We start from the raw sequence: 51668 nt of genomic DNA on the forward strand, positions 1-51668 counted from the left end.
CCGAGCGGCCGCCGCGTCCGCGGCGAAGTCGCCAGCGGCGGTCGCTCGGACGCGAGCCATAAGAGGGCTGCGAACACCCAGCGCCGCAGGCGCTGGAAGATCAACACAGCACCCGCCGCGCCCGCGCGGCAGAAGATTCAGTCCGGTCCGCCGCCTCCGGCCTGGGGCGGCGGGATGCGGACGACGCGGTCGTCGAACGGTCCCGGTTGGCCGTCGGTCTTGTTCACCGTGGTCACCCAGATGGTGCCGTCGGCGCCGACCGCCGCGCCGCCGAGTTGTCCGTACTTGTCCTGCGCGGTCAGCGTCGGCGTCGCGGTGACCGCGTGTGTGGTCGGGTCGGCGGCGGCGATGGCGAGGGCCTTCGCGCGGGTCATCGAGATCGCGACACCGTCCGAGGCGGCGGCGCACCCGGCGACGCCAGGCCGGTCCGGCCAGGTCCACATGGTGGTGACCACGCCGTCGCCGCCGAGTCGTTGCAGCCGGTCCTCGGCGGCGGTGCGGTCGGTGATCCAGATGCTGTCCTTGCTGTCCCGGCACACGTCCCCGGCGGTCCCGATGCCCGAGACGGCGACTTCCGGCGTGAGTGTGCGGCCGGGTACCGGGGAGTTGACGCGCAGCAGCTTGCCCGCGAGGGAACCGGCCGAGGCGGCCGCGCCGGGGTTGCCCGCGTCGCCGGTCAGCACGAGCATCTGGTCGGACGCGGCGAATTCGATCGCGCCGTGATTTCCGCTGGAGCCCTTGGGGATTCCGGTGAGCACGTCCTTCGGTGAGCCGCCTTCGGCGATGCGGACCACCCGGTTGTCACTGCCGGTGGTGATGTACGCGTACATCAGGCCGTCTTCGTTGTAGGTCGGGGACAGCGCGATGTCGCTGAGGCCGCCGTCGCCGGAGCCGTCCACGTCCAGCCGGGCGATCTCGACCGGCGGCTGGTCGGGCACCACCTTCAGGATCCGCCCGGTCCTGCGCTCGGCGACCAGCGCGCCGTCGGGGAGCGCGACCAAGCCGCCGGTGGTGTCCAGGCAGGTGGCCACCACCGCGGGGTCGGGATCGATGCACGGGCCGCTCGGCCGGGTGGTCGAGGTGGGCGGCTGGCTCGGCTTCTTCGGGTCGATGTTGGCTCCGTGCAGGGTCGGTTCCGGGGTGAACGGACTGGACGCCGAATCGTCGAACCGGGCGCATCCGACCAGCAGGACGGAGCCGAGCGCCAGGCTCGCCGCGACGCGGCCCACGACAACCAAACTCATAGCCCAGACGTTACGGAAATTCCGTCGCCCGCGCCCTTCCGGGTGGGGGTGTCGCGCGCGCACTGACACGCCGCGCTGTACTTGCCCGCCCTGGTGCGGTGCGGCATAGGGTATTGGCCGTGACCGACAAGCCGAAAGACACGCCCGAATCCAAGGCCGGGAACGCCGCTCCTTCCACGGCCGAGCAGGCGGCGGTGTCGTCCACCGGTCGGGGAGTGACCAGCCCGTACGATTCGCCGACCGAGCAGTTCGAGCGGGTGGATACGGCCCAGCGGCCGCAGCTGTCCAAGGACGTCCCCCGCACCGAGGAAGAACTCGGGCTCGAGCCCGAGGTCCCCGCCACCGGCGCGAACAGAACCGCTGCGGGCGCGACAGCGGCGCCCACCTACGACTACGCGAGCATCCCACCCGCCCCGGCCCCGCCGAGCGACACCGCGCGTCTACGTCGCCGCAACGGCGAGGTCCGCCGCGGCACGCTCGATCTCGGATTGTTGCTGCTCCGCTTGGTCGTCGGCGCCACTTTCCTCTACCACGGCCTGCAGAAGCTGACCGGCTGGTTCCACGGCCCCGGCCTGGACGGCACCCGCGACATGATGGAGCGCGGCGGCTGGGACCACCCGAGCGTGTCCGCCCTCCTGGTCACAGCGGGCGAGGTCGGCGGCGGTGCCCTGCTGATCCTCGGCCTGCTGACTCCGCTGGCGGCCGGTGCGGTGCTCGCGGTCATCCTGGACGCCTGGGCCTGGAAGCAGGGCATGGCCCCCGGGTTCCAGTACAAAGCCGGTCCGGGAGCGGTGGAATACGAGAGCGTCCTCGCGGGCGTCTCGGCCGTCATCATCCTGACCGGCCCCGGTCGCCTGTCCTTCGACCGCAACCGAGGCTGGGCGATCCGCCCCGCCTCCGGCTCCTTCGTCATCCTGCTTCTCGCTGTGGCGGCCGCGGTCGGCGCGTACTGGTACCTGCACGGCGGCAACCCACTGACGGGCATCGGCCCCTTCGACTGAATCCAGACGAACCGAAGGCCCCTTCGTCGTAACCGGACGAGGGGGCCTTCGTCGTTTGCCGCCTTCAGCAGCCGCAGCGCGAGAGAACGACGACCCCGACCTTCGCCGTGATCCCGGCCCACCGGCCGGGGCCGCCCCCGACAAGGTCGTCGAAGCCCACTGTGAGCCCTGCGGGTAGAGCGACAGCCGACACCGGCGCCGCCGGGAGTTCCGCCGTTCCGGCAGGACCGTGAATGACGTCGATTTCGGATCAAGACTTGACGTAGGTCACAATTTGATGTTGAGTTCAGTTTCACATTCGGCCCGCCGAAGTCGAAGCCTAGATCCGAAACACGACGATCGAGGGAACTGCATGGCCCCACTCCTGACTGTGAACGATCTGTCTCGCAGGCTTCTGGTCCCGGGCAGGCCGCTTCGCGAGGAGGATGCCGTGTTCATCGGACACGACTGGGGTGCCGCGGTGGTCCCCAGATGGCACTGGCCTATCCCGGCCGGGTGGTTTCGTCGGCGAAACCGAATCGAATCGCACCCGTGCGTGTTCGCAGTCTCTCGAACGTCTGGTTCGAGGCACAAAGAAGAAGGAAAAAGATGAGGAAAACGATTGCGGCAGCGTCGCTGCTCGTCTCGACGCTCGGCATAACCGCCGGAACGGTATCGGCGGCACCGGCCGATGCCGCGGCGGTCGGTTACAAGGTATCGGTCGGAGAGCGGTCATCGGTGATCGATCTCGCGGCCGGCTCGATTGCCGTCGAAGAGGGGGTGCTGAAGATCAAGGCTCCCGGCGGTGCTGTGGTGGCGGGTTCGGAATTGTCTTTCCGGGTCGATGATTTCGTCTTCCCGATCGCCGCCGAAATCCGCGACCGCACTGCTACCTTGACGCCGCAGTTCGACCTCGAGCACGCCGCCTACAAGCCGGTGGCGCTGCCCTACGAAGACCAGGCTCCCTGGAAGACCCAGTACGACCGGGAACAAGCCGCTTGGGCGCGACTGTCCTCCACGATCCTCATGGGCGCGACGATCGGTACCGCCGTCGGCGGCATCGGCGGCGCGGCGGTCGGTTGCGTGCTGGGCGGGATCGCCGGGGCGACCGTCGCTTCCGCGGCGATTATCGGCTTGTTCGGAGCCTTCATTCCCGCAGCCGCCATCGGATGTCTGGGCGGAATCATGGCCCTCGGCGCGCTGGGGACGTTGGCAGGCCAGATTCTCGTCACCGCTCCGGTCGCGATCATGGCGGCAGTCCAGTACTTCACGACGATCAACCAGCCGATGCCGGCCCCGGCCCCAGCCCCGGCGAAGTGATGCCGACCCTGCCCAGCCGGTTCCCCCGGCTGGGCAGGGTCTGGGCTTTCATGACAGACTTCGCCGCCACGAAGCTGCCGAACCTCGGCTGGAGTGCGGACCGCGCCCATCGGGCCATCCCGGGAGGTCGGAGCCGAGCGCGGACCGACAACGGGTGTGCGACGATTCCTTCGAGAGTCCAGCGCAGAGCAGGGAGGGTGAACGATGGCCAGGACGGTCGACGACGAAGCGGCAGCGGCGGAGATCCCCTCGCTTGCCGATACCTCTGCCCTGCGGGAGCCTCCTCTTACGGCCCGCGGCTTGCGCAGGCGGGCAGCGCTGGTGGCCGCGGCCCGAGTGGTATTCGAGCGGGACGGCTACCTCGACGCGCGATTGTCGGATATCACGGCCGAGGCGAAATGCTCCACGGGTAGCTTCTATACCTATTTCTCGAGCAAGGAAGAGATTCTGCAGGCGGTGCTCGAAGCATCGCAGCACGAGATGCTGCATCCGGGAATGCCGCGTCTGAGTACGGACGAGGCCTCTCCGGTAGCGGTCATCGAGGCGAGTAACCGTGCCTACTTCGAGGCGTACAAGCGAAACGCGAAATTGATGCTGATCCTCGATCAGGTGGCCGCGATCGACCCGAAGTTCCGCGAAATGCGCCGCCGCCGCGCCCGCGCCTTCGCCGCCCGCAATGCGCGGTCCATCAGGGATTTACAGGAACGGGGCTTGGCCGACCGTGAACTCGATCCCCAGACCGCCGCACGGGCGCTGTCCGGCATGGTCGGCCGGATGGCGTACTACGCGTTCGCCCTCGAAGAGGAAACCTCGCTGGACGACCTCGTTCGAACGGCCACCCGCCTGTGGGCCAACGCGTTGAAAATCGACGAGGCCGCGAGCTGAGTGAACTGGCCGGGGACCGCGTCGTCACCGGAAATGCCGGCGCAGTCCCGGTGCCGCCGTCAGCGGCTGTTCCGGTCGCATCACGCGGTTTCCTTGCCGATGCGGTTGTCGCAGATTTCCCTTTTGCCAGTTATTGAACTTGACGCCAAGTTTAATTACGGTGTGAGGGGGATTACCCGCTAGGCCAGAAGGAGGATTCGGATGGTCAACGTCGCCGGTCCGATGTGGAAGAACGCGCTTGATCGGCCCGAGGCGATCGCGATCAGGGCGCAGGGCGAGGAATGGAGCTACGGCCGGCTGAAGGACTCGGTGGCGGCCTTCGCCGGTGCACTGCGTGCCGCCGGGATCGACAGTCGCGACCGCGTACTGCTGGTGGCCCCGAGCGTCCCCGAATTCGTTGTCGCCTACATGGGTGCGCACCTCGTCGGCGCCATCGTCATCACCATGAATACGATGGCGACCGGAGCTGAAATCGGTTACGTCGTCGACGATTCCACGGCACGCCTGGTGATCGCGTGGCACGAGGCGACAACATCGGCCGAGACGGCCACGCGGGAGCGCGGACTCCCGCTCTGGGTGCTCGAGCCGGGCGCACAGCGTGATCGGACGGAGCCGCTGTCCGAACCCGTCGATCTCGCCCCGGATGATGTCGCGGTTCTGCTGTATACCTCCGGTACCACGGGGAAGCCGAAGGGTGTAGAGCTCACGATCGCCAACCTGCACGCCGCGTCGACGATCTTGATCGACTACCTCGGGGTGACGAGCGAGGAGCGGATGGGCACCGCGCTGCCGCTGTTCCACGTATTCGGACAGTCGGTCGTCATGAATACCGCTCTGCACCTGGGTGCGTCGCTGTCGCTGCTGTCGCGGTTCGATCCCGGCCGCATGCTCGAGATGGTGCGCGCGGACGAGATCACCCTGATGTCGGGTGTCCCGACGATGTGGAACGCGATGCTGCACGCCGGAGGGGACTTCGGGCCCGAGCAGTTCGGGAGTCTGCGGATGGCTTCGTCGGGCGGTGCCTCACTCCCGGGGGAGGTCATCCGAGCTTTTCGCGCCCGCTTCGGCTGCGAGATCATGGAAGGCTATGGGCTTACCGAATCGTCGGGAATAGCGACGTTCAACCCCGTCGGGAAGGACCCGAGGGTGGGTTCTGTGGGTCTTCCGTTGCCCGGCATGCGAATCGAAGTCCGGGACGCCTCGGGCGCGGTACTCGCTCCCGGTGAGGTAGGCGAGTTGTACCTGTCCGGTCCGACGATCATGCGGGGATACTGGAACCGGCCGGAGGCCACCGCATCCGACCTGCGCGACGGCTGGCTCGCCACCGGGGATCTCGGCAAGGTCGATGACGACGGCTATGTCTACATCATCGACCGGGCCAAGGACATGATCATCCGGGGCGGCTACAACGTCTATCCCCGTGAAGTCGAGGAAGTGTTGTACGGGCACCCCGATATCGTCGAAGCGGCGGTGATCGGTGTGCCCGACGAGCACTACGGCGAGGAGGTCGCCGCGGTGATCGCCCTGGCGCCCGGAGCGGAGCCGACACCGGATGAACTGCGGAGTTGGGCCAAGGAGCAGCTGTCGGCATACAAGGTTCCGCACCTGTTCGCGTTCGTGGACCAGTTGCCGAAGGGCGCGACCGGAAAGATCCTGAAGCGGGCGATCGACTGGAAGTCGCTGCCAGGCCTGAACGATCCGGCGGACAGGGGAGCGGTTGCCCATCGGTGAGCCGGGCGGCGGCGGCCGCCGTCGAGATATCCCGCGCCTTGATGGGTGTGACGCAGGTGTCGGCAGGATAGGCCTGTCGTCCCTGCGCCACCCGGCTCGTGAAGTCGGTGCCGAGCCCGTGCGCGCACCCTGGTATGAAGATGTGGGTGGGACGCAGAAAGTTGCTGGAACCGACCGCACGGGCCGCACAGCCTCGCTCGTGATCTGGTGACGGGGTCCCAGCGTCAGCGGCTGTTGTCCGGTGTGACCGACTAGGACACGACTCTGTCGCCTGCCCCGGTGAGCTCGCAGGAAGCGTCGTCGCTGGTGTTGCCGCCCTCGGAGACGATCCGCGCGAACGCCGTCGCGCAGTTGGCCGATGCGATACCGGAGGTGTTCGCCCTGATGGTGGAGTTCCGCACGATGACGGTGCCCACCGGGGCGTCGACCCGATCGGTCAGCTGGCGCGGGAGGGTATCGAGGTAGGCCGGCGCCACATTGATACCGCCGCCACCATCCGAGGCAGTGTTTCCGCTGACTGTCGCGCGATCGAAAGTCACCACACCCCGGCCTCGCACATCGACACCGCCGCCGCGCCCGGCGAATCCCCCAGGGCGATACCACTTTCCGGGATTGATCACGTGGTTGTCGGAGATCGTGGAGTCGGTGAAGGTGCAGGTGTTGTCGCACCGCACACCGCCGGCCTCGCCGGAGGTATTGCCGGTGATGATCGTGTTCGTGGTGTGCAAGTCCGATCCAGGCACGTTGAAGATGCCGCCGCCGTACCCGGCGCTGTTACCCCGGACCACCACGTCATCGAGGACGAGGCTCGACGAATTGGCGATGCCGCCTCCGCCGGTGTCGTAGAACGGAATCTCGTGTTGGGCGGTGACTCCGCCCGTGACGGTCAACCCCGCCACCGTTACGGGCGAGGCGATACTGAGCACCCTGTCGATCCCGTTGGCGTCCAGCACCGTCCGGTCACGGCCCGCGCCACGCAGCACCGTCGGCGCGGTGAGGTTCAGGTCTCCCGTGGTCGGATCGGCGTTGCGGCCCTGCACTTTCTGCGGGTCGGGCGGTATCGCCAAAACATAGCGGCCGGCCGGCACCACGATCGTGCTGCCCGGACGGGCATTGGCCACCTGCACCGCGGCGCGCAGGGTGCAGGTACCAGAAGCCGTGCGGCACGATCCGCTTCCGGGATCGGCCGCGGTTTCGTCCGCAGTGGTGTCGACCGTGATCACCACTGGCGTATCCCCACCGGGCGCGCTATCGGCGTGGGCCGTTCCGGGGAATCCGCATGCGGTTCCGACGGCCAGGGCTGTGATGGCGGCAGCGCCGACCGCCGCAGCAGATGTTCTCGTCCTCATGAGGGTCTTTGATCCAATCATGAACCTGAAGTTGTAAACGCTCGCGTATAAGTCAGGTACGCGAGCGTTTACAACTATGCAGCAGGCCAACGCCCAGTGCTGGCGTTTACGTGAATCCTGTTGGCAGTTACCCAGATTGATCAGACGATGCTGATCAGGACGGAACGGAGACGGAGGCGTTCCCGCCGGCCGTCGCGGGCTGCTCGGCCGACACGGTTTCCGGCAGTGCCCATGCGCAGCCGAGCGTGCACAGCGCCATGACCATGAGGAAGGCGGAGACCGACGCTGTCGAACCGGTTGCCGCCAGCAGCGCGGTCATGAGGAAGGGCGTGCCACCACTGACCAGGATGGCGGCCAGCTGGTAGGCGAGCGTTATGCCGGAGTAGCGGATTCGGGGCTCGAACAGTTCCGCGAGATACGCCGCCAACGGGCCGTACACCAGCCCGGAGCCGAGGCCGCTGCCGACAGTGGTTGCGATCATGATCGCCGTGAGTGAGCCGCTACCCACCAGCCAGAAGAAGGGGAATGCCCACAGCGCCATGAGCGCTGCCCCGATCAATATCAATGGGCGGCGACCCACACGGTCGGACAGTGAGCCGGCGAGATAGATGATGGGCACTCCGATGGCCGAGGCGAGCAGGGAGACGGCCAGCAGGCTGTTGCGGGCCAGGCCGAGTTCGCGCACACCGTAATCGAGCACACCGGCGACACTGATGTAGAAGATGGCGTTTGTTCCGAACAGCAGGCCGGCGCCGAGCAGGACCCGCTTCGAGCGCGTGCGCAGTACTTCCAGAATCGGGGCCTGCGCGACCGCGGTCGTGGCCGCGGCGGCTTTGGTCTGCAGCCGGCGGAACTCAGGGGAGTCCTCGATGCGGAGCTGGATGAACAGCACCACCGGGAACAGCGCGGCGCTGGCCAGGAACGGGATACGCCAACCCCAGCTCAGAAAGTCGGCACCCTTGACGTATGCGCTGACCAGAAGGAACGCGCCGGTGCCCAGTAGCAGGCCCAAGGGCACGCCCATCTGGCCGAAGGTGCCCGCTTGGCCTTTGCGGTTCGGCTTGGTGGTTTCGGTGAGCAGCAGGGTGACCCCGCCCCACTGGCCTCCCACGGCGATGCCCTGGAGGAACCGCAATGCCACCAGCAGAATCGGCGCGGCCACGCCGATCGACTTGGAGGTGGGCAGCAGGCCGATCGCGCAGGTGGATGCGGCGACCAGGACCAGGCACGAGACCAGTGCAGGCTTGCGGCCGAAGGTGTCGCCGATGTGCCCGAAGATCAGTCCGCCCAGTGGCCGGGCGATGAAGCCCGCCCAGAAGGTGCTGAAGGCCAGCAAGGTGCCCATCAGCGGCGACGCATGGGGAAAGAACAGCTTGCCGAAGACCAAGGCAGCGGCTGTTCCGTAGATAAAGAAGTCGTACCATTCGATCGAACTGCCCACCAGGGCAGCGGCCATGAGGCGCCGTAATTTCTTCTGATCCGGGCTGCCGGAATCCGAATTCGGAGTCATATCTATCTCCAGGGTGAGAAACGAACCTGATGTGACGCGGGTCACCGTCAGTGGTCGGCAACGCTACTTAAAGTTGACGTCAGATTCAATAGGTTCCGCGAGATGTTCGGCACGAACTCCGGCAGGGCCGGTCCGTGGCTCGACCAATACGCAGCTCAGGCGGGGTATTCCGGCGGCGTAGGGTTTGCAGCCGCCGCCCGGCACCGCGGCACCGACCTCGTCACCAGCCTCGGGGACGGCGGTGATCGCGATGGCTGGACGGGAGACGGTGTGCATGGGCGCCGCTGGTGTCGCGGCAATCAGCCCTGCGCTCGCCAGCATGGCATCGACCAGACCTGACGTGGGGTTCGACGGCGTCGGGCTTGCGGCGCTGTCTGCGCGGCTTCGACGGCGGCCATCGAGGCGTCGCGACCGGAGTCGCTCGCTGGCACTTTGCAGCTGGGAACGGGGTGGAGCGTAGCGGACTCGTCACCTCGGTGGAGCGGATCCGCGCGCGCAGGACATTGCCAGAGAATGCGCTCATCGGGTCGTGCGGGTTGTCGCTGGCCCGTGAGGCTGACGACGTGGTGCTGTATCGCCCGTCATCGGATCCGCTGATGGAGCGGCACGTGGTCGCTCATGAAGTCGCACATATGCTGCTCGAACACGGGCGCAAGACCTCGCCGGGCGAGCCGGCGAGGTTGCTGGTCGGTCTGGACGTCGGCCGTGGGCTCGGATCGCGTGTGTCAGTGCATACGCCCAAAACTGTTGCGGCAGCTGACGTAGGACCTGCGACCAAGTCGTACTGCACCGAACCGGTACGGCCGAGAGACCCGGAGAGGCCGGAAGCCTAGGGCACGTGGCGGACAGCGCCCTTGTCGGCTGAGGTCGCCATCGCGGCGTACGCCCGCAGCGCGGTCGTCACCGGACGATCGCGGTTGACCGGCTGCCACGGCCGTTCGGAGGCTTCCATCTTCGCGCGGCGCTCGGCGAGCACCGCATCGTCGACGAGGACCTCGAGCGTGCGGCTGGTCACGTCGATGCGGATCTGGTCGCCGTTCTCGATCAGGCCGATGACACCGCCGCTGGCCGCCTCGGGGGAGATGTGCCCGATCGACAGGCCCGAAGTGCCGCCGGAGAAGCGGCCGTCGGTGATCAGCGCGCACTCCTTGCCGAGGCCAGAGCCTTTCAGGAAGGCGGTCGGGTGCAGCATCTCCTGCATGCCGGGGCCGCCCGCGGGCCCTTCGTAGCGGACCACGATCACGTCGCCCGGCTCGATCTTCTTGCCGAGGATGACCGACACGGCCTCCTCCTGCGAGTCCACCACCACCGCGGGGCCCTGGAAGGAGAACAGCTCCTCGTCGATGCCCGCGGTCTTGAGCACCGCGCCGTCGGGCGCGATGTTGCCGCGCAGCACGACCAGGCCGCCTTCCTTGGTATAGGCGTGCTCGAGGTCGCGGATGCAGCCGCCCTCGGCGTCGGTGTCCAGCGACGACCAGCGGTTGTCGGTGGAGAACGGCTCGGTGGTGCGCACCCCGCCCGGGGCGGCGTGGAAGAGTTCGATGGCTTCCTGAGAGGCCTTGCCGGAGCGGATGTCCCAGGTGTCGAGCCATTCGTCGAGGCTCGCGGTGTGCACCGTGGTGACGTCGGTCTCCAGCAGGCCCGCCCGGCGCAGCTCGCCGAGGATCGCGGGGATGCCGCCTGCGCGGTGCACGTCCTCCATGTGGTAGTCGGAGTTGGGCGACACCTTCGACAGCGTTGGCACCCGGCGGCTGATCTCCTCGATGGTGTGCAGATCGAAGTCGACCTCGCCTTCCTGCGCGGCGGCGAGCGTGTGCAGCACGGTGTTGGTCGAACCACCCATCGCCACGTCCAGCGCCATCGCGTTGCGGAAAGCCTTGGCGTCGGCGACGTTGCGCGGCAGCACGGACGCGTCGTCCTCGCGGTACCAGCGGTTGGCGATGTCCACCACCACGGTGCCCGCTCGCTCGAACAGCGCCCGGCGCGCGGCGTGCGTGGCGAGGGTGGAGCCGTTGCCGGGCAGCGCGAGACCCAGTGCCTCGGTGAGGCAGTTCATCGAGTTCGCGGTGAACATGCCCGAGCAGGAACCGCAGGTCGGGCACGCGGAGCGCTCGACCTCGGACAGACCCTCCTCCGACACCGCCTGATTCGCGCTCGCGGAGATCGCGGTGATCAGGTCGGTCGGCGCCTGCGCGACCCCGCCGACGACGACGGCCTTGCCCGCTTCCATCGGCCCGCCGGAGACGAACACCGCCGGAATGTTCAGCCGCATGGCCGCATTGAGCATGCCCGGGGTGATCTTGTCGCAGTTGGAGATGCAGACCAGCGCGTCGGCGGTGTGCGCGTTCACCATGTACTCGACGGAGTCGGCGATGATCTCGCGCGAGGGCAGCGAGTAGAGCATGCCGCCGTGGCCCATGGCGATGCCGTCGTCGACGGCGATGGTGTGGAATTCGCGCGGGACGCCACCGGCGGCGCGCACCGCGTCGGCCACGATCTCGCCGACGTTCTTCAGATGCACATGGCCGGGGACGAACTGGGTGTAGGAGTTCGCGATGGCGACGATCGGCTTGCCGAAGTCGGTGTCGGTCATGCCGGTGGCGCGCCAGAGTGCGCGTGCGCCTGCGGCATTGCGGCCGATGGTCGTGGTTCGTGAACGAAGCGGTGGCATTTCGATGGTCCTCGGGTCGCGGGGGCTGACGTGCGACGGCGCAGAGCGTGCTCGGCGGAGCACCACGTTACTCCCGGTGGGCGTGCCCACCTGCCGGGTGGTGCGGCGTCTCATCGCGGTCGGCCGGTTCGGGTGTGTCGCCGGTGCGTGGTGTCGCGGGCGACGACGGTGACGCCGGAGGTACCGGAACGTCGGGGGTGGGGACGAGGAGGATCAGTGCTCCGGGGAAATCATCCCATCACTCGACCGCAACCTCCCAACGGCGGCGAATGTTCCGCTTCGGCGCGATGGCGCTCGAGCCGGGCAGTTGGAGAGTCGGCCGGTGTGACCGAGCTCGCTACGTCGCGCTGTCGCGTCGCGTGTCTTCTTCGGCGTTCCCGCCGGACTTCGCCAACCCATTGGTCGCCGGATCGCCCTCGGTGTTCGAGGTTCCGCCACTCGCGTCCGCGGGTTCGGCGGGGGATTCTCCCGTCGCGGGTTCCCTCGGCTCCGCGAACGGGTCCGGAATCCGTCCGCCGGAGAAAGCGGCCAGATCGCGAAGCCGGTCATAACTCACCGCGGGCAACTTCACTTCGCTGCCGTCGGTCAGGTCGGCGCGCACGTATCCACGCTTCGGGATTCGCACACCCTTCACCTGTGTCCAGTCGAGGTGGCGGGAGCCGAACAGCGTCCGCAGATCCAGCCCCGCGTCGGAGACGCCGGTCTGCGTCCGCAGCACCCAAGCCAGCACCGCGACGGGGATGAGCAGCAGCCACCACAGTCCGGCGGGCCAGCCGACGAAGGGGAAGAACACGCACATCAGCAGGATGAACACGCCCAGGAACGCCAGCCGTGGGATGCGGATCACATGGGCGTCCGAGGCGCCACCCGTATCCGTTGTTCCCGCGGGCGTGTGGGACGATTCAGGCGGTGGCACGGACTGATGCGGTGATGACACACCACCATCCTCGCATCCTGATGAACGGACACAAGCAACCGCACTCTCCCACATAATGGGACACACGGGGTCATCTGTTTGACTCTTCGGTTCACACCCGCTTAACGTCGTGCGCGTGAATCGAAACGAGTTGCTCGTAATCGGCCGGCGCGTCCAGCGTTGAGCCTGACACACTGAGTCGAATACGTCAGCTCGCGTTGCGACGCGCCACCCTCGATCAGCCCTGGGCTGTCGGGGGCTTTTTTATGTTCGGACTAATGTCCGGCATGGCGAAGCGCAAGACACCGCTGGCACAACATCCGGGGTCGGAACCACAACCAGTAAGGAACGAAGACGGTGAGCGCACCTACCGCACGGCCCGGGCCTTCGGCCCGTAGGCCAGCGCCTTCGGCGAATCAGCAGGCCACGCCCGCTGCCAACGCGACGTCCGCGGCCAACCGCCGCCAGCTCCCGCCCGAGCGGGTCACCGGCGCGCAGTCGGTCATCCGGTCGCTCGAGGAGCTCGGCGTCGACACCGTATTCGGCATTCCGGGCGGCGCGATCCTTCCCGTCTACGACCCGCTTTTCGATTCCACCAAGGTGCGCCACGTGCTCGTCCGCCACGAGCAGGGCGCGGGTCACGCCGCCACCGGTTACGCCCAGGCGACCGGCAAGGTCGGTGTGTGTATGGCCACATCCGGCCCCGGCGCGACCAACCTGGTCACCCCGATCGCCGACGCGCAGATGGACTCCGTCCCGATCGTGGCCATCACCGGCCAGGTCGGCCGCGGCCTGATCGGCACCGACGCGTTCCAGGAAGCCGATATCTCCGGCATCACCATGCCGATCACCAAGCACAACTTCCTGATCACCGAGGGCATCGACATCCCGCGCATCATCGCGGAAGCGTTCTACCTCGCCGCCTCGGGCCGTCCCGGCGCCGTGCTGGTCGACATCCCGAAGGACGTGCTGCAGGCGCAGACCACCTTCACCTGGCCGCCGGAGATGCGGCTGCCCGGCTACCGTCCGGTCACCAAGCCGCACGGCAAGCAGGTGCGCGAGGCCGCGCGGATGATCATGGAAGCCAAGGCTCCCGTGCTCTACGTCGGCGGCGGCGTGATCAAGGCCGACGCCTCGGCCGAGCTGCTGCAACTGGCCGAGCTCACCGGCATCCCCGTGGTCACCACGCTGATGGCGCGCGGCGCGTTCCCCGACAGCCACCGCCTGAACATGGGCATGCCCGGCATGCACGGCACCGTGGGCGCGGTCGCCGCGTTGCAGCGGTCGGATCTGCTGATCACCCTGGGCGCGCGGTTCGACGACCGCGTCACCGGTCAGCTGGACTCCTTCGCCCCCGGCGCCAAGGTCATCCACGCCGACATCGACCCGGCCGAGATCGGCAAGAACCGGCACGCCGACGTCCCGATCGTGGGCGACTGCCGCGAGGTGATCATCGAGCTGATCGAGACCCTGAAGGCCGACCCGTCCGCGGGTGCCGCGCTGCCGCTGGCGCTGACCGACTGGTGGACCTACCTCGACGGCGTGCGCGACGCCTACCCGCTGGGCTGGACCCCGCCCGCGGACGGCTCGCTGTCGCCGGAGTTCGTCATCGAGGCGCTCGGCCGCCTGGCCGGACCCGACGCGATCTACTGCGCGGGCGTCGGCCAGCACCAGATGTGGGCCGCCCAGTTCATCAAGTACGAGAAGCCGCGCACCTGGCTGAACTCCGGCGGCCTCGGCACCATGGGCTACGCCGTCCCGGCGGCCATGGGCGCCAAGATGGGCGCGCCGGACAAAGAGGTGTGGGCGGTCGACGGTGACGGCTGCTTCCAGATGACCAACCAGGAGCTGGCCACCTGCGCCGTCGAGGGCGTCCCGATCAAGGTCGCGCTGATCAACAACGGCAACCTCGGCATGGTGCGCCAGTGGCAGACGCTGTTCTACCAGGAGCGTTACTCCAACACCGACCTGGGCACGCACACCTTGCGCATCCCCGACTTCGTGAAGCTCGCCGAAGCCCTCGGCTGCCACGGCATCCGGGTGGAGCGCGAGGAGGACGTGGAGGCCGCGATCCGCGAGGCGCAGTCCATCAACGACCGTCCCGTGGTGATCGACTTCATCGTCGGCAAGGACGCCCAGGTGTGGCCGATGGTCGCCGCGGGCACCAGCAACGACGAGATCATGGCCGCTCGCGGCATCCGCCCGCTGTTCGACGACGACGAGCAGGCCTCCGAGCCCGCGGTCATCCACACGGCGATGTCGCACGATCAGAACAAGGTGAACAACGGATGAGTACCACGCATACCCTCAGCGTTCTCGTCGAGGACAAACCGGGCGTGCTGGCACGGGTCGCGGCGCTGTTCTCCCGCCGCGGCTTCAACATCGAGTCGCTGGCGGTCGGTGGCACCGAGCTCCCCGAGATCTCGCGCATGACCATCGTCGTCACCGTCGAAGACCTGCCGCTGGAGCAGGTCACCAAGCAGCTCAACAAGCTGGTGAACGTCATCAAGATCGTGGAGCAGGATTCCGACAGCTCGGTGGCCCGCGAACTGATCCTGGTGAAGGTGCGCGCCGACGCCAGCGTGCGGACCCAGGTGATCGAGGCCGTGGGGCTGTTCCGCGCGAAGGTCATCGACGTGTCGCCGGACGCGCTCACCGTCGAGGCGACCGGAACCCGGTCCAAGCTCGACGCGCTGCTGCGGATGCTCGAACCGTACGGCATCCGGGAGATCGTGCAGTCCGGTGTCGTCGCGGTGGGGCGTGGACCGAAGTCCATCACCGCCACCCGATGAGCTGACGAGCGGCACACCGATGGGGCCGACCGCCCAGCGGCGGCCACACGCTAGTCTTTCTGCGATCGACGGTTGGCGTGCCGCCTCCCCGCTCAGGCGGGAATGATCCCCTCCCGCGGCTGCGGGGGTGATCCGATCCAGAACAACGTAAATCCGCACCGGCGCAAGCCGGTGTGCCCCGCCTCGCGCGGGGATGATCCCGGAAGGAACCATAGTGGCAGTCGAGATGTTCTACGACGACGATGCCGACCTGTCGATCATCCAGGGCCGCAAGGTCGCTGTCATCGGCTACGGCAGCCAGGGGCACGCGCACTCGCTGAGCCTGCGCGACTCGGGCGTCGAGGTCCGCGTCGGTCTGGCCGAGGGGTCGAAGTCGCGTCCGAAGGCCGAGGAGGCGGGCCTGACCGTCGGCACGCCTGCCGAGGTCTCGGAGTGGGCGGACGTCATCATGGTGCTCGCGCCCGACACCGCGCAGGCGTCGATCTTCACCAACGACATCGAGCCGAACCTGAAGGACGGCGACGCGCTGTTCTTCGGCCACGGCCTCAACATCCACTTCGGCCTGATCAAGCCGCCGGCGAACGTCACCATCGGCATGGTCGCCCCGAAGGGCCCGGGCCACCTGGTGCGTCGTCAGTTCGTCGACGGCAAGGGCGTTCCCGCGCTGATCGCGATCGACCAGGACCCGAAGGGCGAGGGCCAGGCGCTGGCGCTGTCCTACGCCAAGGGCATCGGCGGCACCCGCGCGGGCGTCATCAAGACCACCTTCAAGGAAGAGACCGAGACCGACCTGTTCGGTGAGCAGGCCGTGCTGTGCGGCGGCACCGAGGAACTGGTGAAGACCGGTTTCGAGGTCATGGTCGAGGCCGGTTACGCGCCGGAGATGGCCTACTTCGAGGTGCTGCACGAGCTGAAGCTGATCGTCGACCTGATGTACGAGGGCGGCATCGCGCGGATGAACTACTCGGTCTCCGACACCGCCGAGTTCGGTGGCTACCTGTCGGGCCCGCGGGTCATCGACGCCGACACCAAGAAGCGCATGCAGGACATCCTCAAGGACATCCAGGACGGCAGCTTCGTCAAGCGTCTGGTCGCCAACGTCGAGGGCGGCAACAAGGAGCTCGAGGCGCTGCGCAAGAAGAACGCCGAGCACCCGATCGAGGTCACCGGCGCCAAGCTGCGCGGCCTGATGAGCTGGGTCGATCGCCCGATCACCGAGACCGCCTGATCTCCAGGCCGATTCGCGCGGTGGCCCGCTCCGGAGTTTCGGAGCGGGCCACCGGCGTCTTTCGCGGAGTTTCTAACTGCTGCCGAACGAGCCTGTGCCCGGGAAGCCCTGGCCCCAGCCCCCGCCCTGGCCCCAGCCTTGGTTCCAACCTCCGCCCCAGCCTTGGTTCCAGCCTCCGCCGCCCCAGCCCTGGTTCCAGCCTCCGCCGCCCCAGCCACCGCCCTCGCCCCAGCCAGGACCGCGGCCATAGGGTGGTGCGCCGTAGTGGGGTTTATCGACCAAGAGGTTGTTGTTGCAACTCCAGTCCTGGAACGGGCCGAAGGCGCACTGGCTGTAAGCGGGAGTGACCCCGGGTGTGCTCGGGGTGGCGGAGGCGGGCATCGCCAGCGCGGTCAACGGAATCGCGGCGATCGCACCGGCGACGGCCACACGAAAGATACGGCGTGCGCTGATTGACGAGAACAACGTAAATCCTTTCACTCTGCGGCGAGCGTCTCCGCCCGCCATCCCCCCGTTGCGGGGTCCGCCCACGGCCCACCCCCGCAGACAGATCTTGGATCTACGGTCACTGCTTCGCGGTCGCGCTTACCGACGGGACAGCGACTGCATAGCTACACTCTTGCGCACTCGCCGCCGAAGGTCACGGGTGTTTTCTCCCCTGCGGGGCAAATCGAACCGCGGTATTAGGGAGTTCCCCTATCGCCGCACCCCGGGATCAACCGAAGAGTGGCAGCACCGTGTCCACGATGTCGACCGGCGACGGCAGTGACGTGAACGCGCTCGCTGGGCTCAGGTGGCGTTGCAGCGCGCGCTGATGCGCCGCGCCCACCAGCAGAAGCGCTGCCGCGCGCAGATTTACGGCGCTCGAGGCGGAGGGCTGCGCGGCCGCGAGCCGCGCCTGCATCGCGTCCACCGCGCGGTGCGGACCGATGTCCGCCTCCTGGGCGCGGTCGAGGTAGCGCGCGCGTAGTTCGGCGTCGGATTGGATCGCGGCGGCGACGGGGATCGTGGCGACGAAGAAATCTTCCAGCGCCTCCATCAGGGCGACGAGATCGGCCCGCAGGTCTCGGTGCGCGTCGACGTCGCCGAGGACGTCCTTGACCGGTCGCAGGTGTCGTTGGACCACCGCCTGCAACAGCCCGGTCCGGTCGCGGAAGTGATAGAAGATGCTCGACTCGGCGACACCGGCGCGGTCGGCGACCCCTTTTGTGGACAGCCGCGCCACACCCTCCTCGGCAAGGATTCGCTCCGCGGCGGCGATCACCGCGTCGCGGACGCCCGTCGAGGGACGCCCACGGCGGCGTCCTTCGACCCGGCCGGATGCCGTCACGAATCCTCCGATCGTTCGTTCGTCACCCCTTGCAGTATGCCCGACGAGGTCGTATTTTCTGAGTAGATACTCAGTAAATATCTTGGAGGTAACCGATATGTCCAGCCAGGCTTCGGTGCGACCGTCCCCATCGCGTATCCAGCGCACCGGGGACGCGGTCGTCAGGTCGTTGCTCCGGTCTCCGCTGCATCGGGTGCTCAGCGGCAGGTTGCTGCTGGTCACGGTGCTCGGGCGGAAATCGGGTCGCGAGTACACCAATCCGGTCGGATACGCCGACCATGACGGAGCGCTGCTCGTCGGCACGACGGCCCGATGGCATCGCAATCTCCACGACGGTGAAGCCGTGCGTGTCCGGCTGCGCGGCAGCGAGATTCGTGCCAGAGCCGAAGTGATCGCCGACGAGGCCCGGCTCGCCGCGCTTGCTCCGGTGGTGGTGTCGGCGAATCCGATCCACGGGCGCTACGCGGGTATCGAACTGGAGCCGGACGGGACGGTCGATCGCGACAATCTGCGGCGAGTCATGGCGAACGGGTATGTGATCGTTCGTCTGAGCCCGGTCTGAGGCGGGCCGGGTCGTCGCCGGGTCCGTTTCGCGCCGTCCGGATCGCTCTCCCGCCGCCGCGCGGTGTAGCGACCGTCTGGTTACTCGCTCGTACGGCGGCTGGGGCCTAGGGTTCTCCCGGACAACGAGGTCGGAGAAATGTACATCCGGAGATTCCCTGTCCGAACGGATTCCGCACCGTGGCCCACTCGATAAAACTCGACCGCACCGTGACCATCCCGACCTCGGCCGGCCGCCGACCCGAGGCGATCCACCGATTTCTCGTGAAGCCCGACGACGCGGGCATCGTCGGATCGGTCGACGGCGGCAAACTCCTGGAATGGATCGACAAGGTCGCCTACGCGGCGGCGGCCCAGTGGAGCGGCCGCTACTGCGTCACCGCCTACGTCGGCAATATCCATCTCGACCGGCCGATCGCGGTCGGCGAGCTGGTCGAATTACACGCGAATCTGGTCCACACCGGGCGCACCAGCATGCACATCCTGGTCACCGTCTATTCGACCGATCCCACCCGGGTGCAGCCGGTGCAGTCGGCGCAATGCCTGACGATCTTCGTCGCCGTGGACGACGACCGGCGCACCGTGGAAGTGCCGCAATGGAATCCGGCCACGCTGCTGGAGTTGCAGCGGCACCGCCAGGCGCGCGCCCGGATCTCGGTGCGCAAGCTGATCGAGGAGGCGATGGCCGCGCAGCGGTACACGTCGGCGGGCGCCGCGCCGAGCGCCACGCTGCGATTCCTGGCCGCGCCGTCGGACATCAACTGGGGCGGCAAGGTGCACGGCGGCCGCACGATGCGGTGGATCGACGAGGCGGCCTACGTCTGCGGTGCGGACTGGGCCGGGCAGCGGGTCATCACTTCGTACTTCGGCGGCATCCGCTTCTATCGGCCGATCGTCATCGGCCATGTCGTCGAGGTCACCGCGCGGCTGATCCACACCGGCCCGCGCAGCATGCACGTCAGCGTGCACGTGACCTCCACCGACGCACACTCCGACGAACCCGCGCTCGCCGCGCACGGTCTCGCCGTGGTAGTCGCGCTGGACGGCGAGGGCAAGGCGCGTCCCGTGCCGCAGTGGGAGCCGGTCTCCGAGGAGGATCGCGCGCTGGACGCGCACGCCCGGCACCTCATCGAACTGCGCTCGCTGGTCGAGCCGTTCACTGTGGCGAGCGCCGTGCCGTCCGACGCCGAGCCGAGTCATTTCCGCGTACCTGCGCCGAGCTGAGGCCGAAGCGCCCGGTCTAGACTGGTTACCGATGAGTAAGTTCTTCGCGTCGGTGGACGAGGTGACCGGGCGTCTCGCCGAGGCCGGGTACCTCCCGTCCCTCGATATCGCCACCGCCGTGTTCCTCGCGGGCCACCTCGGCAAGCCCCTGCTGATCGAGGGCCCGGCGGGCGTCGGCAAGACCGAGCTGGCCAAGGCCGTCGCCGCCGCGACCACGTCCGACCTGGTGCGGTTGCAGTGCTACGAGGGCATCGACGAGGCCCGCGCGCTCTACGAGTGGAACCACGCCAAGCAGCTGCTGCGCATCACCGCCTCGGACGACGAAGGCTGGGACAGTACCCGCGACCATGTCTTCACCGAAGAGTTCCTCCTCGCGCGCCCGCTACTGGCCGCCATCCGTAACCCGCGCTCCACGGTGCTGCTCATCGATGAACTCGACAAGGCCGATGTGGAGTTGGAAGGCCTGTTGCTCGAGGTACTCGGCGACTACCAGGTGAGCATCCCGGAGCTCGGCACCGTCACCGCGGTGCGCAAGCCGTTCGTGATCGTGACCTCCAATGCCAACCGCGAGCTGTCCGAAGCGCTCAAGCGGCGCTGCCTGTATCTGCACATCGATTACCCGACCGCCGAATTGGAGCGAGCGATCGTGCGGATGAAGGTTCCGGAGCTGGACGAGGCGCTGGGAGAGCCGGTGGTCCGCGTGGTCGGTGCGTTGCGCCAGCTCTCGTTGCGCAAAGCGCCGTCGATCGCCGAAACCGTCGATTGGGCGAAGACACTGGTCGCTCTGGGTGCGCGCAATCTATCCGGCGGTGTCGTCCGCTCGACCCTCGGCGTGCTGTTGAAATACCAATCGGATCACCGCCTGGCGATCGAGCGGCTCGGACTCGATATGGATACCGAGCAAGGAGGGCGGTGAGATGGGGTTCCGTCCGACCGCTGACCGCCTATCGGCCGAGGCCGGTAATCGCGACCACTGCGGGGCAGGGGCGTCATGAGCATCGCTGAAAGCCGCGCCGTTGAGATGGGTACCGGATCGATGACCGATCGGCTCGTCGAATTCGTCGGGCTGCTGCGTGACCACGGCATCAACGCTGGACCGAGCGAGACCATCGACGCGGCCGAGGCGATGATCGCCCTCGGAATCGATGATCGCAATCGCTTGCGCTCCGGCATGGCCGCCTGCCTGCTGCGCCGCAATGGTCAACGCGCCGTGTTCGATCAACTCTTCGACCTGTATTTCCTAACCGCCCAGCAGCCGCAGCCCGTCGATCCGTCGACGCCCGAATCCATCGAAGCGCTGCGAGATCGGCTCGTGGCCGCACTGGCACAGGATGATTCGGACTCGGTCGCCGAGCTTGCCCGCCAGGCGCTGACCGAACTCGGCGGCTACGGCGGCGCGGGCACCGGGCAATCCTCCGCGCCGGTCACCACGGCGTCGGGCGCAGGCTGGTCCTCCTACCTGACCATGAAAGCCCTACGCCCGGAAGAACTCATCGAGCGCATCGTCACCGGCATGAACGGCGCCTCCCAGCTCGACACCACCGTCCACACCATCGAGGCCAACCGCCGCCTCGCCGCCTTCCGCACCGCCGTCCAAACCGAGGCCCGCCTGCGCTCCGCACAGCTGCGCGGCACCGAATACATCGCCCGCCGCGGCGTCGAATCCAGCACCGACCAGATCGATTTCCTCGGCGCCCGCGAACAGGACCTCGCCGAAATGCGTCGCTTGGTCCACCCTTTGGCCCGCAAACTCGCCACCCGCCTCGCCGTCCGCCGCCGCAAAGCCGTGCGCGGCCAGATCGACCTCCGCCGCACCCTGCGCCGCTCCATGGCCACCGGAGGTGTCCCCATCGACCCGGTCCTGCGCGCCCGCAAACGCGGCCGCCCCGACCTCGTCGTCCTCGCCGACATCTCCGGCTCGGTCACCGGCTTCGCCGAATTCACCCTTCAGCTGATCCAGGCTCTGCAAGACCAGTTCAGCAAGGTCCGCAGCTTCGGCTTCGTCGACACCTGCGATGAGATCACCCACTTCTTCACCCCCGGCGAACCCCCGACCCCCGGCACCGCCGCCCGAATCATCCGCTCCACCAAGGTCGCCCGCTTCGGCAGTTCGAACTACGGCGAAGCGTTCCAAGGATTCCTCGACAACTACGCCGACGCCCTCGGTCCGCGTACGTCCGTCCTCATCCTCGGTGACGGGCGCACCAACCGCACGGACCCGAATCTCTCTGCGGTGCAGACGATTGCCGACCGGGCGAAGCACACCTACTGGCTGAATCCCGAACCGTCTCGGTCATGGTCGACCGGGGATTCCGCAGCCCACGTGTACGCCGAGTGCGTGACGATGCACGAGTGCCGGAACGTCAAGCAGTTGAGCGAAGTCGTCGCACGGTTGCTGCCTGCGTGACTCGGCTCCGCTGTCAGAGCCTCATCCGGATGTGATCTGAAGTACGGCGTTCGAACGTAGGGCAAGGCGCTGGTAGATCGGGAGGACGAATACGGCAGGCGAGGCTCAGCTACTACCAGCGCCGCGAAAGCCCACTCGAATGCCCGTTGGGCGCAACTCGCGGACAACGGCGGCCGTCGCGGTGGCGGTCACGTCGTCGACCCAGTCCGGAATGGGCACCGCGTTCGCGATGTACTCGCGCACAAGCCCATAGGGAATCGCCTTGACCGCAGCCAACGCGATCGCCATGTGATGCTCGTCGGCGTCGCCGCATTCCGCCGCGACGGCGGCGCGCAGCGCGTCGTTCATTCCGTCGTTGACCGCTGCGATGTCGGCGCGCAACTCGGCGGAACCCACTTCGAGCAGTTCCTCACGTCGGAACATCTTCATCGCACGAGCTTCGGTGGGATGCTCGCGGCAGTATCGCGGCAGGTGCATCGCGGCGGCGAGCAGCGGGTCGGCTCCCGACAGCGCGGCGACGAATCCGACCTGGAAGCGCTGGATCGAGCGGAGCCACAGCCGGGCGAGCAACTCTTCGCGGGAAGCGAAGCGCACGTAGATCGATCCGGTGGGGACGCCGGAGGCAGCACTGATCGCGGCGATGGTCGGTCTGGTCGTCGCCGGATCGGCAAGCAAATCGCGCGCGGCGTCGAGGATCTGGTCATCGGTGAAGCGCCGGGGTCTTGCCATGGGGGACAGCCTAAGGCAGGGTTTCAGAATATGGATTCAAAAACTACGTTTCCGATCACGGGCAGTCTGCTCACATTCATCGGATCGGCACATACCGCGCTGGGCGTTGTCATCTGGGCGACCGGTCGAGAGCAGACCGAACTCGCCTTCTGGTTCACCGCCTTCGGCGTCGCCGCCGTCGGCTTCGGCGTCGCCGTGATCGAGACGGAACGAACCCGCGGCTACGCACCAGCGCCGATCCTCACCGCGATCGCCGTGCTCACCGCGTTCGGCCTGGTATTCGAGCCGGTGTCAGGGTTTCTCACCGTTCTGATACCGCTGGCCATGGGCGTCCGCGGATGGATACGCCACCGCCGGCTCGTCGCGATCCCGGCAGGGTAAGCCGGACCCAGCCCGCACAACTTGGTCCAACTCAGATCTTCCAGCACTAACCCAGCCGAGTGTCGTTGCGGCACTGCACCCCAACGGTCTGCTGAAGATCGCGCATCAAAACGTCGAATCGCGGAGCATCGGGCCAATCCGGGCGAAGCGTGCCGACGCGATGCCACCCCCAGCGTCGATAGTTGTCATACGCCCGGTGGTTATCCGGGCGGACCAGCAAGGTAGCGCGCGGTTCGGGCCGACCCTTGAGCAGTTCATCGTGCAGGGCGCGCGCAATACCCTTCCCCGTGAACTGCTTGCGCACCATGATCTCGCTGAATGCAAATGTGCGAGAGCCGTTCTCGACGGTGAAGGTTGCGTGGTCGCCTTCATCGAGTTTCAGTCCGTCCCACCATGCGGTCTTGGCAGTGAGCGGCCAACCCCACGCCTGGCCACAGAGTTCGCCGTTGAGGCGGGCGATCACCAGCTCGAACGCACCGGCGCGGTCGGGGTCGGTGTAGGCGTCGAAACGGTGCATGAACGCTTCGGGCGATTCGAACTCCTCGCCGGACTCGATTGCGTCAACGTACGAGTCTCGGAAGATGACTTCGACTTCGTCGCGTAGTTCGCGGGCCTGCGCGGCGGTGTAGCGCTGAAAGTAGACGTCAACCATCGACGGGGAGTGCTCAAAGGTCATTTTTGACTGCCTTGGTCAGCTAGCTTCCTTGAATTCGGCGAACCGTTCCTCGAGTCGCTCCGCCGATGGCCAGTCCTTCCGCCGTTGCGGTAGTGCAAGTGGCTGACCGTCCATTGCTTGTAGCCCGTAACGCAGCATCGGACCCTTGTCCGGGTCCCGCATCAGCTGTGCGCCGACCTGAATTTCGTACCCGGGAGAGATGCCAATCAGATTGCTGTCGTAGGCGGCGTGGTGGATCTTGCAAAGACTCAGGCCATTGTCGACATCGGCCGTACCGTGCTCCTTGCCGTCTCCGATGATATGGGCGGCATCCAGCAATTGCGCGTGACGTACCTTGCACATCGCACAGCGGTTGTCGTAGGCCAGCAGAACCCGGCCCCGGAACTCCGGCTGGTGTAGTCGTTGCTTCGTCACACGTTGGACGTAGGCGCGCTCGATCGGTTTGAGATGCAACGGATCGCTGACTTCTCGCAGACTCTCGTCCAGCGCGAGGATGAACCGCTTACTCGGCTGGTCGTCCGCTACGACGTAGACAGGAAACACAGGGACGTACCGGATCGCTGAACCGATCTTGATCCATCGCAAAAGGATGATGGGTAGTGCTAACTCGTACGCGCGCCTCAACTTGGTGTTGTCGCCCCGGATGTTGCCGTCTCGATACGCGTAGGCATAGAGAGAATCGCCAACTACCTCATCGTCGTATGGGCTGTCGGGTTTCGAGAGAATCGACAAGGTTGCGGCGAATTGCGAAGGATTCCAGATTCCCTTGTTGCGGTCGATGAGCCGATAGGTCTCGGTGCCGACCTCGAACTCGGTCAGCTCCTCGCGAGTCAGCGAACCCTGCTCCTCGACTCGTCGCGCCAGGTGATCGAAGATCATCTGGCGCAGCTCGCGCTCCACCTCGCTCTCCATGTATGGAGTGTGCCATGGTCACCCCAGATCGACTGCCTTACGAGGTCCCCTGTGCCAGAGTGCCTCGTGCAGTCGGCCTTCGAGAAGGACGGGATCTATACAGTCACCGATGTGCTCATGGCAAGGCTGACACGGTCGAGCCTTCAAGTCCATCCGTGGGTGTGGTCTTTGGATCACGTCTGAGCGGAAACGGTTCAGTCAGTGCTCTCGAGCCGAGCTGGACCACCTCGGCCAGTGTGACGCGGTCGAGCATCAGCTCAAATTCGTTGCCCGAAGTGCCGAACACGAAAGTTACGTAATCACGGTGCTCATCGACAACGGTTCTCACGGGGCAGCCTTCATACGTGCTGACCCAGCTGCCGATAGTCAGTCGGTCCCATGTCATCGTTGCTTCTTCTCGCCTATCGCGCTCGACGTCGACGAGGCAGGGCACATGCCCGGATGGCTTCGATTACAGCCAGCCCTGACGGTCGGTAAGTGTCACGTGGCGGGTTCACCCACACTCGAAATCCATGGCGGTCGGCGGGCGACGGGAGTGCGATTTGGGCGCCGAGTCTGGCAACGGACGCGTTGAGGCGGAACAGTTCGCCGAACAGAGCCATGTCGTCGTTGGGGACATCCGGTATGACGAGGAAGGTCCACCGCTTGGAGCGGGGATGCGAGACGATCGGGCCGGGCCGAATGCCGCGCCCATGCATGTGAACCTTGATGGAAGCGCCGAGTTCGGCTGGAACGGTGATTCCTCCGACGCTGGCCGAGGGGATGAAGATCTGGCGGAGTTGCGGCTGTACACGCGCAGGCAGACCGCAAATCTCCCTGTAGAAACGGCATCTCGACATCAATGTGTCTGACGGTATGCCGTGCACGAGTGGCGTTTGGTGCGTCGCGCCACCCGTCGCATATCTGTGAACGGATCGCATTCCTTGCCTCCTGCTCCAGTCGATCGAAGACGAGCACCTGACGCCGCAGAGCCTGAAAGCGTCTCGGCGTGGAGTGCTGTGGCTAGATTCCGCCTCGAAGTGGCTCTGCGGGAACGCCTGTTTGAGGGAGGACAAGGGGAGAATCGGGGGATGTCGGGCTGGTTCGGGCCTGGAGGCCTGGGGCGGATGCAATGATTTGGCTGCGGGTTACCGAACGAGGGGGGACGGGGCTTGTCCGAACCGAATCACCAGCTCAGCGCGGCACGAGCTCGAACGAAGTCCGAACTCACGGGGCATCCGCTGTCTCGTGCGGAACTCGCCGACGCGGTAAACGCCTGGGTCTATCGGCGAACAGGTCGGGTTGTTCAACTGTCGGGCAACTACATCGGGAAGTTGGAGCGCGGCGTCTTCCACTGGCCGAACGCGGACTACCGCGCCGGGCTGAGGGCCGTACTCGGCGTCGCGACTGACGCCGAACTCGGTTTTCGTCCGGTCGAGCGCGGAACCGGCGGCGATACCATGGTGTCGGACGATTCACCGGTGTTCCTGCCGGGCGCGGGGAAAGAGGTTGACGACGTGCGACGCCGAACCTTTCTGCTCAGCGCGTCAGCCGCCGGTGTCGGTATGGCCTTCGGATTGGAGTCGGCTCGGCACGGCCTGAATCGCGCCGTGTCAGAGGGTGTTCCGGTCGATCTGGAGGACTGGAACGAGATAGTCCGCGAATACGGAGCCGCATACGTCACCCACACGTCCACCGAGTTGCAAGAGATGCTGTTGGTGGATGTCCTGAGCCTCGAGGCGGCGCTCGGTTCATCGCGGAGCGCCAGCCAGCGCCGCGAGCTGTACAAGATAGGCGCTCTTTTGAGCCAGTACATGGCCCAATCCATCGGAGACCTCGGCCGCCGACGCGAAGGGGCGCGGTGGTGGCGCACGGCTCGCTACGCCGCAGACTGCTCAGGCGATCCCCACACCATCATGTTCGTGCGGGGACGCAAAGCCATCCGGGGGATCTATGACGGACTGGATCCTGAAACCATCATCGATGAGATCGGCAAATGCGATCCCCTGATCGCGGACGGTCCGGCAGTCGGGAGACCCAGCCTGCTTGCTGCGCGGGCTCAGTCCTTCGCTTTGTTGGGTCGCGCTGAGGAGGCGGAGTCGTCGTTGAACGATCTGCGGGAGACATTCGCAGCTCTGCCGTCTTCCATGACCAAGGATCACAGCTGGCACTGCTGGGCATATCCGGAAGAGCGAGTCAGATTCGCTGAAAGCTTCGTGTACTCCCATCTAGGCGATACCCGCCGGGCAGAACAGGCGCAGTCGGCGGCGCTCAACCTGTATCCGCCGAATAGTCGGCGCGGGCCGGTTCAGATCGAGTTGCAGCGGGCCCTCTGCCTGGTCTCGGCCGGAGACCCAACTGCGGGCGCTGGTCATGCGACTACCACCTTGGGGGGTTTGCCGACCGAGCACCGGACGCGGTTCGTCATGGGTTTAGGGGAACAAGTCCTCGCGGCCGTACCGAAAGGTCAACGGCGCATGCGCAGCGCTCTGGAACTCCACGAACTACTGCGGGACGACGCTTTTTGTCGTGAGAAGGCCATCGGGTCATGACCTCGCGCTTGCTCGATCTCGCCCACTACGACGCCGCTGAGGCCCTCGAACTCGAAGACGAACTCAAGGCCCTGTACTTCGACTCCCACCGCGAGCAGCAAGACAACCCGTGGTACAGCCCAGTGCGATTCTGGGAACGACTCGAAGAAATGTACGCACCGATAACAGGCTTCGAACTGGTCGCGGGACGAATAGACGGCCGGATGATCGGCTACGCCTTCGGCACTCCCTACAGCAGACCACAAGCGGTGTGGAAGAAAGCAATTCGGATCTACCCGCAATCGGCCCCTGAAACAGAGGGCGCACCGGTCTACATCTTTCGCGAGTTCGCCGTGCATCCCGACTACCAAGCCCAAGGTTTCGCGAGGGCCATCCACGACGCCTTGCTGGCGCGGCGGCCGGAACCATTGGCTTACCTGCTGGTGCGAGTCGGCAACCCGGCCCGGGCTGTGTACGAGGCATGGGGCTGGCGCGTTGTCGGGCAGGATCAGCCGTTCGCCGATTCTCCGGTAATGGACGAGATGACCCTGCCGATGGATGCCGCTGGCTGGTGCCGCGCGGGCCAGACAGACGGTGGGGAACAACGCAAGCCCATCCAGTAGTTCCATGATGCCGGAGCGCGCAGTTTGTCGTTGCCCGCCTGCGCTGGAGCGTAGATGCGAGGTCGTCGATTCCGGACAGCATGCGGACCGGTCGTTTTTCTTCGATCTCAACTTGCCAATACCGAGCTGTTTGTTATTGCTGAGGTCCTGACCGTCCAGAAGGCTTGCTGCTTGCGGCCGCCGTTGGCACTCGCGTCTTTATGCCTAAGCATCGGCAAGGGACTCTTAACTGACCGGTCGGCTTTATTGGAAGCAGGTAATTTCTGGTCATTTCCAGTAATCGTGTCGTCGGCGCATATGCTCGGAGTAAGCTGCCGCTACGAGCTAGTGCTGGGCAGCGCGCTAGTGCCGGCCTCCTTGGAGCAAGGGGAAAGCGTAATCACTTATGGGCAAGATTGTAACTGTTCCTGATGAGAACGTGCATCATTTAATTCGCCAAGCATATAATGCTGGTGGCCCTTATCAGTGGGCGCGAGAAGCGCTCGTGAATTCGATTCAAGCCAAAGCCACTTGGGTCTATTTCGGTGTGGATGAGGAGTCCTTCACGGCAAATGGTGTCGCTCGACGCTACGTTGCAGACAATGGCGTAGGTATGAACGAGGAGAATCTGCAACTCTTTCTGTCATCGTTCGGCGGTGGTGGGAGAACTATCTCGCTTACCGAAAACTTTGGGCAAGGCTTCAAGGCGTCCTGCTACGAGTGGAACCCATATGGGATCATCGTGTTGTCGTGGACCGAAGAAACGCCTGAAGGTCGAATGATTTGGATCCACTTCGATGAACGTCACGACAGATGGCAATTGAAGGATTTTGACATATATTACCCCGACTCCGATCCAAATGGGCCCCCAGACGACATTAGTGACTGTATCCCTCCTTCCTTCAACCCAACTCTCGGAATAGACTTGCGTAATTTCCACTTCGATGAGATCAAAGAGTCTGGTCACGGCACCGTATTTCTATTCCTTGGCGATGGTCCGACTCGGGACACGGTGAGCGGAGACTATAAGCGTGGAGAGAATGAGGTGAAACGCGGGATTGTTAATTACTTGAACACGCGCTTTGTCGAGATCCCTAGAGATGTATCGGTTCGTGTCGCAACACTGGAGCCGAAGCCTGCGGAGACTGCTAGGCGCGAGAGTAAGGACAAAGTTGTCGTTGCACCCGACGGGCAGAGATTCGCAATCCATCCGCGACGCGTCAATGGCATTAAGGCCGTCATCTCGCCTAAGCATCAGCATGGTTCTGTGATGGTTAAGCATGGGACGAGGATCGAGTGGTACTTGGCGGACGAGGATGAAGATGCACTGAGTCAGGAAAAGGGGCCGACCAAACCGCTCATAGCAGTTCAATACGAAAATGAAGCGTACGATCGAAAGGATCGCCCGCAACAGTACCGTCAGTTTGGAATTCCTGATATAATTCGAATGCGTCTGTGGATCTTCATCGTGCCACCCCCTTACAAGGAATCTGAGCCGACACGATGGGGAGTTATGCCGCAGGCATCTCGGGGCATGTTGATCGGTAAAGGCAGCACCAGTCTTCCGTGGGAAGACTGGCAGGACAACTTCTATCAGCAAATGCCCGTCCCGATCAGGAAAGCAATAGAGCAAAGTCGTTCCGGTGAAAGCGATGGCAACGATCAAGGTCGGCGTGAGCGCCTGAAGCGCACAATGGAACGTCTGGCAACCCGCTTTCGTCCGCCGCTTCTGGTCAAGAATGAGTCCGGCCGCGACTCCGGCAATCCTGCGTCGTCGACAACGGGAAAGCCTAGGGTCGGGACTGGAAAACCACGTTCGGAAAATTCGGTTATGCTGAAGCCCCGCAACACCTCAAAGGATTCTGGCGGCACCGGAGACAAGATAATATTGAACCCAGAAGAAAATGGTGAATTTGCGGGAGCAGTTCGCCGGAAGAGTGATGGTCTCCCGGATGTTAAATGGGAGGTATTTCGTGATGATGACGTGGTGCATGCGGCTCGGTTCGACGAGAAGCTTTCGGAAGGTGGCGCATCGTTTGGGACCATCAGTATAAATCTGGCCTTTCCGCTGTTTCGCAACGAATTCAAGTTCTGGATTGAGGAGTACCCGAAGGCGGATCAGGAAGAAATGATCGCCTTGGTGAAGCAAGTCTATGAAGACGAGCTGGTCTCAAAGTTGATGCACGCGTATAAGCTCAAGGGGCAAGAGCTGGCTGAAGATGAAGATGGAAATGTAATTCGCGTAACAGATGAAGATCTTGAGAAGTGGGTCAGCCCTGAAGCGTTGACGTCGGCATCTCTTGGTTTGGTGAACGTCGAGCAGAGGATACGAGTAACAGCCGGCTCGCGATTTGGGAGCGGCAGAAGAGCGGAAAAAGTTCCAGTGAAAAGGCGGAGATAGAAGTCCCGATTTTTCGTGAACCGTCCATCATAACTTGCCGTCAGCTTCATGAATTCCGGCCGACGTCAGGTCGGCGCCGGAGTTCGGCGACCTCCACCGTACGCCCCACTCGGCGCGAGAGCTCGCATGCTTCCGCGACATAGAACGCCGCCAGGGCATCCGCCGGAGTGCAGGGACTGTCGAGCCGCCCGGCCGCAACCTCGATGAACGTTGCCAGTTCCTCCGCATACGCCGGACGGAACCGTTCCATGAACCCGGCATAGGGAGGATAGGGGGAGGGGCTGTGGTCGGGTTCGACGGAAGTCAGCGGCGCGCGGTCGTCCAATCCGACGATGGCGTTCCCATTAGACCCCAACGCTTCCAACCGAACGTCATACCCGGCCCCGTTGTACCGGGTCAGCGATACGGTGGCCAGTGTCCCATCATCCAGACGCAGCAGCACCGCCGCCGTGTCGACGTCATCCGCTTCGGCGAAGAACGCCGCGCCTCGGTTCGCCCCGAGCGCATACACCTCGACGATCTCTCGCCCCGTCACCCACCGCATGATGTCGAAATCATGCACTCCGCAGTCGCGGAAGATCCCACCCGACCGCGGAATGTACTCGGCGGGCGGCGGGGCCGGATCGAGTGTGGTCGCCCGCAAGGTATGCAGCCACCCCAGCCTGCCGGAGCGGATCGCTTCGCGCGCCGCACGGTACCCGGCGTCGAACCGGCGTTGGAAGCCGATTTGGACCGGGACGGAGGAGTCGCGAAGGTGATCGATGACGGCGAGCGTGCCGGTGATATCGGCCGCCACGGGCTTTTCGCAGAAGACGGGGATCCCCGCGTCGACGGCGCGGATGATGAGTTCGGGGTGGGAGTCGGTGGCGGTGGCGATGATCAGGCCGTCGAGGTCGGCGGCGAAGAGGGTGTCGAGGTCGGGGGCGAATTCGACGCCGAGGACGGCGGCGGTGGTGCGGGCGCGGTCGGCGTCGGCGTCGGCTACCAGGACGGTCGCGACGTTCGGGAGTTTCTTCAGGGTCTCGGCGTGCGAGGTTCCGATGCGGCCGGTTCCGGCGAGGCCCAGCGTGACGGGTCGGTGAGGTGACATCGGCTCTCCTTATATATGGACGCGACGTATGTCGGCGGGCCTCCGGGCCCGGTGGTTCAGCGTGGAGCGGTCGTGGTCGAGCGGACGACGAGCGACGGTTCCACCCGGCGGCGGACCGGGGTGGTGCGTCCGTCGCGGAGGCGTTCGGTGAGCGCGTCGATAGCTAAGCGGCCCATCTGGGTGCGGGGCTGGTCGATGGTGGTCAGCGCGACGTGACGCAGCGCGGCAAGCGAGGTGTTGTCGTAGCCGACCACCGAGACGTCCTCGGGCACCCGCAGGCCCGCTTCCTCCAGCGCGGACATCGTTCCCACGGCGTTGAAGTCGTTGCCGCAGACCAGCGCGGTGGGGAAATTGTCGTGGGAGAACAGGTTCAGCAGTTTGCGCACCGCGGCCATGCCCGCGGAGTCGGTGTGCTCGCTCGGCACGACCATCGGTTCCAGGCCGTGGCGCTGCATGGCGGCGCGGTAGCCTTTGCGGCGTGGGGCCGAGGTGAAAGCGCCGCCGCCGTCGAGGTGCACGATGCGCCGATGTCCGAGCATGACCAGGTGGTCGACGGCCAATCCGGTGCCGACCTCGCCGTTGTCGTTGACCGTGTCGATCTCGGTGACGGTGGACGTGCGGGATACCAGTACCAGCGGAGCCTGCTGCGCCGCTTCGCGAATGGCGGCGGCGGGCAGGATCGGCGACAGCAAGATGATGCCTCCGGGACGGAAGGAGAGCAGGCTCTCCAGCGCGGTGCGCTCGCGGGCGGCGGTGCGTCTGCCGGTGTTGAGGATCAGTTCGAGGCCGGCGGCCTGGGCGGCGGCGTCCATGCCTTCGACGACGTCGGCGAAGAAGGCGTTGCGCAGGTCGGAGACCATGACGCCGACGATGTTGGAGGTCCGGCTGGCCAGCGAGCGCGCCATGATGTGCGGTTGGTAGCCGAGGTCTTTCGCCGCGTCGAGCACGGCGCGGCGACGGTGCTCGCTGACCTTCGGGGAGTTGCGCATGACCAGCGAGACGAGGGCGCGGGAGACGCCCGCGCGGGCGGCGACGTCTTCCATGGTCGGTCGTGCCATGTCGCCTCCGTTCCGCGTTCGCAGGCCTTTTCGGCTCGGACGATACAAGCTCCGCGTGGACTGATCAATAGAGCGCTCTAATCGAACTTCATGAGTGGCGTATCGGTTCGGACGAGGCGCTCGCAGCGGAATATCGCCTGGTAATTGCGTTTTGGCGACGCGCTGACGACTCTTGACACGCTATGACCTGCGTTACATAGTTGGAGCGCTCCAATAGAGCGGTTCACCTCGACGTCGAAGGTCGGAGAGCACCGATGACCGAATCCCTCTACCCGCTGCGCATCGCGGCCGCGCCGATCTCCTGGGGAGTATGCGAGGTCCCCGGTTGGGGCCACGTGCTCGACGCCCCCACCGTCCTGGCCGAGATGGCCCGGCTCGGCATGACCGCGACGGAACTCGGTCCTCCCGGCTATCTGCCACGCGACCCAGGTGAGCTGCGCCGATTGCTGGAAACCTTCGGGCTCACCGCCGTCGGCGGATTCCTCGCCGCCGTGCTGCACCGCGACCGGCAGGACGCCGTCGCCCGCGCCGAGGACACCGCCGCCCAGCTGGCCGCCGCGGGCGCGGAAGTCCTCGTCCTCGCCGCCGCGACCGGTTTCGACGGGTACGACGCGCGCCCGCAACTGGACGGCTCCGAGTGGAGCGCCTTGGTCGACACGGCCACCGCGATCCGGGACGTCGCCGCCGCGCACGGCCTGCGCACGGTGCTGCACCCGCATGTCGGCACCCATGTGGAGAGCGAGGCCGAGGTCGAGCGGTTCCTCGCCGATTCCGATCTCGACATCTGCCTGGATACCGGGCATCTGCTCATCGGCGGCACCGACCCGGTCCGGCTCGCGCGACGGCACGCCGAGCGGATCGGGCACATCCATCTCAAAGACGTGCGCGGCACGCTGGCCGATCAGGTCCGTGCCGGAAAGCTGGACTACAGCTCGGCTGTGTGCCGTGGGCTGTATGTGCCGCTGGGCGAGGGCGTCGTCGACATCGCGGCACTCGTGCACACCGCGCGGGCCGCGGGCTACCGGGGCTGGTACGTGCTGGAGCAGGACGCCGCGCTGCGGCCGGGCGAGTCGGCGGGGCAGGCGAGCGACGACACCGGGCGCAGCCTGCGCCACCTCGCGGACATCGCGCTCGCCGCCGCGGGAAACTGAAGGAAGCGACGATGTCTCCGACACCACAGCGCGGCCTCACCGCGAGAGGGCGGCGTTCGGGCCGCCTGCTGCCGTGGATCGCCACGGCCGCGCTCCTGGCCGCGTGCAGCGGCCCCGGCGCCGACGCGCCCGCCCCCTCGCAGACGCCGACGGCCGCCGGGACGGTGGAATCTGTCGCGGTGGTGACCCACGGCAGCCCCGGCGACGCGTTCTGGAACGTCGTCAAGAACGGCGCGGAAGCGGCGGGCAAGGACCTCGGAATCCGGGTGGAGTACAACGCCTCCGGTGATCCCGGCCAGCAGGCGAAGCTGATCGACAACGCGGTGGCGCAGGGCGTCGACGGGCTCGTCGTCTCGATGGCCAATCCCGAGGCGTTGCGGCCGTCGGTGGAAAAAGCTGTTGCCGCGGGCATTCCGGTGGTGACCATCAATTCGGGCGAGTCCGAGAGCGCCAAGTTCGGCGCGTTCGTCCATGTGGGCCAAAGCGAATCGCTGGCCGGGCAGGCCGCGGGCAGACGGCTCGCGGAGGCGCGGCGCACCAAAATGCTGTGCGTCATCCACGAGGCGGGCAATATCGGCGCGAACGAGCGCTGCGCGGGCGCGACCAAAGCCTTCGGCAATGCCACCACGCTCCAGGTGGACATCAACAATCCCACCGACGCGCAATCACGGATCAAAGGCGCGCTGGAGGCCGATCGCTCCATCGACGCGGTTCTGACGTTGAACTCGCAAGTCGCCGCGCGAGCCGTGGACGCGGTACGGGAGGCCGGTTCGGCCGCCACCGTGGCCACCTTCGATCTGAATTCCGATGTGGTGGACGCGATCCGGGCCGGAAAGCTGCTGTTCGCGGTGGATCAGCAACAGTACGAGCAAGGCTATCTGCCGATCGTGCTGTTGAAGCTGTACCGGACGAACCTGAACACCGCCGGAGGCGGCGCGCCGGTGCAGACCGGACCCGGTTTCGTCGACAAGAGCAATGTGGACGCCGTCGCCGCGCTCGTCGCGCAGGGCACGCGATGAGGTGGATGAAATGACCGTTGCCACAAAGACACCCGACCGGACCCGAGACACGGGCCGCTCACCGCTGCAACGCCTGGCCGTGCGGCCGGAGATCGGCGCGGCGCTGGGGGCGCTGCTGGTGTTCGTCTTCTTCTCCGTCATCACCGACCGGTTCCTGAGTCCGCTCGGCGTCGCGACCTGGCTGGACGACGCCTCCACGCTGGGCATCATGGCGGTGGCCGTGGCCCTGCTGATGATCGGCGGCGAGTTCGACCTGTCGGCGGGCGTGATGACCGCCTCCACGGCGCTGGTCACCGCCCTGCTCGCGGTGCACGCAGGCTGGAACGTGTGGTTCGCGCTGCTCGCTTCGCTGGTGTTCGCACTGGTCGTCGGCGCGTTCAACGGCTGGGTGGTGATGCGAACCGGCCTGCCCAGCTTCATCGTCACCCTGGGTACGTTCCTCGCCCTTCAGGGCCTGAATCTCGGCGTGACTCGGCTGGTCACCGACACGGTGCAAGTGTCGGGCGTGCGCGGCGCGGACGGCTACCAGTCGGCGGGCTGGGTGTTCGCGTCGACACTCGACATCGGGGAAGCGCACCTCCAGGCGTCGGTGGTCTGGTGGGTCGTGCTCACCGCGATCGCAGCGATCGTTCTGGTCCGCACGAGGTTCGGCAACTGGATCTTCGCCGTCGGCGGCGCGCTGCCCAGCGCCCGCGCGGTGGGCGTGCCCGCGGATCGCACCAAGATCCTGCTGTTCATGGGCACGGCGTTCGCCGGTTGGGTGGTCGGCTCCTGCAACATCCTGCGGTTCGCGAGCGTGCAGGCCAACCAGGGCGTCGGACTGGAATTGCACTACATCATCGCCGCCGTCGTCGGCGGGTGTCTGCTCACCGGTGGCTTCGGCTCGGCGGTGGGGGCCGCGATCGGCGCGCTGATCTTCCGCATGGCGCGCCAAGGCATCGTGTTCGCCCGCTGGGACAGCGACTGGTTCATGCTGTTCCTCGGTGTGCTGCTGCTGGCGGCGGTGCTGGTCAACAACCGATTCCAGAAACGAGCCGAAAGGGTGCGCCGATGACTTCCCTCATCGAGGCCGTCGACCTCGGCAAGAGCTACGGCGGCGTCGTCGCCCTGCGCGAGGTGTCGACGGTGGTGAACGCGGGCGAGGTGACTTGCGTGCTCGGCGACAACGGCGCGGGCAAATCCACGCTGATCAAGATCCTCGCCGGGGTGCACCGGCACGACCGGGGCGAACTGCGCGTCGAGGGCGAATCGGTGCGGTTCGCCTCCCCGCGCGAGGCGTTGGATCGCGACATCGCCACGGTGTACCAGGATCTCGCGGTGGTGCCGTTGATGAGCGTGTGGCGCAACTTCGTGCTGGGCTCGGAGCCGACATTCGGATTCGGCCCGTTTCGGCTGCTGGACCGTAAGAAGGGCTGCGCGATCGCGCGAACGGCGTTGGCGGACATGGGCATCGAGATCCGCGATATGGAACAGCCGGTCGGCACGCTGTCGGGTGGGCAGCGGCAGTGCGTCGCCATCGCCCGGGCCGTGCACTACGGCGCGAAGGTGCTGATTCTCGACGAGCCGACCGCCGCGTTGGGCGTGAAGCAGGCCGGGGTGGTGTTGCAGTACGTCGTGCGGGCACGCGAACGCGGGCTCGGCGTCGTGCTCATCACGCACAACCCGCACCACGCCTATCCGGTCGGTGACCGATTCCTGCTGCTGAAGCGGGGCGCGATGCTCGGCTCGTATGAGAAATCGGAGATCGACCTGCCGGAACTGACCCGCCAGATGGCGGGTGGGGCGGAACTGGAGGCGTTGCAGCACGAACTGCGACGCGTGGTGACGCCGTGAACGAGGAGGCGAATTCGTGACCGAGCTGGAGGCGTTGACCATCGGCCGCGTCGGGGTGGACCTGTATCCCGAACAAAGCGGCGTCGCCTTGGCGCAGGTGCGCAGCTTCGCGAAATTCTTGGGCGGCACCGCGACCAACGTCGCCGTGGCCGCCGCCCGGCTCGGTCGCCGTACGGCGGTGCTGACCAAGGTGGGCCCCGACGGCTTCGGCGACTTCGTACGCACGGCGCTGGAGGACTTCGGCGTCTCGTCCCGTCATGTGTCGACCGCGCCGCACCTACAGACGCCCGTGGTCTTCTGCGAGCTCACGCCGCCGTCCGATCCGCCACTGCTGTTCTACCGCGCGCCGATCGCGCCGGACCTGACCATCACTCCGGACGAAGTGCCCTGGGAAGTCGTGGATGCCGTGCCCCTGCTGTGGGTCACCGGCACCGGAGTGAGCGCGGAGCCGGGGCGCGGCACGCAGCGGGACATATTGCTGCGGCGTGCACGACGCGGGCATACGGTGCTCGACTTGGACTACCGGCCGATGTTCTGGCCGGATGTCGAGACCGCGCGGACCGAGATCGGGTGGATGGTCGAGCACGTGAACGTAGTGGTCGGCAACCGTGCCGAGGTCGAGATGGCGGTGGGCACCGCTGACCCGCACGCGGCGGCCGATCGGTTGCTCGCCCGTGGAGTGCGCCTGGCGGTGATCAAGCAGGGCGGCGATGGCGTGCTGGTGGCCACCGCCGAGGAACGCTGGACGGTGCCGCCGTGCCGCGTGGACGTGGTGTGCGGGCTCGGCGCGGGTGACGGTTTCGGCGGCGCGCTGGTCCACGGCCTCCTCTCGGAGTGGGACCCACGACGCATCGCGACCTACGCCAACGCGGCGGGCGCCCTGGTCGCCGCGCGTCTGGCCTGCGCGGACGCGATGCCCACGGCCGCGGAGATCGAGGAACTGTTGTGCGGCTGAGTCGCGAAAAGCGGGACGGAGCAGCTGTCGTGCCGATAGCCGACCGACGACGCTGGGCCGAGTCACCACGGGCGTGCGCGACGGACGCCTGGCGAGATCGAGCGCGGCTACGCGCAAGTGCCGCTGTGCCGACCCATGCCCTGCTTTCGGATAGGCCTCGCGGCGCATCGATACCTACGCCGACACGATTGGGCGCATTGGCCGCTGCTTGCCCTGCGTGCGGCGGATGCAATGCCCACACGGGTGCGGAGATCGAGCACCTGCGGGGGGAGCCGCGACGAATGGAGGAGCCGCCGGGTGGTTGAGCCGGGCCAGGAATCCGGGTCAGCCGCGCCGAATGGAGGAGCCGCCGTGCGGTTGAGCCGGGCCGGAAATCCGGGGCAGCCGCACCGAATGGAGAAGCGGCTGTGCGGTTGAGCTGGGCCAGGAATCCAGAAGCTGCGCGCCGACCAATCTGTGGTCGAGCCAGGGACTGTGGCTGCGGACCGAGTGCGGGAAGGAGGAAGCGGCATGCATGTGACCGACGAACGCTGGCGTGAGTTACTGCACGTGCGCGCGACGGACCCCGCCGCGGTCGAACGGGCCTACGCCGAACGGGTACGCCGCGCCGACCTGCTGGCGGGCAAGCAGACCTTGTTTCTCGTCGCCGCGGATCACCCGGCTCGCGGCGCGCTGGGCGTCGGCGCGGACCGCACTGCCATGGCGGATCGGCGCACGCTGCTGGAACGGCTGCTGATCGCGCTGGCCGACCCGGATGTCGACGGCGTGCTCGGCTCGCCGGACGTGGTCGAGGAACTGTTGCTGCTGGACGCGCTGGACGACAAGGTCGTGATCGGTTCGATGAACCGCGGCGGGCTGGCGGGCGCGGAGTGGGAGATCGACGATCGCTTCACCGGCTACGACGCGGATTCTCTCGCGCGGTTCCGGCTCGACGGCGGCAAGATGCTGCTGCGCCTGGTCGACTCCGACGCGGGCACCGTGCCGACGCTGCAAGCTTGCGCGCAGGCGGTCTCGGAGCTGGCGGCGCACGAGCTGATGGCGATGGTCGAGCCGCTGCCGTATCACCGGGACGGCTCCGGCGCGCTGGTGATGAGCAAGGACGCGGTCTCGCTGTCGCGGGCGATCACGGTGGCCTCCGGCCTCGGCGTCACCTCGGCCTACACCTGGCTGAAGATCCCTGCGCCGCAGGATATCTCGGTGCTGGATGCCACGACGCTGCCGGTTCTCGTGCTGGGTGGCGCGCCGTCCGGGGACCCGGCGGTGGATCGCGCGCTGTGGGGCGGAGCCCTCGGCCACGAGGTTGTTCGTGGTCTCGTCGTCGGCCGCACCTTGTTGTACCCGCCGGACGGCGACGTCGCCAGGGCGGTCGAAACCGCCGCCCGCTTACTGAAAGAAGCCCGATGAGGAGCGAAGTGACCGGGGTGCCGGTACTTCCCGACCGCGGACAGAGGAGGCGCGATGACATTGCACCGTCCGGAAGGAACGCTGCGCCATGACGGTGACCCGATCCTGCTGACTCCCGACGACGCCGGATGGACATACGCCGGACTGCGTGTGCTGCGGATCGATGCGGAGAAGTCGCGGATCGTGCGGACGGGGGAGTTCGAGGCGTTCGTCCTGCCGCTGTCAGGAGCGTGCACGGTACGCGTCGACGGCGAGACCTACGCGCTGACCGGCCGGAAATCGGTCTTCACCCGGGTGACGGATTTCGCCTACGTCCCGCGCGACGCCGAACTGGAAATCGTGGCCGAAGGCGGGGACCTCGAGGTGGCACTGCCGATGGCCCGCTGCGGGAGACGGCTCGAGCCGAGATACGGCCCCGCCGAGGAGGTGCCGGTCGAAATCCGAGGCGCGGGAAGCGCGACGCGTCAGGTCAGCAACTTCGGCATACCCGGTGTGTGGGAACACGCGGACAAGCTCAACGCCTGCGAGTTGATCACCCCGCACGGCAACTGGTCGTCCTATCCGCCGCACAAGCATGATGAGGCGAGCGACTGCGAGGTCGTCAACGAGGAGATCTACTACTTCCGCATCGCCGGACGGGACGGCATCACTCCGTCCCGCGAGGGATTCGGCATGCACCGCACGTATACCGCCGACGGCACGGTGAACGAGAACGTCGTAATCCGCGACGGTGACGTCTTCCTGATCCCGCGCGGCTATCACGGCCCGTGCGTCGCGGCGCCCGGCTACCCCATGTATTACCTCAACGTGCTGGCCGGTCCGGCGCCCAAGCGATCGATGGCGTTCTGCGACGACCCCGCGCACAGCTGGGTGCGGGCGCGCTGGGACGCCGAGCCGATCGATCCGCGCTGCCCGGTCACTTCCCACGAAGGACGGATCGGATGAAGCTCACCACGGCGCAGGCACTGGTGGCCTGGTTGATCGCCCAGCGCTCCGAGACACTCGACGGGCGCGAGGCGCCGTTGTTCCCCGCCGTCTTCGCGATCTTCGGCCACGGAAACGTGCTCGGCCTCGGCACCGCGCTGCACGAGCGGCGCGCCGAACTCCCCGTCTGGCGCGGGCACGCCGAAGAGGGGATGGCGCTGGCCGCCGTCGGCTATGCGAAGGCCACTCATCGGCGTCAGGTCGGTGTCGCCACCTCATCGATCGGTCCCGGCGCGCTCAACATGGTGACGGCGGCGGGCGTCGCACACGCGAATCGCCTCCCGCTCCTCCTCCTTCCGGGCGACACCTTCACCGGACGCGCGCCGGACCCGGTTCTGCAACAGGTCGAGCACTTCGGCGACCCGACCGTCACCGTGAACGACGCGTTCCGCGCGGTGAGCCGCTACTTCGACCGCGTCACACGCCCGGAACAGTTGATCGCCACTTTGCCCCAGGCGGCCGGGGTGCTCACCGACCCGGCCGACGCCGGCCCGGTCGTCCTTGCGCTTCCACAGGACGTCCAGGCCGAGACCTACGACTTCCCTGACACGCTTTTCGAGCCGGTGCTGCACCGTCTCACCCGGCCACGTCCCGACCACCGGGCACTCGCCGAGGCCGTCGCCGCACTGCGCGCCGCGTACCGTCCGCTGCTGATCCTCGGCGGCGGCGTCCGGTATTCGGGCGCGGGACGCACGCTGCTGGAATTCGCCGAGAAGCACGGCATTCCGATCGTGGAGACCACCGCGGGCCGCACCCTGGTGCCGCACGAGCATCCGCTGTACGCGGGACCGCTCGGCATCACCGGCTCGGCGTCGGCGAACGCGATGGCGGCCGAGGCCGACCTGGTCCTCGCGGTCGGCACCCGGTTGCAGGACTTCACCACCGCGTCCTGGACGGTCTTCGCACCGGATGTTCGCCTGGTCACCATCAACGTGGCACGCTTCGACGCCGTCAAGCACGGCGCGCTGGCGGTGGTCGGCGACGCCGAGGCCACCGTGTGCGAGATGACCGGGCGGATGGGAGAGTGGCGAGTCCACGCCGAGTGGACCGCGCGAGCCGCCGAGCAGCGGGGCGCCTGGGACGCGCACATCGATGAATTGCGCGCGCCGACCCCGGGCGCGCCGAGCTACGCCCAGGTGGTGGGCGCCGTGAACGACCTGAGCGGTCCGAACGACTACGTACTGACGGCCTCCGGCGGTCTGCCCGGTGAACTCGTCGGCGGCTGGCGGGCGACCGGTGGCGCGCCGACCATGGACGTCGAGTACGGCTTCTCCTGCATGGGCTACGAGCTGGCGGGCGCGTGGGGCGCGGCCATGGCGCGCACCGACGGCGTGGTGACGACGCTGCTCGGCGACGGCTCGTATCTGATGCTGAACTCGGAGTTGTTCTCGGCGGCCTTCGCCGGGCATCCGTTCGTCGCGGTGGTCTGCGACAACGACGGCTATGCCGTGATCGCGAGGCTGCAAGAGGGGCAGGGCGGTGAGCCGTTCAACAACCTCTATGCCGATTGCCGCACCACGCGGGAACAACCGCCCCGAGTCGATTTCGCCGCCCATGCCGCCGCTCTGGGGTGTGCCGCTTTCACCGCCGCCGACCTGGACGAATTTCGTGACGCGTACCTGCGGGCGCGGGCGACGGCGATGGCCGAGCAGCGCCCCGCCGTGCTGGTTGTGCGGACGCGGCCGTCGTCGTGGACCGACGCGGGCGCCTGGTGGGAGGTCGGCGTGCCCGAGCAGCTGCCGGGCCGCGCCGCCTACGACGAGGCGAAACCACGTCAGGTGCGCTACCTGCGGCCGTGAACAGAACTTAATGAACAGTGCGCCCGATCGGCCACGGACCTAGGCTGAAGTAGGAGTCTACGCGTGGTACGCTGAAATGCGCTGCGGCACAAGATAACTGGTAGCGAATCCGTATCGGTTTCGAGCCGCGTCGCAAAGAAGCTCCACGCTGCCCGGCGCGGGTCGGTGGGGCATGCTCGTCAGGGAGGGTGACGGGCGTTATCCGGCGAAAAGTACGGGTACCCGACGGGCGGGCCCCGACGATGTCGCGTGATCGGGACCCGACCGAGCGTGGGAGGTGACAGACCAGCCCGCCCCTGAGCGAGCATTGCGGGTGCACTCGCGCACGACCGAGCCGAGGGCCCTCGTGAGCGTTAGCTCACAGTTGGTGGCGCGAAACGTGAGTAATTCGTCGGATCATGGCATCGTTGATCTACGAGACCAGGGCATCTCGATAACACCACCTGGCTCGTCTACAGAAAGTATGAAATGGCTCAAGGCATTGTGAAGTGGTTCAACAGCGAGAAGGGCTTCGGCTTCATCGCACAAGACGGCGGCGGGCCCGACGTCTTCGTGCACTACTCGGCTGTGAGCGGCTCGGGTTTCCGGTCCCTCGATGAGGGGCAGCGCGTGGAGTTCGAGATCGGCCAGGGACAGAAGGGTCCGCAGGCCCAGGACGTCCGCGTTCTCTGATCGCGACTTGACTTTCGAAAGGCCCCGCACCGGGACGGTGCGGGGCCTTTCCGCTTGTTCGGAGGGTCCTCACGCCTCGGAGCGGGTGAAGGTCACATGGGTGACGGCGGGGGAGTGTGTCACCGAGGCGACCTGGTAGCCCGGCAGCTCGCCGAGGTCGTCGTAGAGGCGCTCGCCTGCGCCGAGCAGGATCGGGACGACGGCCAAATGCAACTCGTCCACCAGTCGCGCCCGCAGGAACTGCCGCACCGTGGAGCAGCCGCCGCCCAAGCGCACGTCCTGGCCGTTCGCCGCGTCGAGCGCGCGGTGCAGCACTGCTTCGGGCGTTTCCTCCACGAAATGGAAGGTCGTGCCGCCGTCCATCCCGAACGATGGGCGTGGGTGGTGCGTCAGGACGAAGACGTCGTGGTGGTACGGCGGATTGTCGCCCCACCAACCCGTCCATTCGTGGTTCGGCCATGCTCCGCGGATCGGACCGAACATATTGCGGCCCATGATGGTCGCGCCGATGCCGCGATCGCCCGCGGCCAGATACTCATCGTCGACGCCGGGATCGTTCGTGGCCTCCGGGTTGGCGTAAGGGGTCGCGAAGACCCACTCGTGCAGTCGCGTGCCGCCTTCGCCCAGCGGATTGTCCGGCCCTTGGTTCGGACCGGCGACATAGCCGTCCAGAGAGATCGCCAGGTTGTGTACGCGCAGTTTCGGCATGGCCCACTCATTCCCACTAAGTGATTGCAATTCGCAATCGGTTGTGGGCAGCGTACGGCCAACTGGTTGTATATTGCAAGCAGTAGTTGACGACCGACAGGAGTGCCGGATGCGCGAGGAGGGACGTTCGGGATGCCCGATCAACGCGACGATCGAGGTGATCGGCGATCGGTGGACGCTGCTGGTGCTGCGTGACGTGATGTTCGGCAACCGGCGGCACTTCCGCGAGCTGCTGGCCGGATCGGAGGAGGGCATCGCCTCCAACATCCTGTCCGACCGGCTCAAGCGCCTGGTGGCCGCCGGGCTGCTCAGCCGTGCGGACACCAGGCCCGGCCAGAAGGCCGAATACCGGCTCACCGAACCGGCCATCCAATTGGTCCCGATCATGGCGCAGCTCGGCGCGTGGGGATTGCGGCACCGTCCGACCACCAGGCGTCTCCGCGTCCGGGCCGAACTGCTCGAGGCGGGCGGTCCGCGACTGTGGGCGGAGTTCATGGACGAACTACGCGAGAGCCACCTCGGCATACCGCGCCCGGATCCGGACCGCCCCACCGCCACGCAACGACTCGCCCAGGCTTACGCCGCCGCCGTCGCCGAGGACGATCGGAAAGTCGCCTCGTAGGCGTCAGCCCGCCAGTGCCTCGGAGCGGAAGAACTCCGCTGTGATCTCCCTGGCCCGGGTGAGGTCCCGGCCCGGAGACTTGACAAAAACCTCCTCCGCGCAGGCGAATTCGGCGGCGATGAACGCGGTGATCGGCGCGGGCACCGACCCGCTGCCCATCTCGCGGGTTCGCGATTTGAGGTCGGTCAGCCCGGTCACCGCCGCCGACAACTCCGCGGGCAGCTCGCACTGCCGCAACAGTGTGGGCAGATGCATCGGCGCCACCGCCGCCGCGGGATGCTCGCGCAGCCAGCGCAGTGCCATCGCCGGACGCAGCGCGTAGAACACCTTCTTCAGCGATCCGGTGCGCTCGAACAGCGCCCACTGCTTGGCGCCCAGATGCAGATAGTGCCGGGCGACCCGGTCACGGTCGGCGACCTCATCGGCCAGCGCGCGCAATCGGTCGCGAAACAGCGGGTCGCCGCGGTACACGATCGGCGACATCAGCCACTCGATCAGCACGGCGTTGCCCTGCACCAGCAAGCGCAGCGCTTTGGCCAGATCCCAGCCGTTCACGTCGAGCAGGTCCGTGAGCGGCGTCTCCACCACGTCGCGGGTGCGCCACGGGGACAGGTAGGTCTCCAGTGCGGCGACGTAGACGAACCGGCAGTCGTAGTCCGAATCGGGAGACGGAAAGCCCCACGTGCGGCTGCCGCTTTCGATCGCCAACCGGATCGACACCCGGTGGTCCAGCTCCACCCGGTCCAGCTCGCGATCGATGGACCCGACCACCGTCGGGTCCATCGAATCCGGTATCGCGCGCAGGGACATGGAGCGATAATAGGTGCCGCAGCGAGGTTGTCGCAGCTACATTTTCGTCGTTCAGGCCTGCCCTGCGGACTTCCCGAGTGCGGCGACGAATACGGCCGAGATCGCGAGCGCCCCGCCCAGCCACAGGGCGGCGGCCAAGCCGATCGCGTCCGCCGCCAGACCGCCGGTCAGCGACCCCAGCGCGATGGCGGCATTGAAAACACCCGCGAACAGGGCGGACGCGCCTTCCTTCGCCTGCGGCGCCGCGGTGAAGACCCAGCTCTGCGTGCTCACCGAGACCCCGCCGTAGGACACGCCCCACACGATCATCAGCACGACAGCCCCCGGGAGGGAGGCGCCCAGCACGGGCAAGGCGATCGTGGTCGCGGCGAGAATCGAGCCGATCGCGATCAAGGTCTTCCGCGGTGCCCGCGCCGCAGCGGTGCCCGCGCCGAAATTGCCTGCGACACCGGCGATCCCGTAGATCAGCAACAGTGACCCGAGCGTTTCCGCATCGACGCCGGTCACTTCCTCGAGTACCGGCCGCACATAGGTGTAGGCAGCGAAGTGGCCGGTGACCAGGAAGGCGACTACGAGTAAGGCGATCCGCAAGCCGGGCTGCCGCGATAGTCGCAACACGCCACGCAATGCCAAGGTTTCCGTCGCGGGCAGACGCGGCAGCAGCACAGTCAGAGCCGCCAGCACCAATACTGCCAGGCAGGCCGCGGCCACGAACGAGATCCGCCACCCGGCGAGCGCCCCTAAAAAAGTTCCCGCCGGAATGCCGAGCACCGACGCGACCGCGACGCCGGAAAAGACCAGCGAGGTCGCAGCGGTGACCGATCGTTCGGGCACCAGCCGTGCCGCCAGGCTCGCCGCGATCGCCCACACCCCACCCATGCCGACGCCGACGAGCACCCGCGCCCCGATCAGCACGCTGAAGGTAGGCGCCGCGGCCGCGCCGAGATTGCCCAGCGCGAGCACCGCCATCAACCCGCACAGCGCCACTTTGCGCTCGACTCGGCGCAGCGCCGCGGTGCCCAAGGGCGCCGACAGCGCGGCCACCAGGCCTGTCACCGTCAACGCGAGACCGGCGCGGCCTTCGCTCACGGACAGCGCCGAGCCGATCGGAGTGAGCAGTCCGACCGGCAACATCTCGGCGGTGACCACCGTGAACGTGCCCGCTGCCACCGCGCCCACTCCGAGCCAACCGCGTAGCGACGATACCGGCTGCGAAGCAACGACTTCTCGAACCTGTGTCATGTCTTCCAGACAAAAGGCTCGCGGTATGGGGAACAACGGCGAAGGTCTCATAGTTCTATGAGCTGTACTCATCGACCGTGGAAGGGAAGCAGATGAGTGGGTTGGAGGTCCGTGAACTGGAAGCGTTTCTCGCGCTCGCCGAGGAACTGCACTTCGGGCGGGCCGGTGCTCGGCTGTATGTGTCGCAGAGCCGGGTGAGCCAGCTACTGCGCTCGCTGGAGCGGCGCATCGGCGGACAACTCGTGGAACGGACCAGTCGCACTGTCAGGTTGACTCCGCTCGGCGCGGATTTCCTCGCCGCGCTGCGACCCGCCTATGCCGCGTTGCGCGCGACGGTCGACGATGCTCGCGCCGCCGCCCGGGGTGCGGAAGGGATCTTGCGCATCGGATTCCAAGGCGCGGGCAACGATCACCTGATGGCCGCGGTGGAGTTGTTCCAGCAGTGGTACCCGGAATGCTCGGCCGAGCTGGTCGAGATACCGCTGGCCGACCCGTTCGGTGCGGTGCGGCGCGACGAGGTCGACGCCGCTGTCGTGCTGCTGCCGATGGGCGAGGGAGATCTCGTGCTCGGCTCGGTGTTCGCGGGGCAGCTGCAGACACTCGCGCTGGCCAGTACCCACCCGCTTGCGGGCCGGGCCGAATTGTCGGTAGAGGAACTCGCCGCTCTTCCCCTGATAGGAGTGCGCGCGCCCGCGCCGGAGTATTGGCGCAGAGCTCAGGCGCTCGACGTCACGCCGGGCGGTCGAAGGGTGTGCACCGGGCCCGAGGTCGGCACGTTGGAAGAAGGTCTCGCCGCGGTGGCGGCCGGCCGCGGGGCGATGTTGCTGTGCTATCCCACCGCGGATTCCCACCGCCGACGGCCGGTGGCCTTCGTGCCGGTCAACGGGATCGCCGAGTCCCGGCTCGGACTGGTGTGGTGCCGCTATCGCGAGACACAGCGGGTGCGCGCCTTCTCCCGCGCTGTCGCGGCCACCAAGCCGTCCGAAGATGTGCGATCGGTCACTGTCGGGGCATCCTGACGATCTTCCGCCGCGGCGCCCCGCGAATCGGGAACGGGGCCGCCGACGTGGAGCCGAGCATTTCTCCGTCCACCCCTTCGACGTATTCGAAAGTTATTTGATATCTCTATTGCCGGGCTTCGTCGAAGTGGCTCGAATCACTCGGAAGTCCCTTTTTCAGGTGTGGCGCGAGATTCGTACTAAATTTTTCTGGAATGTCGCATTCGACTTCTATTGGCGAGGGAAATCTTCCGGCACTTTCGGTGTCTTGACCTGGACAAACGTATAGATTCCCAGCTCGTTCGCAATGGAGTGAGTGTCGTGAGTCACATTCCAATCGATTTGTGGTCTGCATTACTGAATATTCTAATTCTGTAACTGTCGCCGACCCGGCGCCGACATGCCCCGTGTCAGCCAGTTCGACTGGATAAGTTTCGAGGAAGAGGTATTTCCATGATCCCCGTTATCATCGACACCGGTAGCGCTGCCCTGAACGGTCTTTTCGGCACCCTTGGCGCCGCGCTGCACGGTCTTGTCGACACCCTGTGGACGGGTTCCTTCGGCGGCCGCTGACCGACGTGACGGTCGAGTAGGGTCGACCGGGTCTCACGCCGACCGACGGCGTGACGGAGCGGGCCCCCGCACCTGATGGTGTGGGGGCCCGCCGCTGCGCGGTCGCCGTTGGCAAAACGTGGTCATGCGCTCTGCAAGCACGAGGCGCGTGTCGAGTCGGAGGGCCACGGTGCGTTCGTGTGTCCGTTGTCGTGCCCGAACCGGCAGCGCCGCAACGTCGAAGGTGGAGATCAGCCCCGCGCCGCAATGGCGGAGATCCCGGCGAGCTCGGTCGCGAGTCGCGCCGGGTGGGTCAGTTGCGGGTAGTGGCCCGCGCCTTCGATCGAAATCCACTCTCGCGCGGTCGGGGCGGTGACCGGGTCGTCGGAACCGGCGATGATCCGCACCGGCACGTCGATCCGTTCCAGCAGAGCTCGCAACTCCGCACGCCGCGCGGGAGCGCTCGCCTCGCGCAACGCGCCGACCGTTCGGCCCGCGACGCCCGGCCTGCGCAGGTTCGCCGCAGCGCTCGCGATGGCGTCGCTCTCGGGCACGCCGAGCCGTTTCGACAAGGCCGCCGCCGAGATCCGACGCATCGCGGCGGTCGCGAGTGGCGAGCGCAGCAGCCGGCCCGACCGCGGCTGCAAGAAGGCGGGCGCGACCAGCACCACGCCGGAGACTCGGTCAGGATGCCGCGCCGCGTACCGCAGCACCGGGCCGCAGCCGAGCGAGTGGCCGACCAGAACGGGGCGCGTGCGCACCGAAGCGAGCAATCCCGGCAGCACCGCGTCACGATCCCCTGGCGCCGAACGCCCGAGGCCGGGCAGGTCCACGACCAGGGCGGGCCCGTCCAGTTCCGCGCGCACCTCGTTCCATGACTCGCCGTCCAACGGAAGGCCGTGCACCAGGACGTAAGCGGGGCGGACGCGCTCGCCGCCAACCCAGACGCCGTCGGCGAAACCGGCTGTCGGGTCATCGGCCACCGCGCCGAACCGGGTGGCCACGAGATGGTCGGCCCAGCCCAGGAGGGTCGCCTCGGTCGGCGGCATGGTGAGCCCGGCTCGGCGCGCCACTTCCCGTGCCGCCGATGTGTCGTAGCGGTCGTCGGCGATGAAGCTGAGCGTCTCCGGGTCGGCGCCGGTGAGTGCGGGCGGAAGCTTCGAGATGACGCCGACCGGAATCGAGAACCGGGGCGCGCGGACGCCCAGGTGGTCAGCCAGTAGCCGCACGAGCTTCGGCAGTACGGGAGTCCGATCATCCAGAACCGTGTAGGACCGGCCCGCGGTATCGGGCAGCGTGGGCAGGCTGATCAAGAAATCCGTGAAGTAGTCCAGATCCACGATCGGCACGAAGGTCTCGGGCCCGCCGGGGAGAGCCGGGAGCCGCCCGTTCCACAGATCCTCGACGACGCTCGCCAGCCCGATGTATTGACCGGGTCCGATCACGCTGCTCGGGTTCGCGACGGTCAGCGCGACGCCGAGTTCTGCCGCCCGGCGGCGCAGCAGCGGATCCGATTCGAATTTCGACGCGCCGTACGCGCCGTTCTCGTAGTGCTGCTCCTCGGATTCCTCCACGGTGATCCGGTACCCGGTGATGTGCACGACGCGTCGCGGCTCGGGGAGGGCGGCGGCCCACTCCAGCACTCGCAGCGCCCCGGTGACGTTCACCGCGTACGCGTCCTCGGGGGCGAGCCCGAAGGCGAAGCGGGCCGCGCAGTTGTACACGTCGCGCACGCCGGACGCGTCGAACTCGGCGGGCAGGCCGAGGTCCGGCGCGGTCACGTCGCAGGTGAGGATCTCCAACCCGCTCTCGTCCACGCTTTGTCTGCGCAGCCAACTGGTGAGCCGCTCCTCACTGCCCGCACGCAATGCGGCGGCGACGGAATGCCCCTGCTGGAGCAGGCGGGCGACCGCATTGCGGCCGAGGAACCCGGCGGCTCCGAAAACGATGCTGTCGGACATGACGTCCTCCTTACTAGACCGGTCTACATATTCTGTGGACATGGAAAACTTCCTGCGGTATCGGCGGATTCGGCCTCAGATCATGGCGCGCAGTGTGCGTTCGACCCGTTCCAAGGGTTCACGGCTTCGCTGCGCACGTGCCAGCAGCAGTGCGCCCTCGACCATCGCGAGCACCGCTGCCGCGAGATCGTCCGCATCGGCACGGCCGTCGGCCCGCAGCCGGATGCGCAGCGCCTGCTCCCATGCGGCGTAGGCGGCGGCGCACTCGGCCTGGATCGGGTCGTTCGCCGCCGCGACGTCGAGGGTGACGGTGGCGACCGGGCAGCCTTGTTGCCAGCCGGATGCTTCCAGCCGGTCGCCGAACGCTCGGAGCAGCCTGCTCGCGGCCTCGGCGGCATCGCCGGGCTCGATGGTGTCGATCAGCGCGGCGATCTCCTTGCCCGCTTGGGCGACCGCCGCCGCGACCAATTCGTCCTTGCCGCCGGGGAAATGGAAGTACAGCGATCCGCGCGGCGCCCCGCTGGCCGCCAGGATCTGGTTGAGCCCGGCGCCGTAGTAACCGTGCCGCTCCACCAGCGTGCGCGCCGCGTCGACGAGTTTGCCGCGAGTCTCGGTGCCTTTGACGCCCATGCGGTGACTGTAGACCGGTCTGCATATTTTTGCCAGCGTCGGGACTGACGACGGCCGCCTACCAGGTGGCAGCCGGGTCGGAAATCGCGCGCACTAAGCTGGTCGGCGGTAATTGCCGACCCCATTCCCCAGGAGTACTCCACGTGAGCCAAGCAGGCCGTCCTGTAGTTCTGATCGCCGACAAGCTCGCCCAGTCGACCGTCGACGCGCTCGGTGACGGTGTCGAGGTCCGGTGGGTGGACGGACCGGACCGCCCGGCCCTGCTGGCCGCGGTGCCCGAGGCCGACGCGCTGCTCGTGCGGTCGGCGACCACGGTCGACGCCGAGGTCCTGGAAGCCGGGAAGAACCTGAAGATCGTCGCCCGCGCGGGCGTCGGCCTGGACAACGTCGACGTTCCCGCCGCCACCGAGCGCGGCGTCATGGTCGTGAACGCGCCCACCTCGAACATCCACACCGCCGCCGAGCACGCGGTCACCCTCTTGCTGTCCGCCGCCCGCCAGATCCCCGCCGCGGACGCCACGCTGCGTGAGCACACCTGGCAGCGCAGCAAGTTCAACGGCGTCGAGATCTTCGACAAGACCGTCGGCGTCGTCGGCCTCGGCCGCATCGGCCAGCTGTTCGCCGCGCGACTGGCCGCCTTCGAGACCAAGATCGTCGCCTACGACCCCTACGTGTCGCCCGCGCGCGCCGCGCAGCTGGGCATCGAGCTGCTCAGCCTGGACGAGCTGCTCGAGCGTGCCGACCTCATCTCGATCCACCTGCCGAAGACCCCGGAGACCAAGGGCCTCATCGGCAAGGAGGCCATCGCCAAGACCAAGCCCGGCGTGATCATCGTCAACGCCGCGCGCGGTGGCCTGGTCGACGAGGCCGCACTGGCCGAGGCGATCAAGTCCGGCCACGTGCGCGCCGCGGGCCTGGACGTGTTCGAGACCGAGCCGTGCACCGACAGCCCGCTGTTCGACCTGCCGCAGGTCGTCGTGACCCCGCACCTGGGCGCCTCCACCTCCGAGGCGCAGGACCGCGCGGGCACCGACGTCGCCAAGTCGGTGCTGCTGGCGCTCGCGGGTGAATTCGTGCCCGGCGCGGTGAACGTCACCGGCGGCGCCGTCGGCGAAGAAGTCGCCCCCTGGCTGGACATCGTCCGCAAGCAGGGCGCCCTGCTCGGCGCGCTGTCCAACGAGCTGCCGGTCAGCGTGGAGGTGCAGGTGCGCGGCGAGCTGGCCGCGCAAGAGGTCGGCGTACTCGAGCTGTCCGCGCTGCGCGGCATCTTCTCCGCGTTGGTCGAGGACCAGGTCACCTTCGTCAACGCGCCCGCGCTGGCCAAGGAGCGGGGCATCACCGCCGAGGTCACCACCGCGACGGAGAGCCCGAGCCACCGCAGCGTCGTCGACCTGCGCGCCGTGTTCGGCGACGGCAGCACCCTGAACGTGGCGGGCACGCTGACCGAGCCGCAGCTGGTGGAGAAGATCGTCAACGTCAACGGCCGCAACTACGACATGCGCGCCGAGGGCCTCAACCTGGCCATCCTGAACTACGACGACCGGCCGGGCGCGCTGGGCAAGATCGGCACCAAGCTCGGCGAGGCCGAGGTCGACATCCTGGCCGCGCAGCTGACCCAGGACGTCGACAAGGAAGGCGCCACCGTGGTGCTGCGCGTGGCCCGCGAGGTGCCCGCCGACGTCCAGGCCGCGATCGCCGAGTCCGTCGGCGCGGCCAAGGTCGTCCAGGTCGACCTGCGCAATTCCGAACTCGACGGCCAGCAGGGCGAGGACCTGCTGCACGAGATCGGTATCACGGTGAACCGCAACGCCGTTCCGTTCG

45 protein-coding genes are annotated in these 51668 nt (G+C 66.9%); 28 read left to right on the plus strand and 17 right to left on the minus strand.

Going from position 1 to position 51668, the window contains the following annotated elements:
- Positions 1–137: 137 nt before the first annotated feature.
- Positions 138–1244, minus strand: a complete 1107-nt coding sequence (locus ACWEH3_RS28630; RefSeq protein ID WP_450022424.1) for a PQQ-dependent sugar dehydrogenase — start codon at positions 1242–1244, stop codon at positions 138–140.
- A gap of 119 nt (positions 1245–1363) precedes the next feature.
- On the opposite strand from ACWEH3_RS28630, the gene ACWEH3_RS28635 reads away from it, so the two are divergent.
- The 4 genes from ACWEH3_RS28635 to ACWEH3_RS28650 all read left to right on the plus strand — a co-directional run bounded on the left by ACWEH3_RS28635 (position 1364) and on the right by ACWEH3_RS28650 (position 6160).
- Positions 1364–2245: a DoxX family protein gene (locus tag ACWEH3_RS28635; protein WP_450022422.1), complete on the plus strand. Its 882-nt coding sequence runs from the start codon at positions 1364–1366 to the stop codon at positions 2243–2245.
- Between the two features lie 588 nt (positions 2246–2833).
- Positions 2834–3544, plus strand: a complete 711-nt coding sequence (locus ACWEH3_RS28640) for a hypothetical protein (RefSeq protein ID WP_450022426.1) — start codon at positions 2834–2836, stop codon at positions 3542–3544.
- Between the two features lie 204 nt (positions 3545–3748).
- Positions 3749–4429: a TetR/AcrR family transcriptional regulator gene (locus tag ACWEH3_RS28645; protein ID WP_450022420.1), complete on the plus strand. Its 681-nt coding sequence runs from the start codon at positions 3749–3751 to the stop codon at positions 4427–4429.
- A gap of 201 nt (positions 4430–4630) precedes the next feature.
- A complete protein-coding gene (locus ACWEH3_RS28650; RefSeq protein ID WP_450022418.1) occupies positions 4631–6160 on the plus strand; it encodes a long-chain-fatty-acid--CoA ligase in 1530 nt (509 codons plus the stop codon).
- Between the two features lie 251 nt (positions 6161–6411).
- Here the strand turns inward: ACWEH3_RS28650 and ACWEH3_RS28655 are convergent, their stop codons facing one another.
- Both ACWEH3_RS28655 and ACWEH3_RS28660 read right to left on the minus strand, forming a co-directional pair.
- On the minus strand, positions 6412–7386 hold the full coding sequence (locus tag ACWEH3_RS28655) for a CSLREA domain-containing protein (protein ID WP_450022417.1): 975 nt from the start codon (positions 7384–7386) through the stop codon (positions 6412–6414).
- 277 nt (positions 7387–7663) lie between these two features.
- Complete coding sequence (locus tag ACWEH3_RS28660; RefSeq protein ID WP_450022415.1) at positions 7664–9019, minus strand: MFS transporter; 1356 nt, start codon at positions 9017–9019, stop codon at positions 7664–7666.
- Positions 9020–9121: 102 nt separating this feature from the next.
- Between ACWEH3_RS28660 and ACWEH3_RS28665 the strand changes: the two genes are divergently transcribed.
- Complete coding sequence (locus tag ACWEH3_RS28665) at positions 9122–9358, plus strand: hypothetical protein (RefSeq protein ID WP_450022413.1); 237 nt, start codon at positions 9122–9124, stop codon at positions 9356–9358.
- Positions 9359–9848: 490 nt separating this feature from the next.
- Here the strand turns inward: ACWEH3_RS28665 and ilvD are convergent, their stop codons facing one another.
- Together ilvD and ACWEH3_RS28675 are read right to left on the minus strand one after the other, a co-directional pair.
- On the minus strand, positions 9849–11690 hold the full coding sequence (ilvD, locus tag ACWEH3_RS28670) for a dihydroxy-acid dehydratase (protein ID WP_450022411.1): 1842 nt from the start codon (positions 11688–11690) through the stop codon (positions 9849–9851).
- Positions 11691–12027: 337 nt separating this feature from the next.
- Positions 12028–12537, minus strand: a complete 510-nt coding sequence (locus ACWEH3_RS28675; RefSeq protein WP_450022409.1) for a PH domain-containing protein — start codon at positions 12535–12537, stop codon at positions 12028–12030.
- 426 nt (positions 12538–12963) lie between these two features.
- Between ACWEH3_RS28675 and ACWEH3_RS28680 the strand changes: the two genes are divergently transcribed.
- The 3 genes from ACWEH3_RS28680 to ilvC all read left to right on the plus strand — a co-directional run bounded on the left by ACWEH3_RS28680 (position 12964) and on the right by ilvC (position 16626).
- Complete coding sequence (locus ACWEH3_RS28680; protein WP_450022407.1) at positions 12964–14898, plus strand: acetolactate synthase large subunit; 1935 nt, start codon at positions 12964–12966, stop codon at positions 14896–14898.
- Positions 14895–15398, plus strand: coding sequence for an acetolactate synthase small subunit (gene ilvN / locus ACWEH3_RS28685; protein ID WP_039799659.1), 504 nt, complete (start codon positions 14895–14897; stop codon positions 15396–15398). The genes ACWEH3_RS28680 and ilvN overlap by 4 nt, the downstream gene beginning before the upstream one ends.
- 226 nt (positions 15399–15624) lie before the next feature.
- Complete coding sequence (gene ilvC / locus ACWEH3_RS28690) at positions 15625–16626, plus strand: ketol-acid reductoisomerase (protein ID WP_174372187.1); 1002 nt, start codon at positions 15625–15627, stop codon at positions 16624–16626.
- Positions 16627–17341: 715 nt separating this feature from the next.
- Here the strand turns inward: ilvC and ACWEH3_RS28695 are convergent.
- Positions 17342–17956, minus strand: a complete 615-nt coding sequence (locus ACWEH3_RS28695; RefSeq protein WP_450022402.1) for a TetR/AcrR family transcriptional regulator — start codon at positions 17954–17956, stop codon at positions 17342–17344.
- 97 nt (positions 17957–18053) lie between these two features.
- Here ACWEH3_RS28695 and ACWEH3_RS28700 point away from each other — a divergent pair, with 97 nt between their 5' ends.
- From ACWEH3_RS28700 to ACWEH3_RS28715, 4 genes are all read left to right on the plus strand, one after another.
- A complete protein-coding gene (locus tag ACWEH3_RS28700; protein ID WP_450022400.1) occupies positions 18054–18518 on the plus strand; it encodes a nitroreductase family deazaflavin-dependent oxidoreductase in 465 nt (154 codons plus the stop codon).
- A 248-nt stretch (positions 18519–18766) separates the two neighbouring features.
- On the plus strand, positions 18767–19741 hold the full coding sequence (locus ACWEH3_RS28705; RefSeq protein WP_452358418.1) for an acyl-CoA thioesterase: 975 nt from the start codon (positions 18767–18769) through the stop codon (positions 19739–19741).
- 31 nt (positions 19742–19772) lie between these two features.
- The gene (locus ACWEH3_RS28710; RefSeq protein WP_450022397.1) at positions 19773–20657 is read left to right on the plus strand and encodes an AAA family ATPase; all 885 of its coding nucleotides are present in this window, start codon (positions 19773–19775) and stop codon (positions 20655–20657) included.
- Between the two features lie 75 nt (positions 20658–20732).
- Complete coding sequence (locus ACWEH3_RS28715) at positions 20733–22148, plus strand: vWA domain-containing protein (protein WP_450022396.1); 1416 nt, start codon at positions 20733–20735, stop codon at positions 22146–22148.
- A gap of 105 nt (positions 22149–22253) precedes the next feature.
- Here ACWEH3_RS28715 and ACWEH3_RS28720 read toward each other — a convergent pair whose 3' ends face one another.
- Positions 22254–22877, minus strand: a complete 624-nt coding sequence (locus tag ACWEH3_RS28720) for a TetR/AcrR family transcriptional regulator (RefSeq protein WP_450022395.1) — start codon at positions 22875–22877, stop codon at positions 22254–22256.
- 30 nt (positions 22878–22907) lie between these two features.
- Here ACWEH3_RS28720 and ACWEH3_RS28725 point away from each other — a divergent pair, with 30 nt between their 5' ends.
- The gene (locus ACWEH3_RS28725) at positions 22908–23258 is read left to right on the plus strand and encodes a DUF6463 family protein (protein WP_450022394.1); all 351 of its coding nucleotides are present in this window, start codon (positions 22908–22910) and stop codon (positions 23256–23258) included.
- Between the two features lie 46 nt (positions 23259–23304).
- Here the strand turns inward: ACWEH3_RS28725 and ACWEH3_RS28730 are convergent, their stop codons facing one another.
- From ACWEH3_RS28730 to ACWEH3_RS28740, 3 genes are all read right to left on the minus strand, one after another.
- On the minus strand, positions 23305–23934 hold the full coding sequence (locus ACWEH3_RS28730; protein WP_450022393.1) for a GNAT family N-acetyltransferase: 630 nt from the start codon (positions 23932–23934) through the stop codon (positions 23305–23307).
- 15 nt (positions 23935–23949) lie between these two features.
- The gene (locus ACWEH3_RS28735) at positions 23950–24846 is read right to left on the minus strand and encodes an HNH endonuclease (RefSeq protein WP_450022391.1); all 897 of its coding nucleotides are present in this window, start codon (positions 24844–24846) and stop codon (positions 23950–23952) included.
- Between the two features lie 115 nt (positions 24847–24961).
- The gene (locus tag ACWEH3_RS28740) at positions 24962–25174 is read right to left on the minus strand and encodes a hypothetical protein (RefSeq protein ID WP_450022389.1); all 213 of its coding nucleotides are present in this window, start codon (positions 25172–25174) and stop codon (positions 24962–24964) included.
- Positions 25175–25997: 823 nt separating this feature from the next.
- Between ACWEH3_RS28740 and ACWEH3_RS28745 the strand changes: the two genes are divergently transcribed.
- The 3 genes from ACWEH3_RS28745 to ACWEH3_RS28755 all read left to right on the plus strand — a co-directional run bounded on the left by ACWEH3_RS28745 (position 25998) and on the right by ACWEH3_RS28755 (position 30359).
- Entirely contained in the window at positions 25998–27377 is a 1380-nt protein-coding gene (locus tag ACWEH3_RS28745; protein WP_450022387.1) for a hypothetical protein, read from the plus strand.
- Entirely contained in the window at positions 27374–27979 is a 606-nt protein-coding gene (locus ACWEH3_RS28750) for a GNAT family N-acetyltransferase (RefSeq protein ID WP_450022385.1), read from the plus strand. The genes ACWEH3_RS28745 and ACWEH3_RS28750 overlap by 4 nt, the downstream gene beginning before the upstream one ends.
- Before the next feature lie 385 nt (positions 27980–28364).
- On the plus strand, positions 28365–30359 hold the full coding sequence (locus ACWEH3_RS28755) for a hypothetical protein (RefSeq protein WP_450022383.1): 1995 nt from the start codon (positions 28365–28367) through the stop codon (positions 30357–30359).
- A 46-nt stretch (positions 30360–30405) separates the two neighbouring features.
- On the opposite strand, the gene ACWEH3_RS28760 is transcribed toward ACWEH3_RS28755, so the two are convergent.
- The gene (locus tag ACWEH3_RS28760) at positions 30406–31449 is read right to left on the minus strand and encodes a Gfo/Idh/MocA family protein (protein ID WP_450022381.1); all 1044 of its coding nucleotides are present in this window, start codon (positions 31447–31449) and stop codon (positions 30406–30408) included.
- A gap of 56 nt (positions 31450–31505) precedes the next feature.
- Positions 31506–32507, minus strand: coding sequence for a LacI family DNA-binding transcriptional regulator (locus ACWEH3_RS28765; protein WP_450022379.1), 1002 nt, complete (start codon positions 32505–32507; stop codon positions 31506–31508).
- 254 nt (positions 32508–32761) lie between these two features.
- Between ACWEH3_RS28765 and ACWEH3_RS28770 the strand changes: the two genes are divergently transcribed.
- The 9 genes from ACWEH3_RS28770 (at position 32762) to ACWEH3_RS28810 (ending at position 42324) form a co-directional block, all read left to right on the plus strand.
- Complete coding sequence (locus tag ACWEH3_RS28770) at positions 32762–33658, plus strand: TIM barrel protein (RefSeq protein WP_450022377.1); 897 nt, start codon at positions 32762–32764, stop codon at positions 33656–33658.
- A gap of 11 nt (positions 33659–33669) precedes the next feature.
- Complete coding sequence (locus tag ACWEH3_RS28775; protein ID WP_450022375.1) at positions 33670–34677, plus strand: sugar ABC transporter substrate-binding protein; 1008 nt, start codon at positions 33670–33672, stop codon at positions 34675–34677.
- Between the two features lie 10 nt (positions 34678–34687).
- Complete coding sequence (locus tag ACWEH3_RS28780) at positions 34688–35731, plus strand: ABC transporter permease (protein WP_450022373.1); 1044 nt, start codon at positions 34688–34690, stop codon at positions 35729–35731.
- Positions 35728–36510, plus strand: a complete 783-nt coding sequence (locus tag ACWEH3_RS28785; RefSeq protein ID WP_450022371.1) for an ATP-binding cassette domain-containing protein — start codon at positions 35728–35730, stop codon at positions 36508–36510. Before ACWEH3_RS28780 ends, ACWEH3_RS28785 begins: the two co-directional genes overlap by 4 nt.
- A 16-nt stretch (positions 36511–36526) precedes the next feature.
- A complete protein-coding gene (gene iolC, locus ACWEH3_RS28790) occupies positions 36527–37465 on the plus strand; it encodes a 5-dehydro-2-deoxygluconokinase (RefSeq protein WP_450022369.1) in 939 nt (312 codons plus the stop codon).
- A gap of 510 nt (positions 37466–37975) precedes the next feature.
- Positions 37976–38869: a Cgl0159 family (beta/alpha)8-fold protein gene (locus tag ACWEH3_RS28795; RefSeq protein ID WP_450022367.1), complete on the plus strand. Its 894-nt coding sequence runs from the start codon at positions 37976–37978 to the stop codon at positions 38867–38869.
- Positions 38870–38923: 54 nt separating this feature from the next.
- On the plus strand, positions 38924–39814 hold the full coding sequence (gene iolB / locus ACWEH3_RS28800; protein WP_450022365.1) for a 5-deoxy-glucuronate isomerase: 891 nt from the start codon (positions 38924–38926) through the stop codon (positions 39812–39814).
- Positions 39811–41652, plus strand: a complete 1842-nt coding sequence (gene iolD, locus ACWEH3_RS28805; protein WP_450022363.1) for a 3D-(3,5/4)-trihydroxycyclohexane-1,2-dione acylhydrolase (decyclizing) — start codon at positions 39811–39813, stop codon at positions 41650–41652. The genes iolB and iolD overlap by 4 nt, the downstream gene beginning before the upstream one ends.
- A gap of 468 nt (positions 41653–42120) precedes the next feature.
- Complete coding sequence (locus ACWEH3_RS28810) at positions 42121–42324, plus strand: cold-shock protein (RefSeq protein ID WP_014987157.1); 204 nt, start codon at positions 42121–42123, stop codon at positions 42322–42324.
- Between the two features lie 69 nt (positions 42325–42393).
- On the opposite strand, the gene ACWEH3_RS28815 is transcribed toward ACWEH3_RS28810, so the two are convergent.
- Complete coding sequence (locus ACWEH3_RS28815; RefSeq protein WP_450022361.1) at positions 42394–43032, minus strand: dihydrofolate reductase family protein; 639 nt, start codon at positions 43030–43032, stop codon at positions 42394–42396.
- A gap of 109 nt (positions 43033–43141) precedes the next feature.
- Between ACWEH3_RS28815 and ACWEH3_RS28820 the strand changes: the two genes are divergently transcribed.
- Complete coding sequence (locus tag ACWEH3_RS28820) at positions 43142–43654, plus strand: winged helix-turn-helix transcriptional regulator (protein ID WP_450022359.1); 513 nt, start codon at positions 43142–43144, stop codon at positions 43652–43654.
- Positions 43655–43657: 3 nt separating this feature from the next.
- Here ACWEH3_RS28820 and ACWEH3_RS28825 read toward each other — a convergent pair whose 3' ends face one another.
- Together ACWEH3_RS28825 and ACWEH3_RS28830 are read right to left on the minus strand one after the other, a co-directional pair.
- Positions 43658–44464, minus strand: coding sequence for a nucleotidyltransferase domain-containing protein (locus ACWEH3_RS28825; RefSeq protein ID WP_450022357.1), 807 nt, complete (start codon positions 44462–44464; stop codon positions 43658–43660).
- Positions 44465–44515: 51 nt separating this feature from the next.
- On the minus strand, positions 44516–45706 hold the full coding sequence (locus ACWEH3_RS28830) for an MFS transporter (RefSeq protein ID WP_450022355.1): 1191 nt from the start codon (positions 45704–45706) through the stop codon (positions 44516–44518).
- Positions 45707–45798: 92 nt separating this feature from the next.
- Between ACWEH3_RS28830 and ACWEH3_RS28835 the strand changes: the two genes are divergently transcribed.
- Positions 45799–46725 (plus strand): LysR family transcriptional regulator, encoded by a 927-nt coding sequence (locus ACWEH3_RS28835; protein WP_450022353.1) that lies wholly within the window; start codon positions 45799–45801, stop codon positions 46723–46725.
- Between the two features lie 782 nt (positions 46726–47507).
- Here ACWEH3_RS28835 and ACWEH3_RS28840 read toward each other — a convergent pair.
- Together ACWEH3_RS28840 and ACWEH3_RS28845 are read right to left on the minus strand one after the other, a co-directional pair.
- Positions 47508–49217 (minus strand): alpha/beta fold hydrolase, encoded by a 1710-nt coding sequence (locus ACWEH3_RS28840; RefSeq protein ID WP_450022351.1) that lies wholly within the window; start codon positions 49215–49217, stop codon positions 47508–47510.
- Positions 49218–49292: 75 nt separating this feature from the next.
- Positions 49293–49847: a TetR/AcrR family transcriptional regulator gene (locus tag ACWEH3_RS28845; RefSeq protein ID WP_450022349.1), complete on the minus strand. Its 555-nt coding sequence runs from the start codon at positions 49845–49847 to the stop codon at positions 49293–49295.
- A gap of 143 nt (positions 49848–49990) precedes the next feature.
- Between ACWEH3_RS28845 and serA the strand changes: the two genes are divergently transcribed.
- Positions 49991–51668, plus strand: a 1678-nt coding sequence (gene serA, locus ACWEH3_RS28850) for a phosphoglycerate dehydrogenase (protein WP_452358417.1), incomplete at its 3' end; no start/stop codon positions are given.

The sequence above is a fragment of the Nocardia sp. NPDC004718 genome (assembly GCF_053601535.1).

Bases quoted from the DNA above. Each gene is read 5' to 3' on its own strand.
- ACWEH3_RS28630 (WP_450022424.1), bottom strand. From the start codon at position 1,244: ATGAGTTTGGTTGTCGTGGGCCGCGTCGCGGCGAGCCTGGCGCTCGGC.
- ACWEH3_RS28640 (WP_450022426.1), top strand. From the start codon at position 2,834: ATGAGGAAAACGATTGCGGCAGCGTCGCTGCTCGTCTCGACGCTCGGC.
- ACWEH3_RS28645 (WP_450022420.1), top strand. From the start codon at position 3,749: ATGGCCAGGACGGTCGACGACGAAGCGGCAGCGGCGGAGATCCCCTCG.
- ACWEH3_RS28650 (WP_450022418.1), top strand. From the start codon at position 4,631: ATGGTCAACGTCGCCGGTCCGATGTGGAAGAACGCGCTTGATCGGCCC.
- ACWEH3_RS28660 (WP_450022415.1), bottom strand. From the start codon at position 9,019: ATGACTCCGAATTCGGATTCCGGCAGCCCGGATCAGAAGAAATTACGG.
- ACWEH3_RS28665 (WP_450022413.1), top strand. From the start codon at position 9,122: ATGTTCGGCACGAACTCCGGCAGGGCCGGTCCGTGGCTCGACCAATAC.
- ilvD (WP_450022411.1), bottom strand. From the start codon at position 11,690: ATGCCACCGCTTCGTTCACGAACCACGACCATCGGCCGCAATGCCGCA.
- ilvN (WP_039799659.1), top strand. From the start codon at position 14,895: ATGAGTACCACGCATACCCTCAGCGTTCTCGTCGAGGACAAACCGGGC.
- ilvC (WP_174372187.1), top strand. From the start codon at position 15,625: ATGTTCTACGACGACGATGCCGACCTGTCGATCATCCAGGGCCGCAAG.
- ACWEH3_RS28700 (WP_450022400.1), top strand. From the start codon at position 18,054: ATGTCCAGCCAGGCTTCGGTGCGACCGTCCCCATCGCGTATCCAGCGC.
- ACWEH3_RS28710 (WP_450022397.1), top strand. From the start codon at position 19,773: ATGAGTAAGTTCTTCGCGTCGGTGGACGAGGTGACCGGGCGTCTCGCC.
- ACWEH3_RS28715 (WP_450022396.1), top strand. From the start codon at position 20,733: ATGAGCATCGCTGAAAGCCGCGCCGTTGAGATGGGTACCGGATCGATG.
- ACWEH3_RS28720 (WP_450022395.1), bottom strand. From the start codon at position 22,877: ATGGCAAGACCCCGGCGCTTCACCGATGACCAGATCCTCGACGCCGCG.
- ACWEH3_RS28725 (WP_450022394.1), top strand. From the start codon at position 22,908: ATGGATTCAAAAACTACGTTTCCGATCACGGGCAGTCTGCTCACATTC.
- ACWEH3_RS28730 (WP_450022393.1), bottom strand. From the start codon at position 23,934: ATGACCTTTGAGCACTCCCCGTCGATGGTTGACGTCTACTTTCAGCGC.
- ACWEH3_RS28735 (WP_450022391.1), bottom strand. From the start codon at position 24,846: ATGGAGAGCGAGGTGGAGCGCGAGCTGCGCCAGATGATCTTCGATCAC.
- ACWEH3_RS28750 (WP_450022385.1), top strand. From the start codon at position 27,374: ATGACCTCGCGCTTGCTCGATCTCGCCCACTACGACGCCGCTGAGGCC.
- ACWEH3_RS28755 (WP_450022383.1), top strand. From the start codon at position 28,365: ATGGGCAAGATTGTAACTGTTCCTGATGAGAACGTGCATCATTTAATT.
- ACWEH3_RS28760 (WP_450022381.1), bottom strand. From the start codon at position 31,449: ATGTCACCTCACCGACCCGTCACGCTGGGCCTCGCCGGAACCGGCCGC.
- ACWEH3_RS28765 (WP_450022379.1), bottom strand. From the start codon at position 32,507: ATGGCACGACCGACCATGGAAGACGTCGCCGCCCGCGCGGGCGTCTCC.
- ACWEH3_RS28770 (WP_450022377.1), top strand. From the start codon at position 32,762: ATGACCGAATCCCTCTACCCGCTGCGCATCGCGGCCGCGCCGATCTCC.
- ACWEH3_RS28775 (WP_450022375.1), top strand. From the start codon at position 33,670: ATGTCTCCGACACCACAGCGCGGCCTCACCGCGAGAGGGCGGCGTTCG.
- ACWEH3_RS28780 (WP_450022373.1), top strand. From the start codon at position 34,688: ATGACCGTTGCCACAAAGACACCCGACCGGACCCGAGACACGGGCCGC.
- ACWEH3_RS28785 (WP_450022371.1), top strand. From the start codon at position 35,728: ATGACTTCCCTCATCGAGGCCGTCGACCTCGGCAAGAGCTACGGCGGC.
- ACWEH3_RS28795 (WP_450022367.1), top strand. From the start codon at position 37,976: ATGCATGTGACCGACGAACGCTGGCGTGAGTTACTGCACGTGCGCGCG.
- iolB (WP_450022365.1), top strand. From the start codon at position 38,924: ATGACATTGCACCGTCCGGAAGGAACGCTGCGCCATGACGGTGACCCG.
- iolD (WP_450022363.1), top strand. From the start codon at position 39,811: ATGAAGCTCACCACGGCGCAGGCACTGGTGGCCTGGTTGATCGCCCAG.
- ACWEH3_RS28810 (WP_014987157.1), top strand. From the start codon at position 42,121: ATGGCTCAAGGCATTGTGAAGTGGTTCAACAGCGAGAAGGGCTTCGGC.
- ACWEH3_RS28815 (WP_450022361.1), bottom strand. From the start codon at position 43,032: ATGCCGAAACTGCGCGTACACAACCTGGCGATCTCTCTGGACGGCTAT.
- ACWEH3_RS28820 (WP_450022359.1), top strand. From the start codon at position 43,142: ATGCGCGAGGAGGGACGTTCGGGATGCCCGATCAACGCGACGATCGAG.
- ACWEH3_RS28825 (WP_450022357.1), bottom strand. From the start codon at position 44,464: ATGTCCCTGCGCGCGATACCGGATTCGATGGACCCGACGGTGGTCGGG.
- ACWEH3_RS28830 (WP_450022355.1), bottom strand. From the start codon at position 45,706: ATGACACAGGTTCGAGAAGTCGTTGCTTCGCAGCCGGTATCGTCGCTA.
- ACWEH3_RS28835 (WP_450022353.1), top strand. From the start codon at position 45,799: ATGAGTGGGTTGGAGGTCCGTGAACTGGAAGCGTTTCTCGCGCTCGCC.
- ACWEH3_RS28840 (WP_450022351.1), bottom strand. From the start codon at position 49,217: ATGTCCGACAGCATCGTTTTCGGAGCCGCCGGGTTCCTCGGCCGCAAT.
- ACWEH3_RS28845 (WP_450022349.1), bottom strand. From the start codon at position 49,847: ATGGGCGTCAAAGGCACCGAGACTCGCGGCAAACTCGTCGACGCGGCG.